Annotated in this window: 53 protein-coding genes and 2 tRNA genes (2 of these 55 cut by a window edge); 25 read left to right on the forward strand and 30 right to left on the reverse strand. The window is 42.8% G+C overall.

The window, feature by feature from the left end; all coding sequences use genetic code 11:
• From rimI to BHC51_RS05610, 7 genes are all read left to right on the forward strand, one after another.
• Positions 1-31: the end of a ribosomal protein S18-alanine N-acetyltransferase gene (gene rimI / locus BHC51_RS05580; protein WP_100100203.1), read on the forward strand. It extends 401 nt beyond the left edge of the window; only the last 31 of its 432 coding nucleotides appear in the window; the start codon falls outside the window, past its left edge; it ends in the stop codon at positions 29-31.
• A complete protein-coding gene (locus BHC51_RS05585) occupies positions 25-894 on the forward strand; it encodes a uracil-DNA glycosylase (RefSeq protein ID WP_100153525.1) in 870 nt (289 codons plus the stop codon). Before rimI ends, BHC51_RS05585 begins: the two co-directional genes overlap by 7 nt.
• A gap of 101 nt (positions 895-995) precedes the next feature.
• Positions 996-2,969 (forward strand): cation:proton antiporter domain-containing protein, encoded by a 1,974-nt coding sequence (locus BHC51_RS05590; protein WP_180296443.1) that lies wholly within the window; start codon positions 996-998, stop codon positions 2,967-2,969.
• A gap of 65 nt (positions 2,970-3,034) precedes the next feature.
• Positions 3,035-3,110 (forward strand) — tRNA-Val (locus BHC51_RS05595).
• Positions 3,111-3,142: 32 nt separating this feature from the next.
• Positions 3,143-3,219, forward strand: a tRNA-Asp gene (locus BHC51_RS05600).
• A 430-nt stretch (positions 3,220-3,649) separates the two neighbouring features.
• Positions 3,650-4,591, forward strand: coding sequence for an ABC transporter ATP-binding protein (locus BHC51_RS05605; protein ID WP_100153526.1), 942 nt, complete (start codon positions 3,650-3,652; stop codon positions 4,589-4,591).
• Positions 4,591-5,391 carry an ABC transporter permease gene (locus BHC51_RS05610; RefSeq protein WP_100153527.1) on the forward strand — a complete coding sequence of 267 codons (801 nt, stop codon included), beginning with the start codon at positions 4,591-4,593 and terminating at the stop codon, positions 5,389-5,391. Before BHC51_RS05605 ends, BHC51_RS05610 begins: the two co-directional genes overlap by 1 nt.
• Positions 5,392-5,796: 405 nt before the next feature.
• On the opposite strand, the gene BHC51_RS05615 is transcribed toward BHC51_RS05610, so the two are convergent.
• From BHC51_RS05615 to BHC51_RS05625, 3 genes are read right to left on the reverse strand one after another with little or no spacing between them, the layout of a single operon-like run.
• On the reverse strand, positions 5,797-6,621 hold the full coding sequence (locus tag BHC51_RS05615) for a reverse transcriptase family protein (protein ID WP_100153528.1): 825 nt from the start codon (positions 6,619-6,621) through the stop codon (positions 5,797-5,799).
• On the reverse strand, positions 6,614-6,895 hold the full coding sequence (locus BHC51_RS05620; RefSeq protein WP_100100196.1) for a helix-turn-helix domain-containing protein: 282 nt from the start codon (positions 6,893-6,895) through the stop codon (positions 6,614-6,616). The genes BHC51_RS05615 and BHC51_RS05620 overlap by 8 nt, the downstream gene beginning before the upstream one ends.
• A 37-nt stretch (positions 6,896-6,932) precedes the next feature.
• On the reverse strand, positions 6,933-7,157 hold the full coding sequence (locus tag BHC51_RS05625; RefSeq protein WP_100100195.1) for a hypothetical protein: 225 nt from the start codon (positions 7,155-7,157) through the stop codon (positions 6,933-6,935).
• Between the two features lie 626 nt (positions 7,158-7,783).
• Between BHC51_RS05625 and BHC51_RS05630 the strand changes: the two genes are divergently transcribed.
• Positions 7,784-8,755, forward strand: coding sequence for a LysR family transcriptional regulator (locus tag BHC51_RS05630; protein ID WP_100153529.1), 972 nt, complete (start codon positions 7,784-7,786; stop codon positions 8,753-8,755).
• Positions 8,756-8,951: 196 nt separating this feature from the next.
• Entirely contained in the window at positions 8,952-9,959 is a 1,008-nt protein-coding gene (locus tag BHC51_RS05635; protein ID WP_100153530.1) for an aldo/keto reductase, read from the forward strand.
• Between the two features lie 84 nt (positions 9,960-10,043).
• Here the strand turns inward: BHC51_RS05635 and BHC51_RS05640 are convergent, their stop codons facing one another.
• Positions 10,044-11,084 carry a zinc-dependent alcohol dehydrogenase family protein gene (locus BHC51_RS05640; RefSeq protein ID WP_100153531.1) on the reverse strand — a complete coding sequence of 347 codons (1,041 nt, stop codon included), beginning with the start codon at positions 11,082-11,084 and terminating at the stop codon, positions 10,044-10,046.
• A gap of 506 nt (positions 11,085-11,590) precedes the next feature.
• On the opposite strand from BHC51_RS05640, the gene BHC51_RS05645 reads away from it, so the two are divergent.
• Positions 11,591-12,181 (forward strand): CHAP domain-containing protein, encoded by a 591-nt coding sequence (locus tag BHC51_RS05645; RefSeq protein ID WP_100153532.1) that lies wholly within the window; start codon positions 11,591-11,593, stop codon positions 12,179-12,181.
• Positions 12,182-12,261: 80 nt separating this feature from the next.
• On the opposite strand, the gene BHC51_RS05650 is transcribed toward BHC51_RS05645, so the two are convergent.
• Both BHC51_RS05650 and surE read right to left on the reverse strand, forming a co-directional pair.
• Positions 12,262-12,939, reverse strand: a complete 678-nt coding sequence (locus BHC51_RS05650) for a protein-L-isoaspartate(D-aspartate) O-methyltransferase (RefSeq protein WP_306807525.1) — start codon at positions 12,937-12,939, stop codon at positions 12,262-12,264.
• On the reverse strand, positions 12,933-13,685 hold the full coding sequence (gene surE / locus BHC51_RS05655; RefSeq protein ID WP_100153533.1) for a 5'/3'-nucleotidase SurE: 753 nt from the start codon (positions 13,683-13,685) through the stop codon (positions 12,933-12,935). Before surE ends, BHC51_RS05650 begins: the two co-directional genes overlap by 7 nt.
• A 105-nt stretch (positions 13,686-13,790) precedes the next feature.
• Between surE and BHC51_RS12730 the strand changes: the two genes are divergently transcribed.
• On the forward strand, positions 13,791-13,937 hold the full coding sequence (locus BHC51_RS12730) for a hypothetical protein (protein WP_180296438.1): 147 nt from the start codon (positions 13,791-13,793) through the stop codon (positions 13,935-13,937).
• A gap of 239 nt (positions 13,938-14,176) precedes the next feature.
• Here BHC51_RS12730 and BHC51_RS05660 read toward each other — a convergent pair whose 3' ends face one another.
• From BHC51_RS05660 to BHC51_RS05675, 4 genes are all read right to left on the reverse strand, one after another.
• Complete coding sequence (locus BHC51_RS05660; RefSeq protein ID WP_100153534.1) at positions 14,177-15,313, reverse strand: polyamine ABC transporter substrate-binding protein; 1,137 nt, start codon at positions 15,311-15,313, stop codon at positions 14,177-14,179.
• Between the two features lie 173 nt (positions 15,314-15,486).
• Complete coding sequence (locus BHC51_RS05665; RefSeq protein WP_218966382.1) at positions 15,487-17,103, reverse strand: inorganic phosphate transporter; 1,617 nt, start codon at positions 17,101-17,103, stop codon at positions 15,487-15,489.
• Between the two features lie 295 nt (positions 17,104-17,398).
• Entirely contained in the window at positions 17,399-18,541 is a 1,143-nt protein-coding gene (locus tag BHC51_RS05670; RefSeq protein WP_100123302.1) for an AAA family ATPase, read from the reverse strand.
• Entirely contained in the window at positions 18,538-19,401 is an 864-nt protein-coding gene (locus tag BHC51_RS05675) for an RNA ligase family protein (RefSeq protein ID WP_100153536.1), read from the reverse strand. The genes BHC51_RS05670 and BHC51_RS05675 overlap by 4 nt, the downstream gene beginning before the upstream one ends.
• A 1,013-nt stretch (positions 19,402-20,414) precedes the next feature.
• Here BHC51_RS05675 and BHC51_RS05680 point away from each other — a divergent pair.
• On the forward strand, positions 20,415-22,058 hold the full coding sequence (locus BHC51_RS05680) for a lactate permease LctP family transporter (protein WP_100100185.1): 1,644 nt from the start codon (positions 20,415-20,417) through the stop codon (positions 22,056-22,058).
• A gap of 64 nt (positions 22,059-22,122) precedes the next feature.
• Here the strand turns inward: BHC51_RS05680 and moaA are convergent, their stop codons facing one another.
• Entirely contained in the window at positions 22,123-23,097 is a 975-nt protein-coding gene (gene moaA, locus BHC51_RS05685; RefSeq protein ID WP_100100184.1) for a GTP 3',8-cyclase MoaA, read from the reverse strand.
• Positions 23,098-23,293: 196 nt separating this feature from the next.
• Here moaA and BHC51_RS05690 point away from each other — a divergent pair, with 196 nt between their 5' ends.
• The 4 genes from BHC51_RS05690 to BHC51_RS05705 are packed head-to-tail and all read left to right on the forward strand — an operon-like array spanning position 23,294 to position 25,794.
• Entirely contained in the window at positions 23,294-23,542 is a 249-nt protein-coding gene (locus BHC51_RS05690) for a MoaD/ThiS family protein (RefSeq protein WP_143558798.1), read from the forward strand.
• 1 nt (position 23,543) lies between these two features.
• Positions 23,544-24,005 (forward strand): molybdenum cofactor biosynthesis protein MoaE, encoded by a 462-nt coding sequence (locus BHC51_RS05695; protein ID WP_100153537.1) that lies wholly within the window; start codon positions 23,544-23,546, stop codon positions 24,003-24,005.
• Complete coding sequence (mobA, locus tag BHC51_RS05700) at positions 23,996-24,607, forward strand: molybdenum cofactor guanylyltransferase (RefSeq protein ID WP_100153538.1); 612 nt, start codon at positions 23,996-23,998, stop codon at positions 24,605-24,607. Before BHC51_RS05695 ends, mobA begins: the two co-directional genes overlap by 10 nt.
• On the forward strand, positions 24,604-25,794 hold the full coding sequence (locus BHC51_RS05705; RefSeq protein ID WP_100153539.1) for a molybdopterin molybdotransferase MoeA: 1,191 nt from the start codon (positions 24,604-24,606) through the stop codon (positions 25,792-25,794). Before mobA ends, BHC51_RS05705 begins: the two co-directional genes overlap by 4 nt.
• A 163-nt stretch (positions 25,795-25,957) precedes the next feature.
• On the opposite strand, the gene BHC51_RS05710 is transcribed toward BHC51_RS05705, so the two are convergent.
• A complete protein-coding gene (locus BHC51_RS05710) occupies positions 25,958-26,482 on the reverse strand; it encodes a DUF4760 domain-containing protein (protein WP_100153540.1) in 525 nt (174 codons plus the stop codon).
• Positions 26,483-27,016: 534 nt separating this feature from the next.
• On the opposite strand from BHC51_RS05710, the gene BHC51_RS05715 reads away from it, so the two are divergent.
• Positions 27,017-28,414 carry an RtcB family protein gene (locus BHC51_RS05715; RefSeq protein WP_100153567.1) on the forward strand — a complete coding sequence of 466 codons (1,398 nt, stop codon included), beginning with the start codon at positions 27,017-27,019 and terminating at the stop codon, positions 28,412-28,414.
• Positions 28,415-28,664: 250 nt separating this feature from the next.
• Here the strand turns inward: BHC51_RS05715 and BHC51_RS05720 are convergent, their stop codons facing one another.
• From BHC51_RS05720 to fdnG, 7 genes are all read right to left on the reverse strand, one after another.
• A complete protein-coding gene (locus tag BHC51_RS05720) occupies positions 28,665-28,856 on the reverse strand; it encodes a hypothetical protein (RefSeq protein ID WP_100153541.1) in 192 nt (63 codons plus the stop codon).
• Between the two features lie 463 nt (positions 28,857-29,319).
• Positions 29,320-30,249: a formate dehydrogenase accessory protein FdhE gene (locus BHC51_RS05725; protein WP_100153542.1), complete on the reverse strand. Its 930-nt coding sequence runs from the start codon at positions 30,247-30,249 to the stop codon at positions 29,320-29,322.
• A gap of 250 nt (positions 30,250-30,499) precedes the next feature.
• Entirely contained in the window at positions 30,500-31,825 is a 1,326-nt protein-coding gene (locus tag BHC51_RS05730) for a cation:dicarboxylate symporter family transporter (protein WP_100100169.1), read from the reverse strand.
• Between the two features lie 100 nt (positions 31,826-31,925).
• On the reverse strand, positions 31,926-32,726 hold the full coding sequence (fdhD, locus tag BHC51_RS05735) for a formate dehydrogenase accessory sulfurtransferase FdhD (RefSeq protein ID WP_100153568.1): 801 nt from the start codon (positions 32,724-32,726) through the stop codon (positions 31,926-31,928).
• Positions 32,727-32,863: 137 nt separating this feature from the next.
• Positions 32,864-33,523: a formate dehydrogenase subunit gamma gene (locus BHC51_RS05740; protein ID WP_100135672.1), complete on the reverse strand. Its 660-nt coding sequence runs from the start codon at positions 33,521-33,523 to the stop codon at positions 32,864-32,866.
• Positions 33,523-34,437: a formate dehydrogenase subunit beta gene (gene fdxH / locus BHC51_RS05745; protein ID WP_100124203.1), complete on the reverse strand. Its 915-nt coding sequence runs from the start codon at positions 34,435-34,437 to the stop codon at positions 33,523-33,525. The genes BHC51_RS05740 and fdxH overlap by 1 nt, the downstream gene beginning before the upstream one ends.
• A gap of 12 nt (positions 34,438-34,449) precedes the next feature.
• On the reverse strand, positions 34,450-37,557 hold the full coding sequence (gene fdnG / locus BHC51_RS05750; RefSeq protein ID WP_100124202.1) for a formate dehydrogenase-N subunit alpha: 3,108 nt from the start codon (positions 37,555-37,557) through the stop codon (positions 34,450-34,452).
• Between the two features lie 471 nt (positions 37,558-38,028).
• Between fdnG and modA the strand changes: the two genes are divergently transcribed.
• The 4 genes from modA to BHC51_RS05770 all read left to right on the forward strand — a co-directional run bounded on the left by modA (position 38,029) and on the right by BHC51_RS05770 (position 41,097).
• Positions 38,029-38,796: a molybdate ABC transporter substrate-binding protein gene (modA, locus tag BHC51_RS05755; RefSeq protein WP_100124211.1), complete on the forward strand. Its 768-nt coding sequence runs from the start codon at positions 38,029-38,031 to the stop codon at positions 38,794-38,796.
• Between the two features lie 62 nt (positions 38,797-38,858).
• Positions 38,859-39,539: a molybdate ABC transporter permease subunit gene (gene modB, locus BHC51_RS05760; protein WP_100153543.1), complete on the forward strand. Its 681-nt coding sequence runs from the start codon at positions 38,859-38,861 to the stop codon at positions 39,537-39,539.
• Positions 39,540-39,619: 80 nt separating this feature from the next.
• A complete protein-coding gene (locus tag BHC51_RS05765) occupies positions 39,620-40,291 on the forward strand; it encodes a sulfate/molybdate ABC transporter ATP-binding protein (protein WP_100124200.1) in 672 nt (223 codons plus the stop codon).
• Positions 40,292-40,302: 11 nt separating this feature from the next.
• The gene (locus tag BHC51_RS05770; RefSeq protein WP_100153544.1) at positions 40,303-41,097 is read left to right on the forward strand and encodes a TOBE domain-containing protein; all 795 of its coding nucleotides are present in this window, start codon (positions 40,303-40,305) and stop codon (positions 41,095-41,097) included.
• Between the two features lie 483 nt (positions 41,098-41,580).
• On the opposite strand, the gene BHC51_RS05775 is transcribed toward BHC51_RS05770, so the two are convergent.
• The 5 genes from BHC51_RS05775 to BHC51_RS05800 form a co-directional block, all read right to left on the reverse strand.
• On the reverse strand, positions 41,581-42,102 hold the full coding sequence (locus tag BHC51_RS05775; protein WP_180296439.1) for a TPM domain-containing protein: 522 nt from the start codon (positions 42,100-42,102) through the stop codon (positions 41,581-41,583).
• Positions 42,103-42,564: 462 nt separating this feature from the next.
• Positions 42,565-43,491, reverse strand: coding sequence for a co-chaperone DjlA (djlA, locus tag BHC51_RS05780; protein ID WP_100135674.1), 927 nt, complete (start codon positions 43,489-43,491; stop codon positions 42,565-42,567).
• A 127-nt stretch (positions 43,492-43,618) separates the two neighbouring features.
• Positions 43,619-44,491, reverse strand: coding sequence for a TPM domain-containing protein (locus tag BHC51_RS05785; protein ID WP_100124196.1), 873 nt, complete (start codon positions 44,489-44,491; stop codon positions 43,619-43,621).
• A gap of 500 nt (positions 44,492-44,991) precedes the next feature.
• Positions 44,992-45,324 carry a DUF6911 family protein gene (locus BHC51_RS05790; RefSeq protein WP_143558799.1) on the reverse strand — a complete coding sequence of 111 codons (333 nt, stop codon included), beginning with the start codon at positions 45,322-45,324 and terminating at the stop codon, positions 44,992-44,994.
• A 466-nt stretch (positions 45,325-45,790) separates the two neighbouring features.
• Complete coding sequence (locus tag BHC51_RS05800; RefSeq protein ID WP_100100158.1) at positions 45,791-46,381, reverse strand: LemA family protein; 591 nt, start codon at positions 46,379-46,381, stop codon at positions 45,791-45,793.
• Positions 46,382-46,525: 144 nt separating this feature from the next.
• On the opposite strand from BHC51_RS05800, the gene BHC51_RS05805 reads away from it, so the two are divergent.
• Positions 46,526-46,747 carry a YdcH family protein gene (locus tag BHC51_RS05805; RefSeq protein WP_100100157.1) on the forward strand — a complete coding sequence of 74 codons (222 nt, stop codon included), beginning with the start codon at positions 46,526-46,528 and terminating at the stop codon, positions 46,745-46,747.
• A 50-nt stretch (positions 46,748-46,797) separates the two neighbouring features.
• Here BHC51_RS05805 and BHC51_RS05810 read toward each other — a convergent pair whose 3' ends face one another.
• The 6 genes from BHC51_RS05810 to BHC51_RS05835 form a co-directional block, all read right to left on the reverse strand.
• Positions 46,798-47,250, reverse strand: coding sequence for an acyl-CoA thioesterase (locus BHC51_RS05810; RefSeq protein ID WP_100100156.1), 453 nt, complete (start codon positions 47,248-47,250; stop codon positions 46,798-46,800).
• Between the two features lie 7 nt (positions 47,251-47,257).
• The gene (pyrC, locus tag BHC51_RS05815; RefSeq protein WP_100153569.1) at positions 47,258-48,292 is read right to left on the reverse strand and encodes a dihydroorotase; all 1,035 of its coding nucleotides are present in this window, start codon (positions 48,290-48,292) and stop codon (positions 47,258-47,260) included.
• Positions 48,293-48,418: 126 nt separating this feature from the next.
• Positions 48,419-48,658, reverse strand: a complete 240-nt coding sequence (locus BHC51_RS05820; RefSeq protein ID WP_100100155.1) for a sulfurtransferase TusA family protein — start codon at positions 48,656-48,658, stop codon at positions 48,419-48,421.
• Between the two features lie 140 nt (positions 48,659-48,798).
• Positions 48,799-50,019, reverse strand: coding sequence for an RtcB family protein (locus tag BHC51_RS05825; protein ID WP_100100154.1), 1,221 nt, complete (start codon positions 50,017-50,019; stop codon positions 48,799-48,801).
• Between the two features lie 300 nt (positions 50,020-50,319).
• On the reverse strand, positions 50,320-51,981 hold the full coding sequence (recN, locus tag BHC51_RS05830) for a DNA repair protein RecN (protein ID WP_100153547.1): 1,662 nt from the start codon (positions 51,979-51,981) through the stop codon (positions 50,320-50,322).
• Positions 51,982-52,234: 253 nt separating this feature from the next.
• Positions 52,235-53,125 carry an NAD(+) kinase gene (locus tag BHC51_RS05835; RefSeq protein ID WP_100100152.1) on the reverse strand — a complete coding sequence of 297 codons (891 nt, stop codon included), beginning with the start codon at positions 53,123-53,125 and terminating at the stop codon, positions 52,235-52,237.
• An 874-nt stretch (positions 53,126-53,999) separates the two neighbouring features.
• On the opposite strand from BHC51_RS05835, the gene miaA reads away from it, so the two are divergent.
• The 3 genes from miaA to glyA form a co-directional block, all read left to right on the forward strand.
• Entirely contained in the window at positions 54,000-54,944 is a 945-nt protein-coding gene (gene miaA, locus BHC51_RS05840; RefSeq protein WP_100153570.1) for a tRNA (adenosine(37)-N6)-dimethylallyltransferase MiaA, read from the forward strand.
• Between the two features lie 356 nt (positions 54,945-55,300).
• On the forward strand, positions 55,301-56,818 hold the full coding sequence (locus tag BHC51_RS05845; protein WP_100135677.1) for an acetyl-CoA hydrolase/transferase family protein: 1,518 nt from the start codon (positions 55,301-55,303) through the stop codon (positions 56,816-56,818).
• 355 nt (positions 56,819-57,173) lie between these two features.
• Positions 57,174-57,671, forward strand: partial view of a serine hydroxymethyltransferase gene (glyA, locus tag BHC51_RS05850; RefSeq protein ID WP_100153548.1) — the start only. It continues 753 nt past the right edge of the window; the window shows 498 of its 1,251 coding nt (coding positions 1-498); its start codon is at positions 57,174-57,176; its stop codon lies off the right edge, out of view.

Below are 57,671 nucleotides of genomic sequence, written 5' to 3' on the forward strand. Positions count from 1 at the left end.
CGATGCCGTGCTAATGGAAAAAATATGCTAGACAGCCGCTATCTCTACTTACATGAAGCAATGGGTCTGGGACCCATGTGGTTATCACAGACCGCATACCTGATCGTTCCAGAATCAGCCCCAAAAAATACCGAAACAGACAGCGCGCCTGCTCCAACCGGCCAACCTGTATCCGCCAGTACTGACAGGCAGCAAACCATAGCTGCAACCCAGACAGCATCAGCGCGCAAATCCATCCCGCAGGCAGTTAACCAGCACCGCGCCGCCTTGCAGCAAATTATCAATCAGTCTCGCCCTGCAACCGTGCCAGAGGTACAAACAGCAGCAGGCAACAACATCAATATCAACAGCAACAAGCCCATACCGGATGAATTCAACATCAGCTTCGATGCCATACCCGCCTCACTGGCAGCCTGTACCCGTTGCAATCTCCATCAGGAACGCTGTACTCCACTGCCCGGTTACGGTGCCAGCAACGCACGCCTACTAGTGGTTAGTTCCAATCCAGCACCACCAGATGACAGCAACCAGCAGCTTTTCAGCGGTGAAGTAGGCAAACTGCTTAACAACATGCTGGCCGCCATCAATATGACTACTGAAGAAGTATTCTATACCAGCCAAGTAAAATGTGCGCCCAACGTCAGCCTGCACATCACAGCCGAACACCTGCACGCCTGCCTACCCTATCTGAGCGCGCAAATCGAACACATCAGGCCGCAGGCCGTCCTGCTGCTTGGTCAGATATTCAGCCAGATCGATCAGAACACACTGGCACAAAATCTACACAATATCCCATTTGTTATATGCCCTCATCCGGCACGCTTATTGCGTCAAAGCCATTTAAAAGCCACAGCATGGGCTGCGCTCAAAAAATTGCGTAATTATTTACAATAATCTGCCTCAAAAAAACAGTCTTAATCAAGGATAAGTCCGCACAAGCCAAACCATCTATGTTAAAATATGATAATAAAATTTTAAATAAATAAAATCAATACATTATGCATATTTCTCTTGGCCCTGTCGTGATGATACTATTGGTAGCTGTTTTAGCCGCCATCATCTGTCGCCGTTTACACATTCCCGCTATGCTCGGCTATCTCGTGGTTGGCTTTATTGCCGGCCCGGGCTGGCTGCATCTGATCAACCAGAATCATGCCACCGAATTTATCGGCGAAATCGGCATTACCTTCCTCATGTTCAGTATCGGACTGGAGTTTTCCATTGGCAAACTTAAAGCCATGCGTCGGCTGGTACTCGGGCTGGGTGGATTACAGGTTGCCCTCACCCTGACTGCCCTCTTCATCATACTGGGCGTCATGGGTATCCAGCTTACATGGGCATTTACCCTAGCCGCTGCCATGACCATGTCGTCTACCGCCATCGTTAGCCGCATCATGGTAGAGAAAAATGAGCTAGGACAACACTACGGCCATATGATTATGGGTGTATTGCTCATGCAAGACATTGCTGTCGTACCACTGATGATTCTGTTCCCCGCGCTGGCACACAGTAGTGACGGCCTGATACTACAGATGGGCAAAGCCCTGCTCACCATGGTAGTGGCACTTGGCCTATTGCTGGTAGTCGGCAGCAAAATCATGCCAGCATGGTTTCGCCTGATTGCACGTACTAAATCCAGCGAACTGTTTATGATTAACGTATTACTGGTTACACTGGGCGTTGCCTACCTTACCCAGTTGGCTGGCCTGTCGCTGGCATTGGGTGCATTCGTAGCCGGCATGCTCATATCCGAAACCGAATACCGCTATCAGGTAGAAGATGATATCCGCCCTTTCCGCGACATCTTGCTTGGCTTTTTCTTCATTACCATCGGCATGAAGCTCAACATACAGGTATTGCAATCAAGCTGGTTAATGATACTGGCACTATGTGCACTACTTGTCATCCTCAAAGCACTAGTATTACTTGGCATTTGCCGTTACATGAAAGAAAACACAGACGATGGCATCAAAACTGCACTGTATCTGGCACAGGGCGGTGAATTCGGCTTCGTGATACTGGCCATCAGCGGTGCACTGAAACTCATCTCACTTGAGCTGCAACAGGCAGCCATTGCCGCCATCCTGCTTTCCATGATACTGGCGCCTTTTATCATGAAAAGTGCCGATCAAATCGCCAAACTATTGGTTAAACGCAGTTGGGACGAACAGGCTGTTGACTTGCAAAGCATACTGGTTGACACCATGAACAAATCCGACCATATCCTCATCATCGGCTTCGGTCGCTGTGGTCAAAGTATCGCCCGCATTCTGCAACAGGAAGACACACCCTACTATGCTATCGATCTGGACGCCGAACGCGTGGCCACCGCCAAAGCAGCCGGTGAACCGGTTACCTTCGGAGACGCCAAAAGACAGGAAGTATTGCAGGCAGCCGGATTAAAACGTGCCAATACCGTACTTATCACCATCAACAACATGACCGAGGCCAAACATATCCTCAGCAACATTATGTTGATTGCCCCCACCATGCCGGTAATCGTGCGCGTCACCAGCGACGACAACATCCCCGTCCTCACCAATATAGGCGCAGACGATATCGTTTCCGATGAAAAAGAATCCAGCCTCACACTGGCCAGTCAGGCACTGTTAAGCTCAGGCAAACCGTTTGACGAAGTTTATCAAATCATGCAGCGCATCCGCCAAGACCGCTATCAGGCACTCGAAGGCCTGTTTGCTGGCAGTGATGACGAAATTTCCAATGAAAATGTACATTACTTCCGTCAGGCATTCACCCTGCCACCAGATGCCTTTCTAGTGGGCAAAAGCATAAACGACCTGCCACTGGACAAACTGAATATAAAACTGCTTTCCGTACGCCGCAACGCCCACCAGCTACGCGAATTTAATCCCGACTTCAGTTTCAAAGCCGCAGACACACTGGTAGTACTCGGCCTCAGAGACAAAGTAATTCTATTTGAAAACTGGTCACTACAGGGAACAAGCTAATTTTTTCACAACCAGCACTTGCCAACAGACAATATATCTGGTTTAATACCGACTTTCCCAAGCACGGGTGATTAGCTCAGTTGGTAGAGCGTCTGCCTTACAAGCAGAATGTCGGCGGTTCGACTCCGTCATCACCCACCAGTTTTCTGTTTTATGCACAGCATGAAACTTGCGCGGTGGTAGCTCAGTTGGTTAGAGTACCGGCCTGTCACGCCGGGGGTCGCGGGTTCGAGCCCCGTCCGCCGCGCCAAAAAATAAAAAAAGCACAGCAAAAGCTGTGCTTTTTTTATTATCAACTAAAACCAATTATTTCAAATTAGCCGCTTCTGCTAAAACATCAAAACTGCCAACAATAAAACCATCAGCCTTACCCCTATACACCTACCCCCGCTAGTTACAGCACTTTCAAACAGACAATATACATATCCATCAAAACAAAATCATCTATTCAGGGCTGCTAAACTTTAACCCACCCATACCATCTTCGCCTCAAACACAAAATTATACCGTATACACCACATACACCATTATCCTGTATAATTGTTAAATTATGTTTAATACACTATTATTTATAGAAAAAACATAAAACCCCTTATTTTTATTCCGAGGATCGTATACATTTAATCACACACCAATCAAACGATTTACAACAAACCAGAAATAAGCAAGAAAGGTTTATCGTGGGAAATAACGATTATCTGATAGAAGTTAAAAATGTTTCCAAAAAAATTAAAGGCCGGCAAATTTTGGATAGCATTTCATTCAAAATTGCACCCGGCCGGATTATGGGTTTTTTAGGTCCTAATGGTGCTGGCAAAACCACCATGCTGAAATTGCTTACAGGTTTAATGTTCCCCACCTCAGGGGAAATCAAAATCTGTGGCCATGACATTCAGAAAAGCTTCGAACAGGCTGCATGCAATCTGGGTACCATAATTGAAAACCCTGAATTTTATAATTACATGTCTGGTCTGAATAATCTACAGATATTTGCTGACATGAGCCGTCTTTCAATCAGTAAAAATGAACTGATGCAAACTTTAGCCACTACCGGACTTAAAGGTGCTGAGCAGCAAAAAGTTAAAGGCTATTCTTTAGGTATGCGACAAAGATTGGGCGTAGCAAATGCTACCATTCATCGGCCCAAAGTATTAATTCTGGATGAGCCCATGAATGGCCTCGACCCCGAAGGGATGAAAGAATTCCGCAACCTGATGAAAAACTTTATCCGCAATGGAAACAGCATCATTATTTCCAGCCATCTTCTCTCTGAGCTACAGGAGATAGTGAACGACATAATTATCGTTAACCGCGGCAGACAAATATACACAGGAACAATGACTGATTTCCTCAGTAAATCCAATAATATCGTTCACATAGAAGTGGGCGGAGATGTATTACTGGCAGAAAAAATACTACAAGAAAAAGGATATCAGGTTAACAACCAGCTCAATAGCCTTGAAATCTCAATTAACCAGAATGATCGCGACCCACGTGCGGAAATTGCCAAACTACTGGTCGAAAACAATATCCCCTTAATCGGCTTAAAGCTGACACATTACTCTCTGGAAGACTCATTTCTCAATACCATTAACAGCGATAATCAAAAAAGGGCTAACTAATGAAATTACTGATTAATGAATGGCGTAAATACCTATTCAACGTCCGCAGCGTAATTATCATACCTTTAATAATATTTATCTTATTAATTATTTATTTTAGCACAATAGGTTTTATATTTTCGAAGACAACACGCTCACTTTCCGTTGACGATTGTAACAAGGTATTTTTTTATGGCATAAATATTTGTTACTATTTTATCAATTTTATTGCTATTATTTATGCTTCCAGTATTCTGAGCTCAGAAATATCCAGAGGTACAATTAAATTTATCCTCACACGTCCTTATCAACGTTACAAAATACTACTGGCAAAAATTGGAGCGATAACGATATTAATGCCATTGATGCTGATTATATTTGTAATCTTCACTTTATTATTACAGTTACTAACACTACACCATTTGCCAGAACTTAGTATAATAATAAAATATACTAAGATATATAGCCTATACATATTAGGAATTACAATATTTTTTACTGCATTTGCTCTAATGCTTTCTTCTCTGACCAGCAGCCCCGCCTTTGTTACCGGTTGCTGTATTGTGTATTATTTCTTTGCTGATGGTCTGTGGGCGTTAATCAATTTAATTTATCTTGACCTACCAACAGATGGATGGTTATATAAATTATGCCCTTTAAATATAAAGAGCTATTTATTTAAATTAATGACAGATGCAATCGAAAACCCTATTCATAATGAATTCTATATAGCCTTACTGGTCGATATTGTCTATGGATGCATTTTCTTTCTGATAGCTGTGCTGATATTCAGACGGCGTGATATTTCATTAGCCAGTTAATTGCCATCTTACTCAAACCACATACAGGCCAGATTGTAAAAAACATTTTTAAATCATGAGTATCCAACCCACCTTTTCCAGTCTGGCCTTTGATGGTAATATTTTGTTTAAAATATATCAATATAATCCAAATTTGTAACCATAAACTCTTGTAGTATATATACACAGAAAAATTATTAAATCTTTTGAGTAATGGCTGGTTTATTTCTTATATAATTTTTATTTCTATACTTTCGAATATCTGATTTTAATCTATTACGCTTATAATGTTTTAAAAGTGGAGAAATTTCAATGTGAATTTTTTAACCTCTTCATCATTTTATCAGCACTTTTTGGATGATATTTGCTATAATATAATACTCTTCCTTGAACACTTTCAAAATTTTTAACTACAAATTTCATATCCTATTCTTGAAAATGTTGCTCTAATTGATACAAAGCAGCTCTTATATTTGCTCTTTTTTTCTTTGGAATTGATAATTTTGATTTTACTATATTAATCTTGTTTACAGTAAGTGACCTAGTTTTACAACTAGGTGCTATTGATCTTTTTTCACTCTGTAAACTGAATTGATAAGCTCTTATCATTCCTACTACGATTCTATGTACTTCATTTATATCTTCTTTTGTTTTTTTAGATAAGGAGGAAACACTTATATCATCAACAAATCTGGTATAAACAAAATTTTTATTTCTTAATTTTTGTACCACGTTAACTTCTGAACGATAAAAAACCAAATTTGCAATATACGAACTACATGGAGAACCTTGCGGAACTTGATTATTGACGGTTGTTAACTTTGCCAGTACATGAGATACCTCTGCAGAAAAATGAAAAAAGTTCTTAAATATATCAAATACATGTTCATAAGTAATAGCAGTAAAGAATGATTGAATATCAAAATTACAAATAACTTCTGCATTTAAATGTTGAGATATATTAGTGTAGGTATCTCTATTAGGAAGAGCTCCATGTAAAAAATCTGGATAAGAGACTACTTTAAATATTTTAGAATTTAATCTTTTAAGAAAATATTTTAATCGTGGTTCACATAAATAAATTGGTCGGGGTTTACCGTTAGATTTAAGTATTGGTATAGATCCTTCATAAAGAGAGTTTATATTTTCTAACAAATAAGTTATTTTATTACAATTAATATTAAGATGCTTGACTAAGGATTCGATTGACTGAATGCCAGCTAAGGGGGATTTAAATTGTAAATTAAGCATTATTTTTAATCGAATTAATTATTTGTTCATCAAAAAGTTTTGCAATATTTGGCGATAAATTTAATTCACGCTTATCTGATGCTAAATATACTAAAATTTCGATAGGTACACCTAGAGAGTTAGAAATTTTTTCAATAGTATCTAGAGTAGGCTTTCTTTTATTATTCTCTATCAATGAAAGATAGGATTGGGATAAATTAGTCCGATTTTGCAACTCTTCTAATGAGATATCTTTTAATACTCTACAAAATTTTATTGCTTTACCGATATTCATTAATATTTTCCAAAACGAATGTAGGGCCTGCCCATATTTAGCTGAAGTATTTTTCAATTGCCTCACTGATGACCTCAATAATATCCATTACTTTCGCTATACCATTTAAATATGGCAGTAATGAAAACTTACTTTTGTCTTCTTTCAGTTGCAAAAGAAAACCTTCTAGCTCTTTCCGAGCAGGGTCGCTAATCGTATTCGACTTATCTGCAAGAATTTTTTCAATCAAACAAATAAGGTCTTTAATTTCATTTTGTTTCATAAAATCTCCATAAGTTAATATAAACTGGGCAAAACACCTGCCCTGGCGATTTCAAGTATTGTTGCCGGTTTAGTACGATTAGCAACCACAGAAGCCCACCTACACACGTTACGTCCAGACCCTGGCACTTTTTATATATGCTCAACTACTACCGACCGTCTTCCGCTATCCAGTTTACTTCGGACGACGAACTACGCCTGTTGCTCGCTGAAGCTGACATATAAAGCAAATATCCACAATGTGGCACCCAAAATGGGTTAATTCTCCACAACAATACTTAAAACTAAGAGATTCAAAATAAAATTAAAGATCGAAATGGACGGTTCATCCATCAATGAAAGTTATTATATACAGCCCCTAGAAACTGTCAATATTATTTACTATTAGTAATAATATTGATATCACAAAATTTAAATTTTTAATCTCAAATAGATTTTTATTTAATTTATTAGATAAAATTTCCTCTACAAAATTTACCTTAATAGATCATAATCAATATCTTATTTAGAAGCAGAATATTGATGAGAAAGTCTATATAATGTTTAATTTAAAGCTGCATCTATCTGTATAATTATTAATACTTTTTCTATGCAGAACGGTTTATTAGCTAGGATAAGGGAGACAATATGTGTAATCAATTACCGGTTCAGCCGGAATATACGCTGGGTAATTCGGCTATTTATAGCCGGCATCTGCCCACGATTAAGCAACTGCAATATTTTCTGGCGGTATGTGAGGAAGGCAATTTTCGCAAGGCTGCCAGCAGGCTGGGGATAAGCCAGCCACCACTATCCATGCAAATTAAGACGCTGGAAGAAAAACTGCAAACCACACTATTTGTACGCAATACCCGTTATGTGCTGCTTACTGCACAGGGCAGGCAATTTCGAGATAAGGCCAGAAGCTGGCTGCAAGGTTTATCGCTGACAATAAGCAATATCAACCCCTACTCTGCTGACCGGTTAACAATTGGTATTACTAAAATTCTGGGATTTAATTTTATTCCGCTGTTCTATGAATTTAGTAGCCGTTTTCAGCAGCACATTGATTTGTTGCAGCAGGACTATTCTTCTAAGGAGCTACTGGCTGAATTCAATAAAAATAATATTGATTTGGTGATTATTTCTGATTATAAACATGATAGTCATCAGGCCGGCAGTTTATTTGTCTATCAGGAAACCATGCTGCTGGCTTTACCGGAAAACCATCCGGCCTGTGCGCAGGAAAAAATAGATTTAAATACAGTGGTGGATTTACCTTTATACTGGTGCAAACGCTATCAGAATCCAGCTTTATACGACCGGATGCAAAAAATAATTAGCAAATTACCCACTCCGCTGGTATTGCAGCAGAAATTGCATAATTTTTTAACTATGCTGATGGAAATAGCCATGGGCAGGGGTATGCTGTTGCTGCCAGCATCAATGGCACAGGCTCATGTGCAGGGAGTGGTGTATAAAAAGCTGACTGCAAAATATGAGCAGCAGCTATTGATGGATATGCATCTTCTCTGGCATAAGTCTGCGGCAGAAAACACGACTATTAATGCGATGATTGAGTACTTTAAGCTTCACCATACGGCCTCGGTGGCATTATAAAGGCTTTGCATACCGCTATGCTAAAAGATACTTTAGTTTGATATGTTTTTTATATCAATAATTTTGTATTTCTCTTCTCAAGTTGAATTATTTACTATCAATACCAGCAATAAAGCATCTGCCTAACTTGAACTAAGTATAAGGAATACTGGATAAAGCAATTCAGGCACAATTAATTCTGATAGGATAATAAATAATGACTCATTCTTTACCCCAACGAAAACTTGGTCAGCATCTTACTGTCTCAGCCATTGGCTATGGCGCTATGGGACTGAGCGAATTCTATGGTGCTGTGGAGACAGCACATGCACAAAAGATATTGCAACAAGTAATTGATTATGGTGTTACTTTGATAGACACAGCGGATATGTATGGCCACGGTGAAAATGAAAAGCTGATTGGTTCGGTATTGAAAACGCTGCCTGATTCTACCCGCGCGCAGCTCACTATTGCCACTAAATGCGGTATTGATAGAAGTAATACCACCGGCTATAGTCGCAATATCAATAATCGTCCGGAATACATTAAGCAGTGCTGTGATGATTCTCTGGCCAGACTGGGTATTGAGCAAATTGATTTATTTTATATTCACCGCATTGATCCCGATACGGCGATTGAGGATACGATGCAGGCTCTGGCTGAGCTGGTACAGGCCGGCAAGATTGCCCATATTGGTTTGTGTGAGGTTTCTGCTTCGGTTTTGCAGCGTGCCTGTACTATTTATCCAGTTGATGTGGTGCAAACTGAATATTCGCTGTGGACACGTGATATTGAAGATGAATTACTGCCTTTGCTGAAAAAATCAAATATCGGTCTGGTGCCCTATTCGCCACTGGGACGCGGTTTTCTCACTGGCCAGATTCAGAATAAGGAAGATTTGGCCGAAAATGATTTCCGCCGTACCAATCCGCGCTTTCAAGATAGCAATCTGGAACATAATAAACGGCTGCTACAAGCATTAGAACCCATGACTATCAAATACAATTGTACTATGGGGCAGATTGCGCTGGCATGGTTGCTGGCACAATGGGCACATATTGTACCGATTCCGGGTACCAAAAATGAGAAATACTTGCGCGAAAATAATCAGGCCAGCTTGTTGCAATTAGAAGAATCGGATGTCAATCTATTAAATGATCTGAAAAACAGTATTCAAATTCAAGGAGAACGGTATACGCCTGAAGGAATGAAAGGTATCTTCTGAATTTAGGCATACTTATTTCTGAGTAAGTGAATAAGCAGTAACTACCTCGCCACTGGATTTAATCTGTGGCGGGGTACTGTTAAATCAATGGCTGATAATTAATAATGATTTAATTGCCTGACGCTGATCCATTGCCTGATAGGCAGCCTGAATATCGGCTAAGTCAAAGCGCTGGTTAAAGACTTTGCCCGGCTGAATTTCTTCATTCAAAACTGCTTGTAGCAACAGGTTTTTATCATATGTGGTAACGCTGGCAATACCACCACGCACACCTATATTACGCCAGAAAATATCGCCGGTATTGATTTCAGTCTGCTGTGGTACGCCTACACAGCCAACAATGGCGCCCGAGCGCGCGACTGCAATGGCTGTTTGTAAAGCTTGTTTGGTACCTACACATTCCAGTACGGCATCTGCTCCAGCCTGACTGGTGAGCGCTAATACTTTTTCAACTGCATCATCACCTCGTTCCGGTACTATATCGGTAGCACCGAACTCCTGCGCCAGTTGTGCTCTGTCCGGATGCCGACTCATGGCAATAATACGTTCTGCACCACGCAATTTCGCTGCAATGACACCACACAGGCCAACTGCACCATCTCCCATGACAACTACGGTATCACCGTTTTTGACTTCGGCACTGGCCGCTGCATGATAGCCGGTAGCCATAACATCAGCTAAGGTGAGCAATGAATTCAGCACGCTATCGGAATAATCCTGTGGCTGGCCGGGAATTTTAACCAGCGCCCAGTCTGCATTGCTAAAACGCAGATATTCTCCCTGATAGCCACCATTGCCGCTCTGCTCCTGATTCTGGCAATTGCCGTCAAACCCGGCCTTGCAGGCAGCACAATGTCCACAGCCATGGGTAAAGGGTACAATAACAAAATCACCGCTCTCGATATGCGTCACTGCATGGCCTACAGCTTCGACGATACCGATGGCTTCATGCCCGACGGGGCTTTCGGTTTTGCGCTGGCTGATTCCGCGAAACCACCATAAATCTGAACCACAAACACAGGCACGGACAATACGGATAATGGCATCGGTAGGCTGCTGGATAACAGGTTTATCCATTTCTCGTATGGCTACTTCACCGGGCGCAACAAATACTGCTACTTTCATGGTTATCTTTCCTTAGCTGTTGAATTAAATCATCTTTGCCGTTAGTTTATAGCGGTTTAATCATCATACCATGCCAGCTGATAAAGAATAGATTCGTTTTGGTTATGATATTTTAGACTGTGGCTTATAGCAGGTATTGATGGAACAACAATGCTATTGCTACAGATAAGATATTAGATACACAAAATACTTTTAATTAACGGATTAAACATTAATTTTATATATTCTGATATATTTAGATTTATGCTTCTGTTTATATTCACTTGGCCTGATTTGTATAGTACTCATGTGTTATTACTAACTGAATCTGATGCAGTTATATTGTGGCAACTATGCTATGGATATGTTTTTTTGTGTATGATTATGTCAAATATTATGTTGTTAATCAGTGCATATGGCAGAAAAAATTAATTGTGTTTCTATTATATACCGCTATATTATTTATATATTCAAAAATAAATAATATTTTTATTCCTAAATTATTATCATTCTATTAATGAGTTTATATGGCTAATAGATATAAAAAAAGTGTCGTATTGTTTTTGGGTTTATCACTATTTAGTTTTATTGTTTATGCTCAGTTTTTTGATCAAAGACAAACAGGTGCACAAGAGGTTGGTCAGGTTGTCGATCAGTTTAATGGTGTCAATGTATATTACAATGGGCAAATAAGTCATGTTAGCGGGCGTAATCTAACTAAGGATGGTTACAATTTAGGACAAAAATATCAATGTGTTGAATTTGTAAAACGCTATTATTATGAGCGTTTCAAGCATAAAATGCCCGATAGCTATGGCCATGCTAAAGATTTTTTTGATGCTTCGATTGCCGATGGCCATATTAATCCAAAGCGTAATTTGCTACAGTTTCATAATGGTTCGCCAACTCAGCCAAAAGTTGATGATATTATCGTTTTGGCTGGTCGCAAATATGGTCATGTTGCCATTATAAGTAAGGTTAGTAATAATGAAATTGAAATTGTGCAACAGAATCCAGGCCCTAACACGAGCAGTCGCGCTACTTATCCATTAATTTATAAAGATGGATTATGGAAGATTGATAATTTCCGTGTATTGGGCTATTTACGTAAAATCTGAAGTCATGACTATCGATGCTTAGTACGCCATTGATTCAAGCAGCTACATTGATATACGCCTGCTGGAATTGCAATTAATATTTAATTGTCATTTACCAGTGGCACAAATAAAGTCTGCTGTACACAGGTTTCCTGAAAACCTTCAGCTGTTTTATCGATTACCCATAAAAACTGTACGCCACCTTCATCCAGCGGCAATACCATACGACCACCTATTGACAGTTGCTGCAATAAAGGCAATGGTACTTCTTTCGGAGCAGCAGTAAGAATAATGCCATCAAATGGTGCTTCCTGTGGCAAACCAAGATAGCCATCACCACACACTAACCGAGCATGAGCCAGTAAATGCACCGCACGCAAATTCTGTTTGGCACGTTCATGCAGCGGGCGCAGGCGCTCGATTGAATAGATTTCACGTAAACCCAGCGCTTGCAGAATCGCTGTCTGATAACCACAACCAGTACCAATTTCCAGAATACGCAGGTTATTGTTTATCGACCGTTGGCTAAACAATAACTGTGTCATCACTGCTACAGTATAAGGCTGGGAGATAGTCTGCCCCAGACCCAGAGGCAGGGACATATCATCATAAGCATGAGAGCGCAGTGCTTCTTCAACAAACACATGTCGCGGTACAGCTGACATGGCAGACAACACTTCAGCACGGGTGATGCCCATCTGCCGCAGTCTTTCCACCATCCGTGCACGCCGGAATTCATAGCCAGTCCAGCTTACGCCCTGTCCCACTGCCGTCACCACTGTATATCTTGCAAAAAGGTGTTTACAGCATTCATTTGCTGATAGTTAGTTAAATCAAGTGTCAGCGGAGTAATGGTAACAAAACCTGCTTTGTTGGCACTAAAATCAGTATCCTGCCAACTAGTATCAGCAGCCCCCACACCCCCAATCCAATACATGGTTTCTCCACGCGGGCTATTAAATGGCACAATACACTGTTCATGATGCCGTCGTCCCAGTTTTGCTACCTGATAGCCCTGCACAGCCTCAGCATTAATTGCCGGTATATTAATATTCCATAAAACCGGTTCTATAGCTGGCTGTGCACACACTTGTGCTAAAACGGTATTCACCGCTTTTTCAGCCGTAGCCCAATACTGACCACTGCGATCGTTAATAGAAAATGCCAGAGCAGGGATACCCATTAAAAATGCTTCGGTAGCGGCGGCTACAGTGCCGGAATACAAAACATCGTCACCCATATTAGCACCGTGATTGATGCCAGACAGAACTAAATCAGGTTTGAAATCAGCCATGGTATGCAAGGCTACATGGATACAGTCAGTTGGTGTGCCATTAACATAATAAAAGCCATTGGAAGCTTTCTTAATAGACAAAGGGCGATTTAGAGTAAAAGAATTACTTACCCCACTCTGATCGTTTTCTGGTGCCACTACTCTTACTTCGGCAAACTGTGCTGCCACCTTGGCCAATAAAGCAACCCCTTCTGATAAATAGCCATCATCATTACAAATTAAAATTTTCATAACTATCCAATTCAAAAAATCTGTTCTGTTGCCGTTATATCTTCAGGCCTGTTTATTCCGTAACTGCCAGCCAAGCTCATTTACTTACCGGAAAATACAGCTACTGTGAATACACAGAACCGCCAGCACAAAGCAGGCATTATTCCACATACAGCCAATATGCTTATTCACTGCTTGCTATCCGAATATGATTTTTCTGCGTACTCACAATTGCTGGAACGCAAATACACCAGCGTCCTGCCCGATAACTAATTATAAGGGTTTATATGCATTCTGGCAGCTTTATCCGCAATTTTGCCCTACCACTCTACCATCCCGTACAGATATTTGTATGCAGATCAAACGTTATAAACAGTGCTAACAGGCAAATCATACCGTATAGCAACATCATACTATTACAAATAGCATAAATGTAAAAAACGAACCCTTCTGGTTCGTTTGTGATTTAGTTCTGTGCTGGCACAGCAAAAGCCTGAATCAGCATAAAAAAACTATTGTCCCGCTTTAACCTGCTGAAACAGACGTACCGCCAAACGAACAGCATCCTGAGACTTGGGCGATACCACAAAACTTTTATCCAGCACTTCCTGTGTGGGAAATATGCTCGGATCGCTACTGATTTCACTGTTCATCAACGCCCGTGCCGGTTTACTGGCCGGCGCAAAAGTCACATAGTTACCATTTTTCGCTGCCACTTTCGGATCGAGTGTGTAATTAATGTATTTCAAGGCATTGGCTACATTCTGGGCATCTTTGGGAATCATAAAGGAATCAATCCAGATTCCAACTCCCTCCTTCGGAGCCAGTACCTGTAAATGCACTCCGCTTTTAGCATCTTCAGCACGTTTTTTAGCAATATTCAGATCACCGCCATAACCGGTGGCCACACACAGGTCACCGCGTGCCATATCATCAATATAGCCGGAAGAGCTGAAGCGTTTCACATCATTACGTACGGATTTAATCAAATTGGTAGCAGCACGAATATCATCCGGACTACTGCTGTTTGGGTCTTTACCCAGATAATGTAAAGCCAGTGGATAAAGTTCGGTAGGGCTATCAAACAGCGAAATGCCACAGCTTTTTAGTTTATGTGTGTAAATAGGATTAAATACCAGATCCCACAAATTATCCGGCAGTTTGCCATCCAGTGCCTTTTCTACCAGCTCCGTATTAATCCCAATAGTATTCATACCCCAGAAATACGGCACGGCATATTTATTACCCGGGTCTACCTTATCCATCATCTTCAGCAGTCCCGGATCAATATTATTGTAATAGGATAGCTGACTTTTATTCACCGGCTGATATGCACCAGCCTTGATTTCGCGGCCTACATTAGCAATAGACGGTACTACCAGATCATAGCCGGAACGGCCAATCAGAATCTTGGCCTCAAGAGTTTCGTTACTGTCGTAATAATCATAACGAACCTTGATTTTATTTTCTTTTTCAAATGCTTTAACTGTATCCGGATCAACATAATCCGACCAGTTATAAATATTAAGCTGGTCAGTTGGATTCATGACTGCATTACTGGAGGCAGCATTTTTATTTGCATTACCGGCATCCGAGCAGGCAACCATCAGCACACTTACGATGGCTGACAATACCAGTGATTTTTTCATACACGATTTCCAATTTGTATGCCCATTGTAACGGGGAAGCAAGTATCTATGACGTGCACCAGCACAGCCACCACTAAACCGACATTAAACTGTGAAATACCGCGTCATGCAAGAGTATTTGGCAAATTATTACAGATTGGCAGTCGATAAAAATACAAAACAGCAATTTTTACTCAGAAAATCAGACGAAAAAACCAGAATAATCCTCCAGCCAACACAACAGATACCGGCAAAGTGAGTACCCAGGCTATAACCAGATTGCGGACAGTCGATTTCTGTAAGCCGCTTTTATTCACAGCCATGGTGCCGGCAATTCCGGAAGTCAGCACATGCGTAGTGCTCACCGGCAGACCAAAACGGTCAGCAGCACAGATCAGTGCAGCAGTTACCAGCTCGGCAGAAGCACCCTGTGCATAAGATAAATGGGTTTTACCGATTTTTTCGCCTACAGTGACCACAATACGCTTCCAGCCAACCAAAGTGCCCAGCCCCAGTGCCAGTGCCACCAGTACCTTTACCCATACCGGAATATATTTAGTGGCATAGTCAATCAATACATGATATGCATTTAAACTATCCATCTGTACCGCGCTCAGCTTATATTGGCGCTGCAAAGCATTTTTTTGCAATAAGGTTAAAGATTCGGAAACCAGATACATATCATTACGGATATTCCCTACCTGCTGAGGTGGTAAATTGCGCAAGCAATCGCTTTTACTCACATTATGCTCAACGATTCGTACCAGCTGTGCCAGCGCAGCCAGTTGCTCCGGCGTACCCTGCTTATCTTCCACCAAAGCCGTTACCTTAGCACGCGCATCCGTACCTGCCGGCAACACCAGCCCCGACGGCAGCAAATCCTCAATGGTTTTCTGTGCTGCTCTGGAATTGGCAGAAAATTTCGCCCATTCCTCTTTTGGTACGGCATGATTGAGTGCATATGCCATCGGCACAGTGCCAATCAGTATCAGCATAATCAATCCCATGCCTTTTTGCCCGTCATTCGAACCATGAGCAAAGCTCACTGTAGTACAGGTGAAAATCAGCAGCAAACGAATCGGCCACGGTGGCGGTGCCTCATTTTCCGGTGCCCTGTACAACGCCGGGATACGCAGCAACATTTTCGATAAAAATAACAACAATCCCGCAAGAACAAAGCCTAATAGTGGAGAAAATAACAGCGACTCACCCACATTAATTACCTGACTCCAACTTACGCCACTGGTACTTCGATCTGCCGACATCAATTGATTAGCCACACCTACCCCGATAATCGAACCAATCAGCGTATGCGAACTGGAAGCCGGCAACCCCAGCCACCATGTACTCAGGTTCCAGATAATGGCAGCAGAAAGCAAAGCAAAAATCATTGCATAACCAACATCACTGCCCATGTGCAGAATCAATTCCACCGGCAGCAAAGAAATCACCCCATAGGCCACTGCACCGGTTGACAACAACACACCAAGAAAATTAAAAGCTCCTGACCAGATTACAGCTGTATTAGGTTTAAGTGAATGCGTATAGATTACACTGGCCACCGCATTGGCTGTGTCATGAAAACCATTCACAAACTCGAATGCCAGCGCAATCAGCAACGCTACTGTTAATAACGCATATACCAGCAATGAAGAGCTTGGAATAGCGTGCAAATCATGGCAAATACAAACACCAGCATAAGCCAGACCGCCAAGTAATATCAGCAGAAAAAGAATTTTACCTACTTTACCAGTTTTCATGGATGCAGACATAATTGCCCTAGGCGACGAAGTCGCAGACGAAGCAGACACAGTTTACTCCCTATTACCAAATACTATCGTGACTTATTGTAAAAGAGCAACATGACAACCTTACGACAGGCATAAATTAATTGCAAAATTAATAAAATGCAAATCAAGCCTGAGTGGATCAGCGGGTTTAATTGTAATCACGTGATTTTTATCTATCCCATATATAACCAATGAAAAAAACAAATAAAGAATAACCAACAGGTATCAAAAATAATACAGAAAAACAAAATATAATGACTAATCTGCATTTGGGGCCTGATTATCAGCCCCAATTTACAACATAAAATATACCCAGTTATGGATTAATCAAATAACTCACCTTATGTGCTTCAGTAGGTAACGGAACCTCCCATTTATTTAATAACCGCTGAATGGTTTTATTTGGCAAAGTCGAATCACGTGCTGAGTTACGACGATACAACTCTTTTTCAGGTTGTTCAATATAAACAATTTGCACACTAGCATGATAAGCGTAAAGCAAATCAAGCGCTTTTTGACGCATTTCTTGCGATAAATGGGTTGCATTCCAAATAAAAGACTGCTTAGATCTCAACCATTTCCTTACTTTAGATAAAACAAATTGTGTAACCAACCCTTCATTTTCACCATACTTGAGTTTTAGTTCAGTTCTAGCATCATCATAAGAAGCAACAGACCATGCTGGATAATGCTGACTAATCCAACTATTTTTACCCGAAGCAGGTAAACCAGCGAGCATAATCACATTAGAACCTTCTTGTGGAAATAACGCATAATCGGGTAACACATTACTGCCCCGAAAATATTGCATCCGAGTATAATCATCAACAAACTGACGCGGGTTATATAAACACCCCTCCTCAAGTGCTAACTGTTTAAACAGTTCAACTTCATCAAGTGCTCTTGTTTTATCAGCACAGATACGACCTTCCATATCTGCCTTAGCCTGCACACATAGCATCCAGATCGGCAACTGCCACGATAATTGATGGATAACATATTCAGGCGATTTCTTTTTTTGCTTATCACTTAAAGCATAAAAAGGCACTTGATGTACTCTAATAATGCGGCAAATTTGCTCCCGTAAATCAAACGGCACACCCATTCGCCATAATAATATGCGACTGCGAATTTCACCTTTTTTCGAATGACGTGGCTGGCTAATTTTACCTGTAATGTCGTCAATCACCGTCGTTTCAGGTTTGGCTATATCATGCAATAATGCAGTCATAAATAGCACAAACTGATGATCTTCTGTTGCGTTAGCAAATTCAGACTGAGCTAATAGCGCTCTTACAACCATCTGAGTATGAGTCCATACATCGCCCTCACCATGATAAACAGGATCTTGTGGCGTTGTTATCAAACTATTTAACTCAGGAATACAAGTTAGCCATGGGCTAAAATCATCAGTTAAAATTGTGTGCGCAATTTGTTGCTTTAATACAAGGTAATTCATATCTTACCTCCATTAACCGAACAACCATACCAATTCACCGTTAATTGCGGTGCATACAGATCAACACCTTCAGCCAGTTGATTAGGAATAAAAGGCTGTTCCGAATGATGCTGACCTGCATCTAAAATCGCCTGCACAAAATCGCATCTAATCCACTTTAGGCGATCAACCGTTTGCGTGTCTGACTCGACTTTCAGATATAATCCCTCCATCAAATCAGAACCATCGCATTGTTGCCAGGCCTTGGTTAAATCAAGCTTTTCACGCAACACAATTTGCTCAAAACATGCTCTCCAATTCGCCGTTTTAGCTAAAGATTCTTTAACCAAAATCAATAAATCGCTCAACTCAGAGGGTGCCATCCCTGCAAATAAAACAGGCACCGATAAAACAGGACCATTGGCTAATAGCTGGTGGCGTTTTAAGGTTGATAGAAAACAGTTTTGTTGCCTATCCCAAATATCAAACTCACAAAAATAGTGAGGCAATGCATCATAAAAAATTGCATGTTTTTTATGCAACCATTCACCATAAAGAATATAACGATCTTCTAATCGCTCTAACAGCCAATTTTCATGCACGCAAGCCCAATGTTTTAACAAATTAAATTGACGCTCTCGTGAACCACCAATTAAATAATGTCCCCTAGATTGAAGCAACAGTTCACCACTGGCAGAAAAACTAATCGCGCAGTTCGCACCATCAAGCTTTTCTTCAACAACAATATACTGTCCTACTAGTTGATTATAAGGATATTGCCCATGTTCACAGTCTCCAAACTGTAAACGAGAGCTTTCCAAGTGGGGTGTTCGTGGATATTTAATTAATTCTAAATTTTGAATACAATATTCCATTGTCATTATGTTTTCTCCAAAAAACAAAAGAAAACCGACAAGGCAAAAATCTACAGATTGAATTACAACAAAGAAGCTTGAAAAATACCAAGCGAAAGAATAGAAAGATACCGTGTCGGCATTAAGATAAAGTGTTAACTACAGGCATTTTGCCCCCTCACTATCATAAAAATTTTAGATTGAAAAAAACGGCGCCATTATCATGAATTGTTAATTAACTGTCAAGTTTAGTGATAAAAAATAGTCAGTTATATTAATCAATCATTTCTGATACAGTATCGTGAATTAGCTGTAACCCTCCAGCTTGCCCCAAACTTAGATGAAACAACAACAAATCAATTAAATCACAATGACAAAGTAACACACAGAATTGTTAAAACAAAAGCAATACTCATAAAATCGACCGCTGAATTAATCGCAAGTCATAAAGATGATCAATTGTAACAACCAGCAATCGCTAACCCAACAATTGATAATGCCTTTAAGTAAGAAACAGATCCAAACAAAACCTTATTTCTTCTTGAATTAATTATGTAAAACATGAATAAAGCCAAAGCAACACCTAACTGTAATTCTTGTTGTAAATCAATTCTCAATCACAGCTAATCTGCTTACAGACAGTCGCACACCTGCGCCAGCATAAAATTCAGCTATACCTGCTTACAACAAACTGAACAAAAAGTTTGCAGAAGTGTTACCAAATCAAAACCATAATAAAAATGCTTACATTTCCCACCTAGGCAGACCAAACACTACGAAATAATAATTTATATCCAACTACCTAACCTGATCACAAGCAAAAATTTTCTTAACTCAGCCTATTACCTTAAATTACGATTATTAGAATTAAAGGTATAAACATTGACGTTAATATCTTTATTTTTTTAAAGTAATAGCCAGCATAGCAAATTGTACATATCAGAATTAAAAATTAATAACATTTACTCTTTAACATAAAATAACCGCACACATACCATCAAATTTATTGCAACCGCACTTACATATCGAGGAGAAATTACATGCATACATGGGTACAAAGTTACTCCGCATTAGGCAACAGCATTTATCTCACCCTGCTGGCTGCCCTATTGCCGATCATCTTTTTCTTTGTGGCGCTTACACTACTGCGCATGAAAGGACACATTGCCGGTGCTATCACCTTGATTCTGGCAATCATTGTGGCAGTTACTGCCTACAAAATGCCACTTACACTGGCTTTATCTTCCGCGTTATATGGTTTTTTCTACGGTCTGTGGCCGATTGCCTGGATCATAATTACCGCTGTCTTTCTCTACAACCTCACCGTCAAAAGCGGCCAGTTTGACATTATCCGTGCTTCTATTCTTTCCATCACTGAAGACCAGCGTCTGCAATTGCTGCTTATCGGCTTTTGCTTTGGTTCTTTTCTGGAGGGCGCAGCCGGCTTTGGTGCACCCGTTGCCATTAGTGCAGCACTACTGGTAGGGCTGGGTTTCAAACCCTTATATGCAGCAGGTTTGTGCCTGATTGCTGATACGGCACCGGTTGCCTTTGGTGCACTGGGTATTCCGATTCTGGTGGGTGGACAGGTTTCCGGCCTTGACCCGTTTCATATCGGCCAGCTTGCCGGCCGGCAATTACCCATGATGTCTATTGTGATTCCGTTCTATCTGATATTTATCATGGACGGAATGCGCGGTATTCGCCAGACTTGGCCAGCACTGCTGGTTTCCGGTGTTTCCTTCGCCGCAACCCAATTTATCACCGCCAATTTTATCGGGCCGGAATTGCCGGATGTCACCTCAGCACTGGTAAGCTTGGTATGCCTGGCACTTTTTCTACAAAAATGGCAGCCTGAACAGATATTTACCTTCAACGGCATGCAGCAGCCAAACCAACAGCGCAGACCAAAAGAATATAGCATCAGACAAATTGCTCAGGCATGGTCGCCTTTTGTTATCCTGACTATCTGTGTCGCCGTGTGGACAATTAAACCCCTGCAAGTCTGGTTTAACTCATTCAGCCTAATCAAAATTCACTGGCCAATGCTGGATAATCTGGTGATTAAAACCATACCTATCGTTGCGGAAAACACCCCCATCGCTGCCGAATTCAAGCTAAATCTGATAGGAGCAGTAGGCACATCCATTCTGCTGGCAGCCATCATTTCCATATTAATACTGAAAATAAAACCGCGTCTGGCTGTCGATACCTTCAAACACACCCTATACGATTTGCGCTATCCGATACTATCGATTGGGCTGGTACTGGCGTTTGCCTACGTAGTTAATTACTCCGGTCTGTCATCAACCCTTGCATTGGCGCTGGCCGATACCGGTAAAGCCTTCCCGTTTTTCTCACCATTTCTTGGCTGGGTAGGTGTTTTCCTCACAGGTTCCGACACCTCTGCTAATGCCCTGTTTGGTGCTTTGCAAGCCAATACCGCCTTGCAGGTAGGCATGGATCCCGTACTTGCCGTTGCTGCTAATTCAGTTGGCGGGGTAACCGGCAAAATGATTTCACCACAATCCATTGCCATTGCCTGTGCCGCAGTGGGACTGGCCGGTAAAGAATCTGACCTGTTTCGCTTCACCGTGCGTCACAGCCTGTTCTTCTGTGTGATTGCCGGCCTGTTTACCCTTGTACAAACTTATCTGTTTCCATGGACACTAACCTTATTTTAATTGTCTGTCGCACAAAAGCCCGCTCAACAAAGCGGGCTTTTGTTTGGTAGCAGCAACATCTATTTTAACCACCGGTTTTCGCCATAATGCGCACAATCTTGTCTGGCTGCTCATTGAATTCATGTTTTTCCGGCTTCAGATCCACCGCCTGTTTAATCGCAGCCTCCAGCTGTGCATCAGAACAGTTTGCCGCCAATAATGGCTTCAACGCCATACTCTGCTCCTGCCCCAGACACAGATACAGAGTACCATCCACAGACATGCGTACCCGATTACAGGTAGCACAGAAATGCTGCGAACGCGGTGTAATCAGCCCCAGAGTAAAACGACCATCGACACTTTCCCAGTATTTGGCCGGCCCGCCTCCGTATACACGCCTGCTTTCATGTAGCTGATATTTAGGACGCAGATTCTCAATCAACTCCAGCAAATTAAAATATTCCAGCTTCCGCCCGCTTACGCCCATCGGCATCACCTCAATCAGGCGCAGGATAAAACCATTGGCAATACAGAATGCCACCATATCCTCAATATCACCGGTATTCACCCCCGGCAGCGGCACCATATTAATCTTAATCTGTTCAAAGCCTGCATCCCGTGCTGCCTGCAAACTGTCAATTACTTTATCAAAGCTATCTTTGCCGGAAATCTCCTGCACACATTCACGTCGCAATGAATCCAGACTCACATTCAGCCGGTTTAGTCCTGCTTTACGTAAATCTTGGGCAAAACGTTTAAGTTGCGTACCATTGGTAGTTAACGACAAATCTTCTACCCCGGGCAAAGCTGCCAGCCGTGCCACCAGTTCCGGCAGATTCTTACGCAATAACGGTTCGCCGCCGGTTAAACGAAATCGAGACACACCCATGCGGGCAAATGCTCCGGCCACACGCTCAATATCCGCAAACGACAGCCAGTTAGCCGGCTTTTCAAATTCCGTAAACCCTTGTGGGATACAATAAGTACAGCGTAAATCGCATTTATCCGTTACCGAAATGCGTAAATAATCAATACGTCTGTTGAAGCGGTCAATCAGCATGAGAAAAGTAAGCGCCTGTAAGAAGGAAAATCATTTCAGAAATAAAAAATTAGACAAATAGTTGGAATAATTAAAAAAAAGGCTGCATTCTATCCCATTTTACTCCTTAAATCCAATCGCATCAGCAACAGCCATCTGCCACAGAAAGAAAAAACACGGCATAATAAACGATTATTGATTGACCTATGTTTTTATCATGATTACCGTGATTTATCTGGCACGCTTTGCCGAAGAGCTTGGCCTGACTCAGGAACAGCTATCTCCAGACTTTACCGACAGCGATGCCCTTTTAGCCTACCTGCGCCAACGTGGTGCCCCATTTAGTGAAGTGCTGGCTGCCGGCAAAGTATACAAAATTGCCGTCAATAATATCATTCAGCATGGCTGTGCTGCCCTCAAAGACGGTGACAGCATAGCCCTGTTACCACCGGTAACCGGAGGCTAAAATGCAAACTCGCATACAGGTACAAAGCGAAGATTTCAACCTCAGTAACGAACTGGCTCTGGCTGAAGCCAGTGCACCAGACTGTGGTGCTGTAGTTAGCTTTATTGGCAAAGTGCGCGGCAACGATAACCCGCAGCAACCACTCAGCCACCTTCACCTTACCCATATGCCTGAAGTAACTGAACATGAAATCAGCAAAATCATCGCTCAGGCAGCAGAACGCTGGTCACTACCCTATGCCTGCGTCATTCACCGTATAGGCAAACTGCCGGTAGGTGCCCAAATCGTACTGGTGCTCACTGCCAGCGGCCATCGCGAGCATGCCTATCAGGCCAATCATTTCATCATGGACTACCTGAAAACCGAAGCACCATTCTGGAAAAAAGAATGCTTTGCCAACGGTGAACAGCACTGGGTAGAAATGAAACACAGCGACCAGCAGCGCACCCAGTCATGGCAATAGATGCACAGCTTGGCCTGATTATCCTTGCCGGTGGCCTCGGTACCCGTGTTGGCGGTGCCAATAAGGCACTACTGCCGCTTCACGGCCAGCCGCTACTGGCACATATTCTGCACCAGCTTGGCCATTGCAGCGACCACATCATTATCAGCGCCAATCGCGATATCACACAAATACAAAACTACGGCTATTCCGTGTGCCAAGATTTGCCTGCCTATACCCAGATGGGACCACTGGCCGGCATCATCAGTGCAGCACAAGCCTTACCGGAACACATCGAATACCTGCAAATCGTACCATGCGACCTGCCTTTACTAAACGCAGACATCATCACTAGCCTGTATGAAAAGCTGCATAACCAGCCTGAGCTAGATATAGTCTGTGCCGCCGACACCAGCAATCTGCACCCTATCGTCTGCCAGATGCGCCGGCGCCACCTGCATCATATCCAGCAACAACTTAACAGCAGCGGCAAACACAGCGTACGCTCAATTATCCAGCCTTATCGCCACGCCATTGTTACTTTTGCCGATAGTGCCCCGTTTACCAACTATAACAGCAGCGCAATGTTTACCAGCACGCGCAGTGGAGCAACAACCTCATGATGGATTTTTATCAGGGACAAGAAACCCTACTACAACAGGCCAGCCGTATAGTCGACAGCGAAACCGTACCCCTTAATCAGGCTGCCGGCCGCATTCTTGCCCAGCCGCTTATTGCTACTGCCGATGCCCCTGCATTCGACAACAGTGCCATGGACGGCTATGCCATCTGCGGCCTAAACTGCGTCGAATGGCAGCTTATCGGTACCGCGGCAGCCGGAGACACCCAGCAGCTCACCCTGCAACACGGACAGGCCGTACGCATCTATACTGGCGCTGGCATTCCTTTAAATACCGATGCAGTAATCATGCAGGAAAACACCAGTGTTAACGGCAATACCCTTAGCAGCACTCGAGCACCCGCCGCCAGTGACAACATCCGCAGACGGGGCGAAGAGCTGAAACAAGGTGCCATCTTACTCGAAAAAGGCACCCTGCTAAACGCACAAGCAATCGGACTAGCAGCCTCACAAGGTGCAAGCGAATTACATGTATATCAGAAGTTGCGCGTAAGCGTATTTACCACCGGCGATGAACTGGTAAGCGGTAATAACCAGCTACAACAGCATCAGATATACGACAGCAACCGCCCTATGCTGCTGGCCTGCCTGAGCGAATATGCGTTTATCGAAATCATCGATGGCGGTATCCTGCCGGATAAGCTCGACATCATCACCCAAACTCTTGCCAAAGCCGCAACCAACAGCCACAGCATCATTATTTCTGGCGGTGCCTCAGTTGGCGATCGCGATTTAGTCAAACCGGCACTGCAACAACTAGGCAATATCGAACACTGGAAGCTGGCGATAAAACCGGGTAAACCCTTTGGCTGGGGTAATATTCAGCAATGCCGTGTTATGCTCCTGCCCGGCAATCCCGTTGCCAGCTTTGTCACTTTCAAATTACTGGGCATACCTGCACTGCAAAGCGCTGCCGGCCGCCATATTCTGCAAGCACTGCCCGAATGCTATCAGGCCAAAGCAGCCTTCGCCATCACCCCCAACCAGCAGAAACGGCGCGAATTCCTGCGCGGCACCATCCGCTTCACCAACAACGGCCCTGAAGTACAGCTATTGGCTAAACAAGGCTCGCACATGCTTTCCGGCTGTGTCGATGCACAAGTATTAATCGACATTCCCGCCCAAACTGATATCCATCAAGGGCAATGGGTGACGGTTTATCCGATATAAATACCGGGTTTAATCAGTAAAGCAAATAAACAAGCCTATGCTGAACACAGGCTTGTTTATTCAGAAAAAATAACTTTAGCATTATAAAAGAGTCCGACCTCAATCTATGCGTAAAATTATATATACATAATAACAAAAGAACATATTTGCCGATTAACGAATATCACGCATCATCTTCGGCCATCCATTTTTCAGCTAACCATTGAAATTCAGAAAATAATCTGTCTCTTTGCTCTCGTTTTCTTAAAGCTCTTACATATAATTCCAACTTTTCCCAATCCTTAATGATCAGCGAACGCTTCATGCGTTTATAAATTTCTTCATCAAATGCACCTTCTTTAATACCGGCAGCCATGAATTCGTAATTATTTAGCACATCAAGTATCGCTTGATTTTCTTTTTCATTTGCCAATAAAGATTGCGCACCTATGGTATTAAAATCTGCGTTATTTTCTTTTAATTTAGCATACATCAAACGCGAATTAATTAAAGTAGCATCCCTTTTATCAGCAATCACTGCGTCAACGGTTGCCCTTTGTTTCCATTGAATATCATTACTCGTATGTTGCTTTCTTAACGCCCTAATCTGAGAACCAGCAAATATAGCAGACGCAACAATGGCTATTGTTTGTAACCAATAGCCAATTGTCTCACCTAAAAATCTAAATGTTTCCGTTTCAAGTGACATTAAAAATCCCAGCCCTCACTGTAAATTTTTCTCTTGCTCATAATACAATCCATTTCCTGATTTTGCCATTTCATCATATTGCACTGATAGAATAAGTTTATTTTTATAAATTATATTTCAAATTTTTAGTTTACATTAAAAAAGACATAAGCATATTCCTATATATCTATTTGTTGGAGATTCAAACGTCTCGAAACATACTTATTACAGCATTACTGCATGTATTATTATCACAATTGTGATATTAGTCAACAATTTTATAATCAAAATATTATTAGACTATCTATAAAACCATAACCACTTTATAATCAAATGAATAATTAAAAAATAAAACTTAAGATCCAATCCATTCCCAAGATCAGCCTTTTTTGAATAGTTAATAAAAACATTATTAACATTTTTTATTCATACTTTACAAATAAAAAACCCTTGTATAGAATTAGCCCACTTTCCTGAATCGTGCTGCTGCAGGAAAACAGTAATCAACCTCCCAAAAGGCGGAGGACGCTTTTTATTGTTTCCTAGGTGGCAATGATGTCTACATTTACTCGTTTACAAAAACGTTTATCCCGACTCGGAATTGAGAGTCATTTTTATAATAATATCTATACTTTTAATCAACAAAATACTACTGCTCAAGTATTATTACCACAGGCTTTACCGTTAGAAGAAAAAGCGGTAAAACAGTTACTGGATTTTGCATCGGTAAACGTACCTAACAGCTTAGGACACGTGTGCGCAGCACGAGCAACGCCCGATTTTCATCCGGGAGCGATTGCACCAGTAGGCAGCATCGTGGCAACAACAGAAGATTTAGTTATTCCGGCAGCCATTGGCACTGATATCAACTGCGGTATGCGCCTTTTGACAACCGGTTTAAGCCATGATGAAGTGAATGAACAAAAATCAACCATTATCGCGCAGCTTAAACGCGTATTATTGCAAGACGAGCGTAATATTCCTGTTACTCCACAATCCTTTCAAGCATTGTTTGATGAAGGCATAGCGGCATGGATAACAGCATTACCACAACAAGGTTTATGGCAACACGTCAATTTTAAGCGGCTACTGGCGGAAATTAATCAAATATCAGGGCAGTCATTAATCACAGCGGATAGCAAATACGCACCGGAGGCCTTTTTTGAGCCACGAAGTATTATCCGCCCAGCAAGCTTAGGTACAGTAGGCTCAGGTAACCATTTTGTTGAGTTACAAATTGTTGATGAAATCCTTGATCGACATTTAGCTTATCAAATGGGATTAAAGAAAAATACTGTTGCAATAATGATTCATACCGGTTCACGTGATGTGGGATTTTATATTGGCAACCGCTGGCAAGATAAAGCCAAAGCTTTATGGCCAGTAAATAAAAAATATCCAACATCAGGATTATTTGGTTTAGTAGATGATGATGCACAAAATTACTTGCAGGCAATGGGTGTTGCAGCACGTTATGCATGGATTAACCGAATCGTCATCACCGAATTGATACGTAAAGAATTAATGGCGATTTTCAAACAAGATAATAGCCAATTAATCGTTGATATTCCACATAATATTATCTTACCTGAGCGTGGAATGAATATTCACCGTAAAGGAGCCACACCAGCCAATAATGGCGAAATTGCATTAATTCCTGGCTCAATGGGTGACTACTCTTACGTAGCACTTGGCAAAGGGAATCCAGACTGGTTATGGTCTTGCTCACACGGTGCAGGCAGAGCAGAAAGACGGCAATCAATGCGTAACAAAAAAGTAGTATCTGATAGGGTTGATTTGCCATGGCAATGTATTACCCTAAAAGAGGAACGTTTACGAGAAGAAGCACCTGCCGCCTATAAACCGATTACACCAGTAATCGAAGCCCAAGAACATGCCAATTTAATTCAGCCAGTAGTAAAACTTAAACCCTGGATTACTTTTAAAGCGTAATCATACAAACAGCCCAAGCCTTGTAGCTTGGGCTGTTTGTATACTATTAACCGATAAAACTCATACGCCATCAAAATTGATATTAACTAATATCAGCATGAATTTTATACATTACTAAAAAATATGATTGCCAATGATTAAATAATTTCTCTTTTATCGTCTTACTATTCTTTTGCTTTAATCAATTATCAATATAAAAATTAGCCTATTTTGTGGACAGATTAGCCTATGATCATTTAAATGAAAAATATCAAAATTTTTTTAATACTTCAGATTTATTCTTTTTTCCTGAATAATTTTTTATCTCTGCCATCCCTCCTGCTAGAATAAACAAACCTTCTGCAACACCATAAAAATTAAGTATTCCAGAGAGTGCTTTAGCATACATCATTGGTAAGCTTATAGCCGGATTATGAGAATCATAGATTATCTTTTCTGGCATAGTTTCCTTTGAAGTCCAGCACCCTGCTGGAGATAGCGTATCTCTCCCCTATCTAAACCAAAATTTTCGCTAAAAATCATTAAATCATGATTAGTATAGTTTCTATCACCAACCTAAAAAGAATAGTGAAAATGATAAATGGGGGGTACTGATAGATTTAGTGGATACGTTTTCTGGATAAGCATATATGGTTTGCTTTCCGATAAGGCGCTCTCTCGGAGTACAATTTAGGAATAATGAATATTTAGCTTTATTTGCAATGGGATATAACATTTTTGTATGTTATGGATACTATTAACAATACTTTTTACTCTAAGCACAGTAGAAAAAAGGTCGATTGCGCTAAAAAAATTTCTCTGGTTTTGTCATTGCAGATATCTATTTGTTGGTCAAAGGATTATTTATGCATTAAAGCTGTTTAGCTCCTGATTCGCAATCTGAACTAAACAGCTTCCGGTTAATTTTAATGTCTGGGTACTTTACCCATCAGTAAAAACGGATTGGCACCACCACGTTGCCAGCCTTCTTCATTTAGCAATATATCCAGTGCTAAAGAAGCCAAATCATCGGCAATCGGGTCGGCATACTGTTGTTTGGCCAAACGATAGCGTTTGCGATAGGCATGGCAGCTTGGGCAGCATTCAGCTTCCGCACCAGATAGTACGCCCTCTTTTGCCTGTTCGATACGATGTACGCCTAAATCGCGGCTATTATCACAAAAGCTACACCGTGCCCGCACACTGTGCCACCGGCTGTTGCATACGCCGCAGCACAGATAGCGCAGCCCTTCAAGTTCACCATGTCCGATTATCACCGCACCTGCGGCATCAGTACCACAGCATGGACAAAATCCGAGCTCAGGTAATGGTTTGACTGCTGTAGCTGCTAAATTCAGCGCAGCATGGGTATAGATAATCTGCACTACGGCGTTTACCCAAATCTGATAATCCTGCTGCGCCACGCCAAGCTGCTGATTTAATGCCTGCTGGCACAACTGGCTGCGTTCTTCGCTGCTAAGCTGCAATAATTCTTTCCATACCTGTGCGGCTGTTGGTGACAATTGCTGTTGCAGTAGAGTATGTAAATCTGTAAACAGGCGGCCAGTTAAATCATTATTGGCACTTAGTAAGGCTGGAGTAAGCGGAAATTCATCCGTACCTGCTGGCGGTAGTACCCATTCGGCTTCTGCATAACGCTCCAGTAAGGTTTGCTGGGCAGTGCATATGGCAGCAAGGAACTGTAAATATGGCTGCCAGTCGCTGCTGTTTTCGGCGGCGAGCTCATGCAGGCGCTGTGCACGCTGGCTGAAAATATCGGCCTGAGGCTGCTGCCAAAACGGTATATGAAAAAATTCTTGTGCCTGTATGGCTTCTGGTGTTACTTGAGTTTTCATGTATCTATGCTATCAGGTAATGGCTGCTCATCATGGTGCGATTGTGCGAATACCATTATCGATGATTAAAATAACCAAGTTTAACTAAAATTATGCATTCTGTCTGGATTGGCTGCCGACTATTTTGCCTGTACTGTTGAAAGCTAATGGCAGTAATGGCTGGTGCAGCGTTTTGCACATACGGATAAGTTATCAGCAGACAATAAAAAAGGTTCAGATATCTCTGAACCTTCTTAGTACATACACCGGATTATTTAATACCTAGTGATTTTTCATATGCTCGCGCTTTTTCATCATCAAAATCGTGTTCCCAGCGCGAAATAACCAGCGAAGCCAGCGCATTACCAATTACATTCACTACAGTGCGTCCCATATCCAGAATACGGTCGATGCCCAGAATAAAGCCCAGCCCTTCTAACGGAATGGAAGTAGTAGCTAATGTAGCAGACAATACTAAAAATGATACCCCCGGCACACCGGCAATCCCTTTGGAAGCCACCATCAAAGTAATCACAATCATCACTTGGTCAGTAACAGACAGGGAAATGCCATATAGCTGTGCCAGAAAAATAACAGCAATACTCTGATACAAAGTGGAACCATCCAGATTGAATGAATAACCGGTTGGTATCACAAAGCTAGTAATGGATTTCGGCGCGCCATATGCTTCCATTTTCTCAATCATTTTTGGCAGCGCGGTTTCAGAGCTGGAAGTTGAGAAAGCAACAATCAGCTCATCTTTTAAAATTTTGATAATGGTAAAAATATTAAAACGGCAGAAATAGGCTACGCCTCCCAGTATCACCAGTGTGAACACAAACATCGCCAGATAAACAATAACAATTAGTTTCATCAGCGGAATAAGTGAACTAAAACCGAATTTACTGATGGTAACGGTCATCAGACCAAATACACCAATCGGCGCATAGCGCATAATCATGTTGGTGATTTTAAACATCACATCTGAAATGACTTTCAGAAAATCGGAGAAGAACAGACGCTGGTTGTCAGGCAACTTGGTTAAACCCAGACCAAAGAATACACAGAAAAAGATTACTGGCAGGATTTCGCCTGAGCTGAGAGAATCAAAGATATTATGTGGAATCATATCCAGAATCATTACAACCAAACCATGCGGTTTCTCGGCTAGAGCCTCACTTTTCTGTACATACTGGGTAACATTGCTGTGTTGCAGGTTGGAAATATCAATACCGCTGCCCGGGTGAAACAGATTACCAAAGAGCAAACCTACACCAATGGCAACGGTGGTAATGATTTCAAAATACAGAATGGTTTTACCACCCAGTCTGCCCAGGCTTTTGGAATTACCCAACCCAGCAATCCCCAGAGTCAGGGTGCTGAGGATAATAGGCAGCACAATCATTTTAATCAGGCGGATAAAGATATCGCCCATTGGCTGTAATACATTGATTACCCAGGATTGATAGGTTTTGTAGTACGGGTGTGAGGGATCTGCAAAAGTATGCAGATACAATCCTACTGCAACCCCCATAATCAGGGCAAAGAGAATTTGCCAGGCCAAATTACGGCTATATCGTTTGATAATCGATAACATAGTCGTCCTTACTGTAATTGGTAATATAATTCTTATTCACTCTAACAAGCAAAACAAAACAATTAGAGTATACCCTATTATTTTTTGTTTTAAATATGCGTTAAGGATGAAAAAATTGAGGATGGGTATAAATTACTTGGCGGTTATGGCGCGCAAAACCCACCAGCGTGATATTAGCCTTGTGAGCTAAATCAATGGCATAGGTGGTAGGCGCAGATATGGCCACGATACACCCGATGCCGGTTATTGCTGATTTCATTACCATTTCAAAACTAGCGCGACTGGACAATACCACAAAACCCTGCTTCCAATCCACTTTTGCATGCAGTCCCCACCCAATAAGCTTGTCTAAAGCATTGTGCCGACCAATATCTTCACGCACGGTTACAATCCTGCCAGACGTATCAGCCCACGCTACGCCGTGAACTGAACCGGTTTGGGCGCGCAACTGCTGATGATGGTTAAAATCAGTCAAAGCACGCCCGATTATGCTAAAGTCGATATGCTTTGTGCGTAATACCGGCTTCAACTCTGGTTGTACCGTTGCAAGACTGTCGATACCACACAGACCGCAGCCGGTGCGCCCGCTCATCTGGCGGCGGCGGCTTTTCAGGCGGTTAAAAGCAGCACTGGCCAGCTCAATTTCAGCTACGATGCCATGCTGATATTCGCTGATTTCAATGGCGTAAATCTGCTCTGCATCTTCAATAATACCTTCACTTAAGCTAAAACCCAGTGCCAGTTCGGCAACATCAACAGGTGTGGCCATAAGCACTACATGGGATATACCGTTATAAACGAGAGCTACTGGGATTTCGGCACTGACATTGTCACTGGTACTGTTGCACTGTCCGGCCTGTGCCACCCAGACAGTATGGCTTTGTACGGGTATATGATTCATGGGATTTCTTTGTCTGCACGCAGGCAGTAACAGGATAAAACCATCCTGAGCAAAGTCAGAACAGAAAAGGAGATAAAGTTTTACTGTCTGTATGGCAATAGCCATACAGACAGTGCTGCCAGATGCTTCCGGCCGGATTAATCGCTGCTCTGCGAATCAGAACTTTGCTGTGCTCTGGCTTCTTTTTTAGCCATCATTTCCCGATACCAGCGCGGATGATGTTTTTTCGCCCATTCCTGAGTAACCACTCCTTCTACCATGGCAGGAATAGTGCCTTTAATCCACAATGCGGCATAAACATGGACGATGATGCCAACAATCAGCAGGATTGCCGAAGCAGAATGCACTAGTAAAGCTATACGCACTACCCAGATGGGGAAATAACCGGAGAAAAACTGCCTCCATGCTACCAGTCCACTGATTAATAACAACGCCATGCTGATAGTCATCAGCCAGAACATGCACTTTTGTCCTGCATTGTATTTTCCGGTATCGCCAATTTCCTTACCCAGCAGTATATGCTTGATGCCTAATAACCATTTGATGTCGTCACGTTCAAAAAAGTTATATTTAACGTAGCGGAAAAACTGGATAAAAAAGCCCAGAAACATCACCACTCCGATGAACGGATGCAGTATACGCGCCAGTTGCGGGGAACCGAATACTTCGGTCAGCCAGAAGAACGACGGATAGAAAAAACCCAGTCCGGAAACTGCCAGCAGTACGAAACAGCCAGCTACAACCCAATGATTAAAACGCTCAGATTTTTTATAGCGTTGAAGTAATAATTTTTTCATTATGCGTCCCCCTTGTCTTTGAGGATTTCACCGTCACGATTAAGAACCTGTTCTTCATCGTCATCCGGGCGATTCGGGCCAATGGTGATATAGTGCAGCCAGCCTGCAAAAGCGGCGGCAGCAATACCAAAAGCTGCTATTGGTTTGAGCATACTTTTCCACAACTTGACGGTAGTACTGATATGCGGATTATCTGGCAGACCGTGGTACAAGCTGGGTTTGTCGGCATGATGCAATACATACATTACATGCGTTCCTCCTACGCCCTGCGGGTCGTAGAGCCCAGCATGTTCGAATCCGCGCTGTTTCAAATCCTTGATGCGTTCACCAGCCAGAGATTTCATGTCTTCCTTGCTGCCAAAATGAATGGCGCCGGTAGGACAGGTTTTCACACAGGCAGGTTCCTGACCAACAGCTACGCGGTCGGAACATAAGGTACATTTATAGGCGCGGTTGTCTTTTTTCGAGATACGCGGAATGTTGAAAGGGCAACCTGAAATACAGTAGCCGCAGCCAATGCAGTTTTCCTGATGAAAATCGACAATACCGTTTTCGTACTGCACGATTGCCCCCGGAGACGGACAGGCTTTCAGGCAGCCGGGATCGGCACAATGCATACAGCCATCCTTACGAATCAGCCACTCCAGTTTGCCGTATTCTTCAGTTTCAGAAAAACGCATTACTGTCCAGCTATCAGCACTCAGGTCAATCGGGTTGTCGTATACGCCATGATTGGTACCGATTTCGTCACGAATATCGTTCCATTCTGAACACGCTGCCTGACAGGCCTTGCAGCCTATGCAGGTAGAGACATCAATGAGTTTGGCAATTTCAATCGGCTTGCGTGCCTGTGGCAATGGCGTAAGCTGATTGGTCGCAGAACGACGTTTAATATCTAAAGATTGTAAAGCCATGACTTATTCCCCTCACGCTTTTTCGATATTGCACAAAAAGGTTTTGTATTCTGGTGTCTGCGTATTGCAATCACCAACAAATGGTGTAAGCGTATTGATGAGGAATTGTTTTTTCTCACCAACATTTACCCAGCCACCATGCAGGGGAATACCTATTTGATGTACTGTCTGCCCATCAATTTTCAGAGGACGTAGGCGTTTGGTTACTACAGCTTTGGCCTCTACCGAGCCGCGCTTTGTACTGATTTTAACGGTATCACCTTTGGCAATATTTTTTTGTGCAGCCAGTTCCTCACTGATTTCGACAAACTGTTCCGGCTGAGCAATCATTAGTAATTTCACTGATTTAGTCCAGAACTGGAAATGTTCGGTCAGGCGATAAGTAGTGCCAACAAAAGGAAAATCATCTTTATGACCAATGCGCTCTTTAACGCTGTCAAACAGACGTACCGCTGGTGTATTCAGTACTTTCGGATAAAGCAGATTTTTACCAATTGGCGATTCAGTGGGTTCATAGAATGTCGGAAATGGGCCATCTACCAGTTTCTTGGTACAGAACAGGCGGCCAACACCCTCTTCATTCATGATAAATGGGTTCATATTGGTATCAGGTGCCTGATCGGCTTTGTAATCAGCCACATCAGCACCCACCCACTTGCGGCCATCCCAGTGAATCAATACTCGCTCGGGATCCCAGGCTTTACCGGATGGATCGCAGGAAGCTCGGTTATACAGGATGCGACGATTTGCTGGCCATGACCACGCCCAGGCTGGTGTATTACCCAGTCCGGCATTACTGTTATCACGCCGTGCCATCTGATTACCGTTTTTGGTCCATGAACCGGCAAAAATCCAGCAGGCACATGCAGTAGTACCATCATCGCGTAGCTGAGAAAAGCTATCCAACTGCCCACCTTTAGGTACGATAATATTGCCTTTTTGGTCTTTGATATCTGCTAAAGCCCAGCCATTGGATTCCTGTGCCATTTCCTCCGGCGTAGGCGAATGTGCTACTTTATACGGCCAGCTCAGGTTAATAATCGGTTCGGGTACTTTACCGCCTTCTTTTTCATACAGTGCTTTGATGCGTAAATGCAGCTCTGCCAGAATTTCAAGGTCGGCTTTAGCCTCTTCTGGCGCTTCGGCACCGGCATAATGCCATTGCAACCAGCGTGAAGAATTGACAATAGATCCGTTTTCTTCCGCAAAACAAGGTACTGGCAGGCGAAATACGGTGGTCTGGATAGTAGATGGATCTACATTATGCGCATCACCATGATTTTCCCAGAAAGTAGCAGTTTCTGTGTTCAGCGGATCCATCACTACCATCCACTTGAGGCGTGAAAAAGCTTCAACAATGCGATTTGAATCCGGGAAAGAACCCATGGCGTTAAAGCCTTGTACCAGCAGGCCGTGCATCTGCCCCTGATACATCATTTCTGTCATTTGCAGCACATCATACATCTTGTCCCATTTTGGCAGCCAGTCGTAGCCCCAGTCATTTTCTTTGGTGGCATTGTCACCGAAGAACCATTTAAGCAGGCTAACCATAAATTTGGGAGTATTGCTCCAGTAATTGAGCTGCCCCGGACGCAGAGCTGCCGGCGTTTGTACTCTTAGATAGTCGGAAAAAGTAGGATTTTTCTTTTCGTTGGGCAAACTCAGATAGCCCGGCAGGTTGGTAGAAAGCAAACCCAGATCAGACAGTCCCTGAATATTAGAGTGACCACGCAGGGCATTAACGCCACCGCCAGCCATGCCGATATTGCCAAGAATCAACTGAATCATCGCCATAGTACGGATATTCTGCGAACCATAGGTATGTTGAGTCCAGCCTAATGCATACAGAATTGTACCAGCCTTGTTTTTTGCCGAAGTGGCTCCCAAAGCTTCGCAGACCAACAGAAAATCTTTGATTGGCGTGCCGGTAATTTTATGCATCATTTCCGGCGTGTACTGGGCATAATGCCGCTTCATTACCTGCCATACACAGCGCGGATTTTTTAGAGTCGGATCTACTTTGGCATAGCCATTTTCGTCTAATTCATATGCCCAACTGGCATTATTATAGACAGCGCTGCCTTTGGCGCCTTTCGGTGCTGCCGCCGGTGCCTGTCTGCCGTCTTCAGCAGTGTAATCAGCGTGTCCCGAAAACAAACCTTCATGAAATCCATAGCCATCAGCCACAATAAAAGAGGCATTGGTATAATTCTTAACATAATCCCATTGCACTTTATTGTTTTTAATCAGCCAGTTAATTACCGCACCTAGAAAAGCAATATCGGTACCGGAACGAATTGGCAGGTAGTGGTCGGCCACGGAAGCTGTACGATTAAAACGCGGGTCACACACAATCAGTTTGGTGCCCTTCTGTTTTTTGGCTTCAATGACCCACTTAAAACCAACGGGATGCGCTTCAGCAGCATTGCCGCCCATCACCAGAATAAAATCTGCATTCTGGATATCTGTCCATGTATTGGTCATGGCACCACGGCCGAATGTAGCTGCTAACGCAGATACAGTCGGGCCATGACAAACCCTTGCCTGCGAATCAGTACCAACCAGCCCGAGCGAACGCATAAATTTCTGCGTCAAAATGCCAGTTTCATTGGAGCTGGCAGAGGCACACAGCATTCCCAGACTTTCCAGCCGGTTTACGGTAACGCCATCAGCGTTTTTTTCAATCAGATTGGCATCCCGTTCATCTTTAATCAGGCGCGCAATGCGATCCAGTGCCTCATCCCAGTTGATGTCTTTCCACTCATTGCTGCCCGCTTCGCGTACCTGCGGGTGCAGCACGCGATTTGGGCTGTTCACAAAGTCAATCAGTGATGCGCCCTTAGGACACAGACTGCCGCGACTGACAGGATGATCTGGGTCTCCTTCGATATGAAAGATTTTCTTTTTGGCGTTTTTGGCGCCGTCACCCAGGCTATATAACAACGTACCACAGCCAACTGAACAATACGTGCAATTATTGCGTGTTTCTGTTGCCCGTAATAATTTGTACTGGCGGACTTCAGCAAAGGCAGTGGCTGGCGCCATGCCCATAACAGCCAATCCTGTAGCGCCGGCACCTGCTGCGGTAACCTTAAAAAACTGGCGTCTTGTCAGGTTCATGTGTGATGGTTTCCTAATGAAATTATTTTTATTTATTGTAGAGAATCAAATCTCGTACAGCTTACCAAGTATGCTAGAAAGTTTATTAATACTAACATTTAACTCCATTATAATACTTTATTTAAACTATTATATAAATTTATCTGCATTTTTTAATATTAATAAATAATTACACTTTTTTTTGAAAACCCTTTATTTACCTTGCTTATAGATTGTTTTTATTTAAATAATATGGTTATAGCGTTGGCAAAAAAATTAAATTGGTTACTTAGTAAATTATTTCATCTGCAAATTAATGCCCAGTATATAGTATGATTTATAATTATTTTTACTTAATATTACATAAAAGCTTTAAATGCAATATGACTGCTATTCGTTATATAGTAAGATATATTTCGGAACAATTTTCCCTTATAATCAGCATAATTCGACCCAACTGGGAGAACAATGCATTTTAACCAAGGACAAAATATGCGTCATAATTATGTTCGTCTGAAAGTCATCATGACCACAATCAGCCTGTTCGTGGTTAGCAATTTTTCTTTTGCCGCCAGCATCACTGTCTCCGCTGCCGCCAGTCTCACCAATGCATTCAATGACATTGCCAAGGCATATCAGCAGCAATATCCGCAAGATAAAGTTCTGCTCAATTTTGGTGCGTCCGGTTCTCTGCTACGGCAGATGCAAAATGGTGCTCCGGTAGACGTATTCGCCTCGGCAGACCAGCAGACTATGGATCAGGCACAGGTCAAAAATCTGGTGCACGCACAAGACAGAGTTAATTTTGTGAATAATACTCTGGTACTAATTACACCGAAAAAAAGTGATTTAACTATACGCGGCCTGCCAGACCTGCAACATAGTGGTATTAAACATATTGCACTGGGCAATCCCGCTTACACACCAGCCGGCCGCTACGCGCAAGCAGCAATGGAACAAGCTCAGGTATGGAGTAAGGTTCAGCCTAAAATCGTTAACGTAAACAACGTGCGACAGGCATTGGATTATGTAGCCAACCAATCTGCCGAAGCCGGTTTTGTCTTTGGTACGGATGCAGCCATTATGCCGGATAAGGTCAGCGTGGCCGCTACTATCCCTACCAGCAAACCAATCAGTTATCCTATCGCCAGAACTGTAGCTAGCAAGGAACCAACTGCGGCTAACCGTTTCATCCACTTTATTCAGTCAGCTAAAGGCCAGCAGATTCTTAAGCACTATGGTTTCCAGAGCGCACACTGAATATTATTGCTGCCGGCAGTAATCACCTTAATTGCCTGAATTTTTCATTTCAAGGAGAAATAATGACTGCGGCCTGGATTGCCCTTGCCCTGTCGCTTAAAATTGCCTTGTGGGCAACGGCCATCAATCTGGTTTTCGGTATAGGTGCTGGCTATGTACTCGCCCGTAAAGCTGTATGGGGACGGGAACTGATTGATACCATCCTCACCCTGCCAATGGTGATGCCACCAACGGTACTGGGCTATTATTTACTGGTATTGATTGGTAAAAATGGTTTTATTGGCCAGTGGTTACAGCATTATCTGGATATTAATCTGATTTTTACCTGGCAGGGTGCAGTAGTAGCAGCCACAGTAGTATCGTTTCCACTGATATTTAAACCGGCGCGTGCTGCATTTGAAAGTCTGGATCCACAGCTGGAACAGGCCGCCCGTGTTTTGGGTATCAGTAATGTCGGTGTTTTCCTGCGCATCACTCTGCCACTGGCCTGGCGCGGTATTCTGGCCGGTGTATTACTGGCATTCGCCCGCAGTATGGGTGAATTCGGCGCTACACTGATGGTGGCTGGCAGCATTCCCGGGCAAACACAAACTCTGTCCATTGCTGTATACGAAGCAGTACAGGCCGGTGATGACCATCTAGCCAATACACTAGTACTAATAATATCTGTGGTATGCATTCTGATATTACTGCTTACCAGCAAACTTTTATCCGGCAAAGTACCCATGCACAATCTTAAATAACTAAATGCTTGATTCGGACAATAATACTCCTGCTTGTGTATTGCTTCGTTTCTGCCTATTTTTAATTCAACCAGTGGCTTATGTTAGATTTCAATTTCCAGAAAATCCTCCGGCGTACTGATGGCAGCAAATTTACTCTGGATATCCGCCTGTCCAGTAAAGCACCACGTAATATAATTATGGGTGCCTCCGGTAGTGGAAAAAGCCTGATGTTAAAAGCCATTGCCGGCTTGCTGACCCCTGCGCAAGGCCATATTATTGTTAACGGGATTATCTTATTTCAGGCGCCACACCTGAATCTTAATCCACAGCAACGTAAGCTTGCCTATGTTTTTCAGGACTATGCTCTCTTTCCGCATTTGAATGTACGCCAGAATATAGCCTGCGGTATCCGACATGGTTTATTCAATCCGCGCAAACGCAGCCGATATCCGGAAGTGGAACACTGGTTGGCAGCCATGCAGCTTAGTACAGTGGCAGAACAGTATCCGGCACATCTGTCTGGTGGCCAGCGTCAGCGTGTGGCTCTGGCACGTGCGCTGATTGCACGGCCGAATGCCATTCTGCTGGATGAGCCATTTTCTGCACTGGATACCCAATTACGCGCGCAAATGCGTTCAGAACTGGCTAACTGGCAACAACAGTTAAATTTACCCATGCTACTGATTACTCACGATCCAGAAGATGCTGCTGCTTTTGACGCTCAAATCTGGCACATGGATAATGGACATTTATATTCAGCCTCCCAGTAGTAACAGCCATTATGAATGAATTCAATCTAGATACTGAACTGATTCCGACCATTAACGGCCAGCGAATTGGTAACAGCAAACGGATTGCTCTACTCGAAAATATCCAGCGCCATGGCTCGATCACTCAGGCGGCTAAGGCCGTACCCATGAGTTATAAAGCAGCATGGGATGCCATAGATGCGCTAAATAATCTGGCACCACAACCCTTAGTATTACGCCAGACTGGCGGTCAGGGTGGCGGCAACAGCGTTTTAACCGCCTTTGGTGAAGCCTTTTTAAATTATTACCATACCATGCAGCAACGCCATCAGCAGTTACTTCTACAACTGCAAGGCAATACCGACCGCAGCCATTATGGCTTATGGCAAAAAATGAATCTGGATTTAAGTGCCGATAATCAGCTTGCCGGTATCGTTAGCCGAATCATTGATGGAACAGTAAACCATGAAGTGCATCTGCGTTTAAGCAGCGGGCAAGAACTGATAGCTATGCTTACTCGGCGCAGTTGTGAACAGATGGAACTGGCTGTCGGTGTTGAAGCACTGGCACTGATTCAGGCTTCTGCCATTATGCTTGCCCGCCCTGAGTCCAATTTACTTATATCTGCACGCAATCAGCTTAATGGACAAATACGTCATATTGATACCGGTGCGGTTAATAGTGTTATTACGGTAGATTTAAGTGCTGCGCTTAGTCTGACAGCCAGTATTACCCGTAGCAGCGCCGAAAATATGCAACTTAATACCGGCAATGAAATTATACTGTTAATTAAAGCACCAAGCATTATTCTTGCCCGCCTGCGCTAAACCGGCCACATATTGCTGCATTGACAATTCACCATATCCTCACAGGCAAGCATCAATATGCTCTGCCTGATCCGCAGCCTGAAAAATACTGAAGCCAGAATAATCCTGTATGTATCTGGTATCAGATTATTCTGGCTTATACTAATGCACGATAGCCAAGCTATTTGCGACTAGTGCATATTCTCTCTTTGTTTAAATCTGTCTTTTTAAGCCGCAAATGTATTGTAAACCCTATAGATATGTATTTTAAGGCTTTTGTCTAAATTTTTTCAAAAAAAACTTATATATATCATTTCATCACCATATGTTGGCCATTAATATCAATAATCATATTAATTGTGCCAGATATATTATTTCGCCAGCAGCCCGAAAATATTATGTTAAACTTTCCATCTTATTTAAACCGGTAGCCACAACCACCTTTTGCATCAGCCATACTCATAACCAGAATTAGACCATACCAAACACAGAGTATATTAATTTCTAGCGCAGGATAACTTCATCTGCCAGCTCGTTTACTCCCGCATGTTTACGCGGAAAATACTGTACCAGCAACTCTGTCAGCTCATCCAATCCGGCACTCAAACCGGCTATATAATTTTGCTGCTGAAATGCCTGCGTAATATGATTACATATCTTTTGCCACTCTCTCGTGTCGACACAGGTATTAATACCTCGATCTGCAATAATTTCCACTGCACGGTCTGCAAACAACACATAAACCAGAATGCCACTCTTTTCCGTAGTATCCCATACACCCAGATGGCTAAACCAGTACCGAGCGCGTTGGCGTGCTGTAATGTGGTGGCACAGACTCGCAGTATTAAGACTGGACTCAATCACAAACCGCAGTTGTCCGGTATGCCGCTGTTCAGAACGCGCAATCTGTTCAGTAAGCTGTTGCAGAGCCAGTACCGGGAAATAGACACTTACCCGCTGGCGTGGATGTATCCAGTGTCGCCAGAGCCGAGGCCACAACCTCATATTCAGTTTAGTTGTACTCATATAGCCCATTCTTTCCTGTGTATCTGATTTGGTAGGATAACACTACAGGTTAATTTAAGAGTGTATGTATTTTAATTTTCTAAATCAACACCATAATAATTAAGCAAATAATTACACATATACAGGCTTATATCCGATAAAAAAACTGGCTCACCATTTTGCCTATTACGGCTTTCAGTATGGCCAGTTCTTATCAAATTTATTGGAAAAGATGGATGTATTTTATCCGTAGATGAAAAAGCACATACCGACAATGCACAACTAACATCCTTATACAATCAGTATAAATGTTCAGATTGTTTTTAATGACATCAAACACCATACATCTTTTATTAATTGACTCGAGTTGAAAAATTTTTAGCAAAAATACAAAATATATTTATAAAATCAACACTTTATCAGCCAAACAAAAACCCGCATGTAACCAGAGCATTACAGTGGTCACACTTATCCAGCAAGTTGCTAAACGAATCCACGTAACTGTTTTATATAAGCATACGCAGCCTGTATGCGCTGGGTATGCTCGGTTGCCCGCTGTATCTCAGCTGGTGATAATTTCTTTTTAACCAGTTTATCCGGATGATATTTATTCATCAGACGGCGGTATGCCTGTTTGATTTCATGCACATTGGCATTTGCCGAGACTCCCAGTACCTGATAAGCATCACCGTCATACGGCTCCTCAACTGGCGGCGGCTGTCTATTATTCTGTTGCTGTTGACGATATTGCTGCTGCTGTTGCCACGATTGTTGTTTACGCTGCTCATATCGTTCACGCTGGCGTTGCTGTTTCCATTGCCCATTTGTCTGCCAGTAATGGCGATATTCATTGCCCTGCCCATGTACTGTCTGGCTGGCAAAAATCAGCATTTGCGCATAAGGAATACGGAACTCATCCGCTATAATATTTAGGATATGCCGTTCATTTTTGTGTAGCCGGCCATCTACTAGTGCAAGTTCGAGTATATGTTTACAAAACCACATCAAACCGCGCTTGTCATGACTATAGGCACGATACAATTGGCCAAGACGGGCTCTAAGCGGATAATTTCGCATTTGTCCCATATTGAAAGCATAGCGTGCCAATACTTCCATTTCTGCGTCTAACTGTAATTTCTTAGTCATTGCATAAATATGCGATCGGTCCTCCTCAGAAACATGTCCTTTGGCAGCGCAGACTTGTCCTGCCACCTCAAACAACACCACCAAATACAGATTTCTGTCTATAGCAATTGATGCTTCAGTACCATCATCAACAATATGCACTGCATACAGATAAAACAGAATCAGTATGACCAGCACAATATCCACTAGCATGCCACCAGTACCAAAGCGCATGGGCAAATACCACAACAGCAGAAAACAAATAATAAACCCGATTTTAGACATGTATGCCTACCAGAAAATACAATACATAACTCATGTAACAAAGCAAATATCTGTATAGAAATTTAGTTAAAACCTGATAAATAATCGGCATTTCATATCTACCCTGATTCACTCTGTCCAAATATTATTACCAGCTTCCAGAGGCACCACCACCACCATAGCCTCCACCGCCACCGCTAAAGCCGCCTCCAGAACCACCGCCTCCAAAAAAATCATTATCTTTATTGTTACTGTAACCACCAATAAATACATTACCGGCAAAAATAAAGGCCACTATAAACGAGAGAATGGCCATGAGTATCGCAACGAACAGATTCCAGCCAATATACCAACCCAGCGTTAATACCAGAAACGCCACGATAGCACTGCCCAGCGTATTACCAAATATATTTTTTAAAAATGCACCCGCTACAAATACCAATAACATTGTTTCTATTAACATAGCGGTAAAACTGTTTGTTTGCTGAGCCTCAGGCTGCTGTATTGCTGGCAATTTCTCACCGTTAATCAGTTTCTCCAGTATATCCACTGCCTGTCGTACACCACCATCTGTATTATTCGCACGCAATTGTGGGCGCAATACATCATCTAGTATACGTTTAGCATAAGCATCAGGAATAGCCCCTTCCAGCCCGCGCCCGGGAGCCAGAAACGTTTTGTGTTCATCACGCACCAGTAATAACAATACTCCATCATCAATTCCCTTTCGCCCGGGTTTCCACGTACTCATCACCCGAGTGGCGTAATCAAACGGTGTTTCCGGTGCAATAGCTGGTACAGTTAATACTATAATCTGGCTGCCATGCTCCCGACTGAACGTCAGCAATTGTCCATTTAAATCTTTACGGGTGTCTGGCTGTAACATATTGGCCGTGTCCATTACCGGAGCAGTCAAAGCTGGTACCGGTGCCAGATTTTCAGCAGCCGGTGCCAGCAAGGCAAAGCAACAGCCCAGAATCAATAACAATAAATTGCGGGCAGATAAGCGGATTGTATTCATGATTTTCACCTTGTTGCTGTGCATGCAGCATTCATGCCGGCCAAACGGTTTCTAGCTGTAAACAAATATTTGTGCCATATTGTGGCCACTAAAATAGCAATAGCACAAGTGAAACGTCAAATCAGCAAACAGTACCTAAATATTCAGACCCTGTGCTTACATTCATACATGGCTAGTTTTATAGTCTGGCAATAAACACATCTTTTATATCAGAACAACCTTGACATGAAAACAGAATAGTGCCATTTGCAATTGAAATGTGCAAAATACGGAATTAAATTAAATTTAATACAGCCTTACAAATAAAGACCATTCAGAAACACAGAAATGCCGATAAAAATATTGATACTGCTGCGATTACTTCTCCTCAAGCCAACCTGCAACACCATCATTAGCCTATAATGTAGAATTATACTGTTTAGCTTATAGCAACGGATAGCGCACACTGAACAACAATCCGGTACGACAAGGTATTTCCGGTATACTACCAATATTTAATTTTAATTGAGTAAATCCTCACTCACATTGCCAGTGGTTAAAAAATCCGTAAATACGCGTCTAACCATAGTAAAATTCCGAACAGTAGAGCAAGCTGCAAAACAATCCCCTAGCATGTAAATCATTCCCTCAGGTGCCTCAGGATTACAAGGTGCTACTGGATTATAAAATGTTCTGACATCATAACCCTCTTCAGTTTCTTCACCCAGTAATACCATATAAGTCTGAATATCAGTTTGATGATTATCGGAATACAAAGTTATTTCCATACCAGGTGAAGTTGGTTTACTTTTCGACTGCTTCCACAGACTCAGAAAGCCATTATTGGTTCTCAAAATTTCAAGATATTATTGCATCTGATCTTCATTAGGATTTTCAATCCGAGGCAGATAAACCTTATTCATTTGTCTGAAAAAATTCAACCAGCCTTTTCGTTTCCTATCATAATAAAACCCATACAATTTATATATACATTGTTTTTCACCGTTGTTTATTCTCAAAAAATATAGATTAATATTCAGACAACTGGCTGTTATCAAACCGGCAGGCATTATTATGAATAATTCACTATATGCATAGTCAGGAAGTTAACGACACCATGGTCAGACAGATAATAGTGCAACTGAATTATATATTCTGCAACAACCAAGATTTTTGCCTGAATATGCAAGATTGAATGCTATCGAACTGGTACAAATCTGTTTTACTACAAACTAATTTGAGCTGATTTAACAGAGAAACAGCCAGTTTATACAAACTGGCTGTCTGATATTGAAATGAACCATCAGGCTGGTAATAACACTAGAATTCTACCTGCGGTGCCTGTTTCACAGCAGCTTCATTTTCCGGTACGAAGTTTGGCCGCACATGCATCCCAAACACTTTGGCGGTAATATTATTCGGAAAGGAGCGCAATGTAGTGTTATAAATCTGCACCGTTTGAATATAGCGGTTACGTGCCAACGCAATGCGGTTTTCCGTACCCTCCAGCTGTGCCTGTAAATCACGGAAACTCTGGTCAGCTTTCAGGTCAGGATAATTTTCACTTACTACCAGCAAACGGCTTAGAGCACTGCTCAGATTACCCTGAGCCTGCGAAAACTGCTGTATTTTTGCCGGGTCTTCTGCATCGCTACTGGTCATATTCAGACTGCCAACACGTGAACGGGCATTTGTTACCTCAGTTAGAACCTGCTGTTCATGTTTGGCATAACCTTTAACCGTATTCACCAAATTGGGCACCAGATCGGCACGACGCTGATACTGGTTCAGAACTTCTGACCAGGCAGCATTAGCGGCCTCATCCTGAGATTGCATTGTATTATAGCCACAACCACTAAGATTCAAGACCAGAATAAATACGCTTAACCAGCCCATTAATCGTTTATACATTGTAAACTCCAGTACCTATTATTGTGTCATTTTAACATGTTATCGTTACTTTTTACGCCATAAGTAGCGCAATCTTATATATCTTAAGCTATAATTAATGCAAAATAATAAAAATCATTTTAACCAAACTGTAAAGGATGTTATATGTTCCCTGAATATCGAGACCTGATTAGCAAATTAAAGGCGGAAAATAATCATTTTGCCAATCTATTTGAAGAGCACAACCGACTGGATGATAAAATAACCGGTCTGACCAATAACCCAGTTACCAGTGGTCTGGATAATCTGGACGAACTGAAACGGGAAAAATTGCGTCTTAAAGACGAGATTTATGCCATGCTGCGTGAAGCAGACGGTAAAGCCTGAAATGGTTAAACCAGTAAAAAACCCTGCTAAAAGCAGGGTTTTTTACTGGTTTAACCATTATTCTGCAACAAAGCATTAAACCGCTGCTGAATAACAGCAGGAAAAGAAACTGCCCTATTGCTTTGCTGGTCAAAAGCCACAAATGCAACCTGTGCCTGCACCACTATCTGACCTGTATTTTTCAGCGTAATAACCTGACTTACATCCACTTTGCGGGGTTGAACTTTGCTAAAAGCGGTAGTAATCAGCAAATCATCGCCGAAACCGGCACTGCGCCGGTAACTGATATTAATATTAATCACCGCCATACCACAGCCGGCAGCAGCAAATAATGGTGTTAAGCCAGCTTCATCAAAATAATGCCAGCGCGCCTCTTCCAGAAATTCCAGATAACGCGCATTGTTAACATGCCGGTACACATCAAGATGAAAACCACGTACCCGAATTTCAGTTTGATGCCCTTGAACCAATGGCTGCTTTATTTTTTGCTTTAAGTCCTGCATATCTTAATTATTCCAGCATAGTCCAGCCAATAGTTCCATTCGCACGCAAAGGAATCAGGCGTTCATGACCATAAGAAAAGTATGGCGGTATTGTACGATTACTCTTCACCAGTGTGATTTTATCTGTATTGGGAGTCAAACCATAAAAAAGTGGGCCGTTTTCAGCAGCAAAAGCCTGCAATTTATCCAGTGCTCCAGCCTCTTCGAATGCCTCCGCATACAGTTCAATAGCGGCAAAAGCACTAAAGATACCCGCACAACCACAGGCAGATTCCTTACTCGTCTGTGCATGAGGAGCACTATCCGTACCCAGAAAAAATTTATGTGCCTGCTTACCACTAACAGCCTGTAACAGTGCCTGTCGATGACTCTCGCGTTTAAGTACAGGCAGACAGTAATGGTGCGGTTGCATTCCACCCACAAGCAAGGCATTGCGGTTATAAAGTAAATGTTGTGGTGTCACAGTAGCCGCAATATTTTCACCAGCCTCAGCCACCAGCCTCGCTGCTTCTGCGGTAGTAATATGCTCAAATACCAGTTTCAGACTAGGCAAACGCTGTAATAATGGCTGTAACAGCTCATCAATAAAAACCGCCTCACGGTCAAAAATATCAATTTCACTATGAGTTACCTCACCATGTACCAGTAATGGCAAGCCTAATTCAGCCATCGTTTCAAGTACCGGTAATAAAGCCCATAAGTCACTGACACCTGATGAAGAATTAGTTGTCGCACCAGCCGGATATAGCTTGCACGCTATGATCCCTGCCGCTTTGGCCTCACGAATGAGTGCCGGTGTGCTTTGGTCAGTCAGGTATAAAGTCATCAGTGGCTGAAAATGACTATTAGCCGGTAATGCAGCCAAAATACGCTCACGATAGGCCATTGCTGCCGCAACTGTGGTTACTGGTGGTTTCAGATTTGGCATAATCAGTGCACGACCCATTTGCCGCGCACTGAACGGCACTACCGCTTTTAAAGCTGCCCCATCACGTACATGAAGATGCCAGTCATCGGGTCGGGTTATAGTAAAAATCTGCATCTGCATCCGTTTCATTAACAGGCTGTTACATAGCTCAAAAGGCAGTTGGTTAACACTGCCGCTTCTCCGGCACATCAATTGAAAACAAATTGTAAGTAATGGTATTAAATCACAGCCACATAGACTTTAGCGGTGCTTCACCCACATTATCATTATACCGTCATCCTTGTTTTGCAGATGCAGTAATTCATGTCCGGTCTGGCGACAGAAAGCCGCAAAATCATCAGGCGCACTTTTATCCGTTGCCAGTACCTGCAAAACTTGCCCAGCATCCATCGCGGCCAAGGCTTTTTTGGCACGCAGAATCGGCATGGGGCAACTCAAGCCGGTTACATCTAAAATAACATCACTATGTGGTTCGCTCATAAGCAGCTCAGCACAGATTATTGTAAAATATGATTATACAACGTGCATGCAAGAGACCAAACACTCTTTTTGGTAAACAGATGCGTTCACCACCAGACTAATAAGAATAGCGCATCTGTAGTCAAATGCGTTCTGCTACTTTAGCCTTTCACACACACCACCTGCCGCAAACGGTGCACAATCTCTACCAGCTCATTCTGTGCCGTCATGACAGCATCAATATCTTTATAGGCCATCGGAATTTCATCAATCACACCGGCATCCTTTCGGCATTCAACATGGGCAGTGGCCTGAATCTGGTCAGCAATACTAAACTGTTTTTTGGCAGCGGTACGGCTCATTACTCTTCCAGCACCATGCGAACAGGAACAGAAACTGTCTGCATTGCCCAAACCTCTGACAATATAACTTTGTGCCCCCATCGAACCGGGAATAATGCCCAGCTCGCCTGTTCGTGCTGAAACCGCGCCCTTTCGGGTAATAAAAACTTCAGCGCCAAAATGCCGCTCTTTCTGCACATAATTATGATGGCAGTTCACTGCGGCCAGATGTGTGTTAAAGGACTTGCTGATTACCTTACGTAACGCCGCAATCACATTGTGCATTATGGTTTCACGGTTTAAGCGCGCAAACTCCTGTGCCCAGTGTACGGCTGAAACATAATCTTCAAAGTGTTCAGTGCCTTCACGCAGATAAGCCAGATTTTCATCCGGCAGATTCTGCATATGCACCTGCATATCTTTTTTCGCCAGTTCGATAAAAAAAGTTCCAATGGCATTACCAATACCGCGTGAACCACTATGCAGCATTATCCACACCCGCTCGACTTCATCCAGACAGATTTCAATAAAGTGATTACCGGTACCGAGCGTGCCCAAATGGCGATAGTTATTGGTATTGAGAAATCGCGGATATTTGGCGGTAAGCTGCTCAAATCCCGGCAGCAGCTGCTGCCAGTACTGATCAACCACTGAGGGCGGATTCTGCCAGCTACCCTGATCGCGGCCGCGATGTCTGGGTGTTAGCCCGTGTGGTACTGCTTTTTCGATTTCCTGCCGCAGCACCAGCAAATTATCTGGTAAATCAGCCGCCATCAGTGAAGTCTGCACCGCCATCATGCCGCAACCAATATCCACACCCACTGCGGCCGGAATTACTGCTCCAAGTGTAGGAATAACGCTGCCAATAGTGGAACCTTTCCCCACATGTACATCAGGCATAACCGCAATGTGCTGGAAAATAAATGGAAGTTGTGCAGTTTTAATCAGTTGTGCTTTGGCTTTTTCATCTACCGGCACCCCTTGAGTCCACATTTTAATGGGTTTGGCCTGTTCCGCTTGCAGTAGATTATATGTTGTCATTTTACCCCCTTGTTACTGCTTTATTTTCATTAATCTGGTTAATTCAGACTAGCTGCCAGCTTATCGCAAGCATATAGCATAATTTTCGAAATATTGTTGTCAATCAGTAACACCGTGCCAGCGCTATTAACCAGACAGTTATAGTACAGTCATGACATACACAAATCATAGCTAAACTAAGTTCAGCGATTTTCAACTATTGATATCGGCAGGATTAAATAACATTGCCGTCAAATCAGTGTTATTAAAACTCAAGGCAGATCTATTTCAGTATTGCCCGATAAGGTCAGAATAACAGCTTTAGTTTTGAGCTAGCTCCAGCATCTCACTGGCATGATTACGTGTGGTATCGGTAATGGTTTCACCACCGAGCATACGCGCAATCTCATCCACTCGGCCAGCAGATGTTAACACCTTGATCTCGCTAACTGTCTGTCCCTTATTATTGTGTTTGCGCACCTGCCAGTGCTGCTGGCCACAGGCAGCTACCTGCGGTAAATGGGTTACAGCCAGTACCTGACGGTTTTGCCCCAAACTGCGCAAAGCGTGACCAACAACATCTGCCACAGCACCACCAATGCCGGTATCAACTTCATCAAAAATCAGCGTGGGTACTGCATTGTACTGGCTGGTAACCATTTGCAGTGCCAGACTAATGCGTGCCAGTTCACCGCCGGAAGCCACTTTACTCATAGCGCGTAAAGGTGTGCCCTGATTGGCCGCCACCTGATACTGTACCTGTTCCAGACCATGCAAAGACGGTGAAGCGCTTAAAAGCTCAATATGAAAGCGTGCACCTTGCATAGCCAAATTCTGCATATGCGCAGTAGTTTGCTTTGCCAGCTTTTTAGCCGCCTGATGGCGCTTTGCCGATAAATGCTGAGCAGCCTGCATATATTCATTTTTGCGCTCAGCTACCCGTGCATGTAATGCTTCAATATCCGCAGATGCTTCCAGTTCATTCAAAGCAGCTTCAATCTTTACCAGTTCTTCAGGCAATTGTGGTGGTTCCAGCCGGTATTTGCGCGCCATGCTCATTAATTCCTGCATCCGCTGCCCTTGCTGTGCCAGCAGATTTTCATCTGTCTCAACACTGGCACTGGCTTCGCGCAGATAAGCGCTGACCTCTCCCAGCTCGGCCTCTACTGATTCCAGCAATACCACACTATCGGCAAAAGCAGGCGCAGCCTGAGTTAGTGCTGACAGTTGCTGCCGGCAGTGATACAAACGGCTTTGCAGACCATCATCACCATTAAGTATTTCTTCCACACTGGCTGCTGTTTGCAGGATATCTGCCGCATGTACCAGTGCATCATGACTCTGGCTGAGATTTTCCCATTCATTTTCCTGTAGATTTAATGCATTGAGTTCATCAAAGCGCCATTGTAACCGCTCACGTTCAATGTTCAGGCTTTCTGCCTGATTCTGCGCTTTCTCCAGCTCACGTTCTGCATCATGCCAGCGCTGATAAGTTTCGCGTACCTGCGCAACCTCCTTATCCGCACTAGCAAAGGCATCCAGTAATACACGTTGTGCTGCTTCACTGTTTAAAGAATGATGAGCATTCTGACCATGAATATCAATCAGTAATTCACCAATCTGGCGCAACTGGCCAAGAGTAACTGCCTGATTATTGATAAAACTGCGGCTTTTGCCTTTTACATCAATTATGCGGCGAATACTTAGCTGTGTTTCATGTTCATCCAACAACCCTTGTTCTTGCAATAATTCACATGCCTGCGGAACATCGCCAACATCAAACAAGGCAGATAACTGCGCTTCTTTGGCGCCATGACGAATCTGTCCATAATCAGCCTTATCGCCCAGCAACAGACCTAAAGCATCCAACGTTATCGATTTGCCTGCCCCAGTTTCACCTGTCAAAACAGTAAATCCGCCTTGAAAACTCAGATTCAGCTCATCGACAATCACAAAGTCACGCAAAGACAACGCCAGAAGCATAAACAGCCTTTCTTAAAGAAAGTATTAATGATTTACGTCAGATTTTAGTATTTTTTAGGAGAACGGGAAACTATTTTTTAGAAAAAACTAAAATTACCAATAATAAATTTCGATTTTATTAACTTCTTACCACAATTTTCTCATTATTACTGAAATACCACTTCCTGTTCAATAATCAGAGCTGCCCGTAAAAGCCCATCTTAGCCAGATGCGTTTCTAATTATGTAGGTATTACGTGTCCGTTAGCAGACACTTAGACCAGCTGGTCACCCCAGTGCAGTTTCTGGCGTAGAGTTTTGTAATACTGGTAATTAACCGGATGAAGAATCCTGAGAGAATTGCGATAACGATTGATACGGATTTTATCCATAGTATGTAAATCAAAAAATGCCTGCCCGTCAAAATGAGCACGTGCATCACTGCCTTTAGTAATCAGCACCTCGATTTCACTGGTATCACTCACTGCAATCGGTCGATTTGACATCGACTGTGGACAAATAGGTACCAAACTGAAAGCACGCAAAGTTGGTTGCAAAATCGGACCACCGGCAGCCAGAGCATACGCAGTTGAACCAGTAGGTGTAGACACAATCAGACCATCCGAACGCTGAGTGTAGACAAACTCCTTATTGATAAAAACTTCAAACTCAATCATCTGTCCCAGTGCTCCCCGACTGAGCACCACATCATTCAATGCCAACGAATGATAAAATTCTTCATCAGCGCGTACTACAGTAGCTTCCAATAAAATGCGCTCTTCAGGTACGTATTTACCGGTAAGCATCCCAGACAGCTCAGTAATCATCTGTGCTCGTGGCACCTGTGTCAGAAAACCCAGATGTCCCTGATGAATACCAATCAGCGGTACCCGGTATGGTGCCAGCTTGCGTGCAACCGACAGCAGAGTTCCATCCCCCCCCAGTACTATCACCAGATCGCAGCGCCGCCCCATTTCAGATTTTTTAATAATGTTACAACGTTGCAGTTGTACTTGATTAATCTGATTATCCGCCCATGCCTCATTATCCAGATACACCGAAAGACCTTCATCGCATAAAAAAGCAATGAGTTCATCCAATACTGTACTCATCATCGGCGTTTGCGGACGGGTTACTATCCCGATATGATTAAACTGGCTATACATGAAAATGGTCGTTCCTGACAAAGTAACTCACTCTAATACAACTACAACAAATTTTGTTCTGTTAATTATAAAGCGTAACGCATTAACATACGTGTGTTATGTAACCCCTCACACATAATGAAAACTTCACAGCTACAAGAAAAATTAAACATTATCATCAAACTGGCTGCAAATAAATTCTAAAATTGATCAATAGCTTTACCTATATCCGCAGCCTGCTGATTAATTTCAACCAGTTTCTCATGAAAAATATCTTGTTATCCATACATATCCTATTTTCCACATATCTGATCCGTATAATAATTTCTGTACAGCTTATAAAATCACACACTGCCGTAGCATAAGCCCTGACGGATGTAACAGCAGCGGATAACGCTAAACATTACTTTAAACGATCTATAAAAACACTGGTGCGGAAAAATGGCGCAGATGATTTGGTAAAAAACAGGCTATATTATTTTATATTTATATACCTATATAAGAATAAGAACTTTGGATTGTTTACTTTTTCCTTTGTCTTCCTTACCTTTATCACACCGAGACCCCAGTAGCCACAAGTATTGCACACTATTTTCATCACTACTAAAAAAATCACCAAACCAAAAACAATGTGTGGCCTCTCTCAACATGATTTATACAACAAAAACGCCAATACAAATTACCCGCATTTCAAAACCTATTTCACCCAATTGATTTATATAACATAATCCAATAATTGTATATAACACATTCTGTATAAAAAAATAATTCAGATCAATGCTCATCATTTTTCATAGTATATTTAGATTGTGAAAATTTTTTATGTTGTGTGTAATCTGTCGCTGAAAAGAGCAGATACCGCTACAATAACTGTTTAAGAAATATGGTTGCTGCCATGGCTACTTCCCTACCCAAAGTTTTTGCGCTGCTCGGTCCTACTGCCTCTGGGAAAACCAGCCTTGCTCTGCGTCTGGCTGAACGGTTTCCGATCGAAATTATCAGCCTGGATTCTGCATTAATATATCGTGACATGAATATCGGCACAGCCAAACCCACCACAGAAGAATTACAGACAGTACCTCATCATCTGATTGACATCATTTCACCTCTGGAAAGTTACAGCGCTGCCCAGTTTGTCAGTGATTGTGTGTGTCTGGTACAGGAAATCCATGCCCGTGGTCATTTTCCCTTACTGGTGGGCGGCACCATGATGTATTACCACGCCCTTACACAGGGACTGAACAGCCTGCCCGAAGCTAATACCCAAATTCGTGCTGAACTGAACAAACTGAAACAGCAGCATGGCATGGATTATTTATATACTCAACTGCAACAGGTAGACCCAATAACCGCGGCACGCCTGCCCGCTGGCGACAGCCAGCGCATTGAGCGAGCGTTAGAAATCTATCATACTACCGGCATTCCCATGAGCAGCCATCTGGCCAGACAGGAAAGCCAGCGAGCACCTGTAGAGGTATGCTCATTAGCACTGGTTCCCAGCGATCGTGCCCGTCTGCGCATACAGATTGCCACCCGCTTTCATTCAATGCTGGCACAAGGATTTATAGAAGAAGTTGAAGCACTGCGCCTGCAATATCCCGACCTGCATTCCGATCTGCCATCGATTCGCTGCGTTGGCTACCGGCAAGCATTCAATTATCTTGATGGCATAACTGATTACAATACTTTCGTGGAAAGCGGTATTGTCGCCACTCGACAACTGGCCAAGCGGCAGCTGACATGGCTGCGCAAATTGAATCCAAACTACCAGCTTGATCCTTTTGATCCGGCTAATCTATATGTACAGACTGCACAGTTTATGCAGCGTTTTTTTGCCTAATCTTATTTATTTTATAAAAGATTTCTGCAATGACGGCTTACGCAATAATATTAAAATATTGTGTAAACATCTCATTAACTGGCAGCAAAATTCTTTTACAACATGATGTATTAATTAAATTAATAGATTATTAACCTGTAATTGTTTGTCTGTATAAGTGGATATATACCCAATTCATCCCAAGGCAGAACAGCAAAAGACGATTATTTACAGTAAAATGCAGTCCGTTGTTACAGTCATTATGTCATTACATTCATCACAAATTGAATAAACGGCAAAGACAAATATTTATCCTCCACGCCTCACTCTGGCCAGATAAGGGTCAGGCATTTTCGATTTAATAAGGAGAAAACACGATGTCCGTTCAGGATCGCATCCGTTATACCTCACTTCATTCCCGTCTTATGTCTGCTGCTCAGGCTGCTACCCTGATTCATCATGAAGCTAATGTTGGCATGAGCGGATTTACCGGAGCCAGCTATCCCAAAGTATTGCCAAAGGCTATGGCTGATTTTGCCCGTGCCGAACATGCTGCCGGCCGCCCTTACAAAATTAATGTCTGGACAGGTGCATCAACTGCCCCAGAATGTGATGGCGCTTTAGCTGAGGCTCATGCCATCAATCAGCGCTTACCATTTAATACCGACCGCCACATGCGTCAGGAAATCAACAGTGGCGAGGTAAACTTCATTGACATGCACTTATCACATGTTGCTCAGCAGGCATGGTTTGGTTTTCTGGGACACATGCATGTAGCCATTATCGAAGTACTGGGCATTACCGAAGACGGCATGTTGATTCCATCTACAGCCATTGGTAACAACCAAACTTGGCTGGATATGGCTGACAAAGTGATTCTGGAAGTGAATACTGGTTTGCCAGTTCAGATGGAAGGCATGCACGACATTCCTCAAAACAATGCCATCCCGCCACACCGTACACCGATTAACATGACCCGTGCGGACGATCGTATTGGTGAAAAATACCTGAAAGTCGATCTGAACAAAGTTGTTGCCATTGTAGAATCCAATGCACCAGACCGCGACAATGTATTTAGCGAACCCGACGACAAATCCAAACAGATTGCCGCCTATATCGTTGACTTCCTGTCTCAAGAAATCAAAATGGGACGTTTACCCAAAGAAATGCTGCCGATTCAGTCTGGCGTGGGTAACGTAGCCAATGCTGTACTGGCAGGTTTATTAACCGGTCCGTTTGAAAATCTGTACGGCTATACTGAAGTATTGCAGGACGGCATGCTGGATCTGTTACGTGCTGGCAAAATGACCACAGCATCAGCCACAGCTATTTCTCTGTCTGCCAAAGCATTCCAAGAATTTGCAGAGAACATTGATTTTTACCGTGAACGCATCATTCTGCGTCCGCAGGAAATTTCCAATCATCCCGAACTAGTACGCCGTCTGGGCATTATTGCCATGAATTCCATGATTGAAGCGGATATTTACGGCAACATCAATTCCACCCATGTAATGGGCACCAGCATGATGAATGGTATCGGTGGTTCGGGCGACTTTGCGCGTAACAGCTTCCTCAATTTCTTCGTTACCCCGTCTACCGCCAAAGATGACAAAATTTCCTGCATCGTGCCAATGGTATCTCATGTAGATCATACCGAACACGATACCCAGATTATTGTTACCGAACAGGGTCTGGCTGACTTACGTGGTCTGGCACCACGGCAAAGAGCCAAAGTGGTCATCGAAAAATGTGCTCATCCTGATTATCGCGACCAGCTACAGGATTACTATGATCGTGCCCTGCACACCGCAAAAGGCATTCATACTCCTCATATTCTGACTGAAGCTTTAAGCTGGCATGAACACTTCCTGAAAACCGGTTCCATGAAAATGTAATTTAGGATCGGATAATAACCAGACAGCCCTGTTATGACACAGGGCTGTTTTTTTATTATCTTCTCATTCATTTATATACAGGCATAACTGATTGATAACGACTTCCCACATGACATCTTATTTTCATTCCGTTTCAACCACAGCTCCATAACAGTTATTCCAGACTACATAGAGGTTTTCAATCCCAACATAGTTAACAACAAAATCTGACGGCGTTTATGAATCAGCTTCATCATGACCCATTATCAAATTCAGCCACACGCGTATCACTATCAGTTAAAATAAGCACGATTCATATCTCCTGCTGCATTCAGCAAACTCTTTATTTCTTTACTCTCATAAAGGAACGACTGCCATGTTTTCCAAAGCGTTAACCATCGAAAAATTTGACCCGGAACTGGCCTCTGCCATTACCCGAGAAGACCAGCGTCAGCAAGATCATGTGGAGCTGATAGCATCGGAAAACTATGTAAGCTGCGCCGTAATGGAAGCTCAGGGCAGCCAGTTAACCAATAAATATGCCGAAGGCTATCCGGGCAAGCGCTATTATGGCGGCTGCGAATATGTAGATGAAGTAGAGCAGCTAGCCATTGACCGTCTAAAAGAATTATTTGGCGCCAGCTATGTTAACGTACAGCCACATTCCGGCTCTCAGGCCAATCAAGCAGTATACGCCAGCGTACTGCAACCGGGTGATACCATTCTGGGCATGTCGCTGGCTCATGGCGGCCACCTGACTCATGGTGCCAGTGTCAATATTTCCGGTCGCCTGTATAACGCTATTACCTATGGCTTGGATGAAAACGAAATCCTTGACTACAATCAGGTGGAACAGCTAGCACTGGAACACAAG

This window comes from Snodgrassella alvi, from assembly GCF_002777745.1.
GTDB lineage: Bacteria > Pseudomonadota > Gammaproteobacteria > Burkholderiales > Neisseriaceae > Snodgrassella > Snodgrassella alvi_D.

What these genes read in the sequence shown, in the direction of transcription:
- moaA (WP_100100184.1), bottom strand. Translation starts at nt 23,097, where the DNA reads ATGCTGATTGACCGCTTCAACAGACGTATTGATTATTTACGCATTTCG.
- BHC51_RS05610 (WP_100153527.1), top strand. Translation starts at nt 4,591, where the DNA reads ATGAAATTACTGATTAATGAATGGCGTAAATACCTATTCAACGTCCGC.
- BHC51_RS05770 (WP_100153544.1), top strand. Translation starts at nt 40,303, where the DNA reads ATGAATGAATTCAATCTAGATACTGAACTGATTCCGACCATTAACGGC.
- BHC51_RS05695 (WP_100153537.1), top strand. Translation starts at nt 23,544, where the DNA reads ATGCAAACTCGCATACAGGTACAAAGCGAAGATTTCAACCTCAGTAAC.
- miaA (WP_100153570.1), top strand. Translation starts at nt 54,000, where the DNA reads ATGGCTACTTCCCTACCCAAAGTTTTTGCGCTGCTCGGTCCTACTGCC.
- surE (WP_100153533.1), bottom strand. Translation starts at nt 13,685, where the DNA reads ATGAAAATTTTAATTTGTAATGATGATGGCTATTTATCAGAAGGGGTT.
- BHC51_RS05640 (WP_100153531.1), bottom strand. Translation starts at nt 11,084, where the DNA reads ATGAAAGTAGCAGTATTTGTTGCGCCCGGTGAAGTAGCCATACGAGAA.
- pyrC (WP_100153569.1), bottom strand. Translation starts at nt 48,292, where the DNA reads ATGCAGATTTTTACTATAACCCGACCCGATGACTGGCATCTTCATGTA.
- BHC51_RS05820 (WP_100100155.1), bottom strand. Translation starts at nt 48,658, where the DNA reads ATGAGCGAACCACATAGTGATGTTATTTTAGATGTAACCGGCTTGAGT.
- BHC51_RS05705 (WP_100153539.1), top strand. Translation starts at nt 24,604, where the DNA reads ATGATGGATTTTTATCAGGGACAAGAAACCCTACTACAACAGGCCAGC.
- BHC51_RS05725 (WP_100153542.1), bottom strand. Translation starts at nt 30,249, where the DNA reads ATGAAAACTCAAGTAACACCAGAAGCCATACAGGCACAAGAATTTTTT.
- recN (WP_100153547.1), bottom strand. Translation starts at nt 51,981, where the DNA reads ATGCTTCTGGCGTTGTCTTTGCGTGACTTTGTGATTGTCGATGAGCTG.
- BHC51_RS05765 (WP_100124200.1), top strand. Translation starts at nt 39,620, where the DNA reads ATGTTAGATTTCAATTTCCAGAAAATCCTCCGGCGTACTGATGGCAGC.
- BHC51_RS05800 (WP_100100158.1), bottom strand. Translation starts at nt 46,381, where the DNA reads ATGTATAAACGATTAATGGGCTGGTTAAGCGTATTTATTCTGGTCTTG.
- BHC51_RS05740 (WP_100135672.1), bottom strand. Translation starts at nt 33,523, where the DNA reads ATGAAAAAATTATTACTTCAACGCTATAAAAAATCTGAGCGTTTTAAT.
- BHC51_RS05710 (WP_100153540.1), bottom strand. Translation starts at nt 26,482, where the DNA reads ATGTCACTTGAAACGGAAACATTTAGATTTTTAGGTGAGACAATTGGC.
- fdxH (WP_100124203.1), bottom strand. Translation starts at nt 34,437, where the DNA reads ATGGCTTTACAATCTTTAGATATTAAACGTCGTTCTGCGACCAATCAG.
- BHC51_RS05835 (WP_100100152.1), bottom strand. Translation starts at nt 53,125, where the DNA reads ATGTATAGCCAGTTTAATCATATCGGGATAGTAACCCGTCCGCAAACG.
- BHC51_RS05715 (WP_100153567.1), top strand. Translation starts at nt 27,017, where the DNA reads ATGTCTACATTTACTCGTTTACAAAAACGTTTATCCCGACTCGGAATT.
- fdnG (WP_100124202.1), bottom strand. Translation starts at nt 37,557, where the DNA reads ATGAACCTGACAAGACGCCAGTTTTTTAAGGTTACCGCAGCAGGTGCC.
- BHC51_RS05660 (WP_100153534.1), bottom strand. Translation starts at nt 15,313, where the DNA reads ATGAAAAAATCACTGGTATTGTCAGCCATCGTAAGTGTGCTGATGGTT.
- BHC51_RS05670 (WP_100123302.1), bottom strand. Translation starts at nt 18,541, where the DNA reads ATGAATTACCTTGTATTAAAGCAACAAATTGCGCACACAATTTTAACT.
- BHC51_RS05630 (WP_100153529.1), top strand. Translation starts at nt 7,784, where the DNA reads ATGTGTAATCAATTACCGGTTCAGCCGGAATATACGCTGGGTAATTCG.
- mobA (WP_100153538.1), top strand. Translation starts at nt 23,996, where the DNA reads ATGGCAATAGATGCACAGCTTGGCCTGATTATCCTTGCCGGTGGCCTC.
- BHC51_RS05680 (WP_100100185.1), top strand. Translation starts at nt 20,415, where the DNA reads ATGCATACATGGGTACAAAGTTACTCCGCATTAGGCAACAGCATTTAT.
- djlA (WP_100135674.1), bottom strand. Translation starts at nt 43,491, where the DNA reads ATGTCTAAAATCGGGTTTATTATTTGTTTTCTGCTGTTGTGGTATTTG.
- modA (WP_100124211.1), top strand. Translation starts at nt 38,029, where the DNA reads ATGCGTCATAATTATGTTCGTCTGAAAGTCATCATGACCACAATCAGC.
- BHC51_RS05775 (WP_180296439.1), bottom strand. Translation starts at nt 42,102, where the DNA reads ATGAGTACAACTAAACTGAATATGAGGTTGTGGCCTCGGCTCTGGCGA.
- BHC51_RS05825 (WP_100100154.1), bottom strand. Translation starts at nt 50,019, where the DNA reads ATGACAACATATAATCTACTGCAAGCGGAACAGGCCAAACCCATTAAA.
- BHC51_RS05585 (WP_100153525.1), top strand. Translation starts at nt 25, where the DNA reads ATGCTAGACAGCCGCTATCTCTACTTACATGAAGCAATGGGTCTGGGA.
- BHC51_RS05620 (WP_100100196.1), bottom strand. Translation starts at nt 6,895, where the DNA reads ATGAATATCGGTAAAGCAATAAAATTTTGTAGAGTATTAAAAGATATC.
- BHC51_RS05730 (WP_100100169.1), bottom strand. Translation starts at nt 31,825, where the DNA reads ATGTTATCGATTATCAAACGATATAGCCGTAATTTGGCCTGGCAAATT.
- BHC51_RS05720 (WP_100153541.1), bottom strand. Translation starts at nt 28,856, where the DNA reads ATGCCAGAAAAGATAATCTATGATTCTCATAATCCGGCTATAAGCTTA.
- fdhD (WP_100153568.1), bottom strand. Translation starts at nt 32,726, where the DNA reads ATGAATCATATACCCGTACAAAGCCATACTGTCTGGGTGGCACAGGCC.
- BHC51_RS05645 (WP_100153532.1), top strand. Translation starts at nt 11,591, where the DNA reads ATGGCTAATAGATATAAAAAAAGTGTCGTATTGTTTTTGGGTTTATCA.
- BHC51_RS05675 (WP_100153536.1), bottom strand. Translation starts at nt 19,401, where the DNA reads ATGACAATGGAATATTGTATTCAAAATTTAGAATTAATTAAATATCCA.
- BHC51_RS05805 (WP_100100157.1), top strand. Translation starts at nt 46,526, where the DNA reads ATGTTCCCTGAATATCGAGACCTGATTAGCAAATTAAAGGCGGAAAAT.
- BHC51_RS05615 (WP_100153528.1), bottom strand. Translation starts at nt 6,621, where the DNA reads ATGCTTAATTTACAATTTAAATCCCCCTTAGCTGGCATTCAGTCAATC.
- BHC51_RS05810 (WP_100100156.1), bottom strand. Translation starts at nt 47,250, where the DNA reads ATGCAGGACTTAAAGCAAAAAATAAAGCAGCCATTGGTTCAAGGGCAT.
- BHC51_RS05785 (WP_100124196.1), bottom strand. Translation starts at nt 44,491, where the DNA reads ATGAATACAATCCGCTTATCTGCCCGCAATTTATTGTTATTGATTCTG.
- modB (WP_100153543.1), top strand. Translation starts at nt 38,859, where the DNA reads ATGACTGCGGCCTGGATTGCCCTTGCCCTGTCGCTTAAAATTGCCTTG.
- BHC51_RS05845 (WP_100135677.1), top strand. Translation starts at nt 55,301, where the DNA reads ATGTCCGTTCAGGATCGCATCCGTTATACCTCACTTCATTCCCGTCTT.
- BHC51_RS05635 (WP_100153530.1), top strand. Translation starts at nt 8,952, where the DNA reads ATGACTCATTCTTTACCCCAACGAAAACTTGGTCAGCATCTTACTGTC.
- BHC51_RS05625 (WP_100100195.1), bottom strand. Translation starts at nt 7,157, where the DNA reads ATGAAACAAAATGAAATTAAAGACCTTATTTGTTTGATTGAAAAAATT.
- BHC51_RS05690 (WP_143558798.1), top strand. Translation starts at nt 23,294, where the DNA reads ATGATTACCGTGATTTATCTGGCACGCTTTGCCGAAGAGCTTGGCCTG.